This is a genomic window from Paenibacillus polysaccharolyticus, from assembly GCF_900102085.1.
GTDB lineage: Bacteria > Bacillota > Bacilli > Paenibacillales > Paenibacillaceae > Paenibacillus > Paenibacillus polysaccharolyticus.
The window spans coordinates 1-57,671 of sequence record NZ_FMVM01000004.1 but is presented as its reverse complement, the minus strand read 5'-3'; the positions used below and the strand labels follow the sequence as shown (position 1 = coordinate 57,671).

Annotated in this window: 46 protein-coding genes, 1 rRNA gene and 1 riboswitch (1 of these 48 running past the window's edge); of the genes, 17 read left to right on the top strand and 30 right to left on the bottom strand. The window is 46.3% G+C overall.

The genetic code is table 11. From position 1 onward, the window contains the following. Together dhaK and BLQ13_RS06810 are read right to left on the bottom strand one after the other, a co-directional pair. Positions 1 to 553, bottom strand: the start of a protein-coding gene (dhaK, locus tag BLQ13_RS06815) for a dihydroxyacetone kinase subunit DhaK (RefSeq protein WP_090917436.1). The gene continues 1,217 nt to the left of window position 1, outside the view; only the first 553 of its 1,770 coding nucleotides appear in the window; its start codon is at positions 551 to 553; its stop codon lies beyond the left edge, outside the window. After that, positions 554 to 1,693, bottom strand: coding sequence for a glycerol dehydrogenase (locus tag BLQ13_RS06810; protein WP_090917434.1), 1,140 nt, complete (start codon positions 1,691 to 1,693; stop codon positions 554 to 556). It lies immediately after the preceding gene. Positions 1,694 to 2,060: 367 nt separating this feature from the next. On the opposite strand from BLQ13_RS06810, the gene BLQ13_RS06805 reads away from it, so the two are divergent. Both BLQ13_RS06805 and BLQ13_RS06800 read left to right on the top strand, forming a co-directional pair. Then, complete coding sequence (locus BLQ13_RS06805) at positions 2,061 to 3,092, top strand: PocR ligand-binding domain-containing protein (RefSeq protein ID WP_090917432.1); 1,032 nt, start codon at positions 2,061 to 2,063, stop codon at positions 3,090 to 3,092. Between the two features lie 106 nt (positions 3,093 to 3,198). Further along, positions 3,199 to 4,188 carry an aldo/keto reductase family protein gene (locus tag BLQ13_RS06800; RefSeq protein ID WP_090917430.1) on the top strand — a complete coding sequence of 330 codons (990 nt, stop codon included), beginning with the start codon at positions 3,199 to 3,201 and terminating at the stop codon, positions 4,186 to 4,188. A 6-nt stretch (positions 4,189 to 4,194) separates the two neighbouring features. Here BLQ13_RS06800 and BLQ13_RS06795 read toward each other — a convergent pair whose 3' ends face one another. Genes BLQ13_RS06795 through BLQ13_RS06780 form a run of 4 tightly spaced genes read right to left on the bottom strand, consistent with a single transcriptional unit; the run spans position 4,195 to position 7,538 of the window. Next, positions 4,195 to 5,070, bottom strand: coding sequence for a LysR family transcriptional regulator (locus tag BLQ13_RS06795; RefSeq protein WP_090917427.1), 876 nt, complete (start codon positions 5,068 to 5,070; stop codon positions 4,195 to 4,197). Positions 5,071 to 5,098: 28 nt separating this feature from the next. After that, the gene (locus BLQ13_RS06790; protein ID WP_090917425.1) at positions 5,099 to 5,572 is read right to left on the bottom strand and encodes an SMI1/KNR4 family protein; all 474 of its coding nucleotides are present in this window, start codon (positions 5,570 to 5,572) and stop codon (positions 5,099 to 5,101) included. Then, complete coding sequence (locus BLQ13_RS06785) at positions 5,569 to 6,663, bottom strand: threonine aldolase family protein (protein WP_090917424.1); 1,095 nt, start codon at positions 6,661 to 6,663, stop codon at positions 5,569 to 5,571. Before BLQ13_RS06785 ends, BLQ13_RS06790 begins: the two co-directional genes overlap by 4 nt. Before the next feature lie 14 nt (positions 6,664 to 6,677). Next, positions 6,678 to 7,538, bottom strand: coding sequence for a LysR family transcriptional regulator (locus tag BLQ13_RS06780; RefSeq protein WP_090917422.1), 861 nt, complete (start codon positions 7,536 to 7,538; stop codon positions 6,678 to 6,680). A 268-nt stretch (positions 7,539 to 7,806) separates the two neighbouring features. Between BLQ13_RS06780 and BLQ13_RS06775 the strand changes: the two genes are divergently transcribed. The 6 genes from BLQ13_RS06775 to BLQ13_RS06750 all read left to right on the top strand — a co-directional run bounded on the left by BLQ13_RS06775 (position 7,807) and on the right by BLQ13_RS06750 (position 11,537). Next, a complete protein-coding gene (locus tag BLQ13_RS06775; RefSeq protein ID WP_090917889.1) occupies positions 7,807 to 8,799 on the top strand; it encodes a quinone oxidoreductase family protein in 993 nt (330 codons plus the stop codon). Between the two features lie 84 nt (positions 8,800 to 8,883). Then, on the top strand, positions 8,884 to 9,186 hold the full coding sequence (locus tag BLQ13_RS06770) for a hypothetical protein (RefSeq protein ID WP_090917420.1): 303 nt from the start codon (positions 8,884 to 8,886) through the stop codon (positions 9,184 to 9,186). Between the two features lie 57 nt (positions 9,187 to 9,243). Further along, positions 9,244 to 9,462 carry a bacteriocin immunity protein gene (locus BLQ13_RS06765; RefSeq protein WP_090917418.1) on the top strand — a complete coding sequence of 73 codons (219 nt, stop codon included), beginning with the start codon at positions 9,244 to 9,246 and terminating at the stop codon, positions 9,460 to 9,462. 26 nt (positions 9,463 to 9,488) lie between these two features. Then, complete coding sequence (locus tag BLQ13_RS06760) at positions 9,489 to 10,010, top strand: hypothetical protein (protein ID WP_090917416.1); 522 nt, start codon at positions 9,489 to 9,491, stop codon at positions 10,008 to 10,010. Further along, positions 10,010 to 10,423 (top strand): hypothetical protein, encoded by a 414-nt coding sequence (locus BLQ13_RS06755; protein WP_090917414.1) that lies wholly within the window; start codon positions 10,010 to 10,012, stop codon positions 10,421 to 10,423. The genes BLQ13_RS06760 and BLQ13_RS06755 overlap by 1 nt, the downstream gene beginning before the upstream one ends. A 322-nt stretch (positions 10,424 to 10,745) precedes the next feature. Continuing rightward, positions 10,746 to 11,537, top strand: a complete 792-nt coding sequence (locus BLQ13_RS06750; protein ID WP_090917411.1) for a formate/nitrite transporter family protein — start codon at positions 10,746 to 10,748, stop codon at positions 11,535 to 11,537. 176 nt (positions 11,538 to 11,713) lie between these two features. Here the strand turns inward: BLQ13_RS06750 and BLQ13_RS06745 are convergent, their stop codons facing one another. The 5 genes from BLQ13_RS06745 to BLQ13_RS06725 all read right to left on the bottom strand — a co-directional run bounded on the left by BLQ13_RS06745 (position 11,714) and on the right by BLQ13_RS06725 (position 22,737). Next, positions 11,714 to 12,166: a GNAT family N-acetyltransferase gene (locus tag BLQ13_RS06745; RefSeq protein WP_090917408.1), complete on the bottom strand. Its 453-nt coding sequence runs from the start codon at positions 12,164 to 12,166 to the stop codon at positions 11,714 to 11,716. Positions 12,167 to 12,434: 268 nt separating this feature from the next. Beyond that, positions 12,435 to 17,408, bottom strand: coding sequence for a DUF4132 domain-containing protein (locus tag BLQ13_RS06740; protein ID WP_090917406.1), 4,974 nt, complete (start codon positions 17,406 to 17,408; stop codon positions 12,435 to 12,437). A gap of 36 nt (positions 17,409 to 17,444) precedes the next feature. Beyond that, entirely contained in the window at positions 17,445 to 17,864 is a 420-nt protein-coding gene (locus tag BLQ13_RS06735; protein ID WP_090917404.1) for a hypothetical protein, read from the bottom strand. A 398-nt stretch (positions 17,865 to 18,262) separates the two neighbouring features. Beyond that, positions 18,263 to 20,395: an assimilatory nitrate reductase catalytic subunit NasC gene (gene nasC, locus BLQ13_RS06730; RefSeq protein WP_420848918.1), complete on the bottom strand. Its 2,133-nt coding sequence runs from the start codon at positions 20,393 to 20,395 to the stop codon at positions 18,263 to 18,265. Positions 20,396 to 20,430: 35 nt separating this feature from the next. Beyond that, positions 20,431 to 22,737, bottom strand: coding sequence for an FAD-dependent oxidoreductase (locus BLQ13_RS06725; RefSeq protein ID WP_090917401.1), 2,307 nt, complete (start codon positions 22,735 to 22,737; stop codon positions 20,431 to 20,433). 505 nt (positions 22,738 to 23,242) lie between these two features. Here BLQ13_RS06725 and BLQ13_RS06720 point away from each other — a divergent pair. Further along, entirely contained in the window at positions 23,243 to 24,475 is a 1,233-nt protein-coding gene (locus BLQ13_RS06720; RefSeq protein WP_090917399.1) for a nitrate/nitrite transporter, read from the top strand. A gap of 83 nt (positions 24,476 to 24,558) precedes the next feature. On the opposite strand, the gene fabF is transcribed toward BLQ13_RS06720, so the two are convergent. Beyond that, positions 24,559 to 25,797, bottom strand: coding sequence for a beta-ketoacyl-ACP synthase II (gene fabF / locus BLQ13_RS06715; RefSeq protein ID WP_090917887.1), 1,239 nt, complete (start codon positions 25,795 to 25,797; stop codon positions 24,559 to 24,561). 148 nt (positions 25,798 to 25,945) lie between these two features. On the opposite strand from fabF, the gene BLQ13_RS06710 reads away from it, so the two are divergent. Beyond that, the gene (locus BLQ13_RS06710; protein ID WP_090917397.1) at positions 25,946 to 26,794 is read left to right on the top strand and encodes a helix-turn-helix transcriptional regulator; all 849 of its coding nucleotides are present in this window, start codon (positions 25,946 to 25,948) and stop codon (positions 26,792 to 26,794) included. 74 nt (positions 26,795 to 26,868) lie between these two features. Beyond that, the gene (locus BLQ13_RS06705) at positions 26,869 to 27,543 is read left to right on the top strand and encodes a response regulator transcription factor (protein WP_090917395.1); all 675 of its coding nucleotides are present in this window, start codon (positions 26,869 to 26,871) and stop codon (positions 27,541 to 27,543) included. 21 nt (positions 27,544 to 27,564) lie between these two features. On the opposite strand, the gene BLQ13_RS06700 is transcribed toward BLQ13_RS06705, so the two are convergent. From BLQ13_RS06700 to BLQ13_RS06675, 6 genes are all read right to left on the bottom strand, one after another. Continuing rightward, complete coding sequence (locus BLQ13_RS06700; protein WP_090917393.1) at positions 27,565 to 30,783, bottom strand: response regulator; 3,219 nt, start codon at positions 30,781 to 30,783, stop codon at positions 27,565 to 27,567. Between the two features lie 242 nt (positions 30,784 to 31,025). Beyond that, on the bottom strand, positions 31,026 to 33,020 hold the full coding sequence (locus BLQ13_RS06695; protein ID WP_090917391.1) for a methyl-accepting chemotaxis protein: 1,995 nt from the start codon (positions 33,018 to 33,020) through the stop codon (positions 31,026 to 31,028). Between the two features lie 193 nt (positions 33,021 to 33,213). Further along, positions 33,214 to 34,050 carry a MetQ/NlpA family ABC transporter substrate-binding protein gene (locus tag BLQ13_RS06690; protein ID WP_090917389.1) on the bottom strand — a complete coding sequence of 279 codons (837 nt, stop codon included), beginning with the start codon at positions 34,048 to 34,050 and terminating at the stop codon, positions 33,214 to 33,216. Positions 34,051 to 34,101: 51 nt separating this feature from the next. Continuing rightward, positions 34,102 to 34,773: a methionine ABC transporter permease gene (locus tag BLQ13_RS06685; RefSeq protein WP_090917387.1), complete on the bottom strand. Its 672-nt coding sequence runs from the start codon at positions 34,771 to 34,773 to the stop codon at positions 34,102 to 34,104. After that, positions 34,770 to 35,597, bottom strand: a complete 828-nt coding sequence (locus BLQ13_RS06680; RefSeq protein WP_090917385.1) for a methionine ABC transporter ATP-binding protein — start codon at positions 35,595 to 35,597, stop codon at positions 34,770 to 34,772. The genes BLQ13_RS06685 and BLQ13_RS06680 overlap by 4 nt, the downstream gene beginning before the upstream one ends. A gap of 154 nt (positions 35,598 to 35,751) precedes the next feature. Continuing rightward, a complete protein-coding gene (locus BLQ13_RS06675; RefSeq protein WP_167375660.1) occupies positions 35,752 to 38,175 on the bottom strand; it encodes an outer membrane protein assembly factor BamB family protein in 2,424 nt (807 codons plus the stop codon). A 241-nt stretch (positions 38,176 to 38,416) separates the two neighbouring features. Here BLQ13_RS06675 and BLQ13_RS06670 point away from each other — a divergent pair, with 241 nt between their 5' ends. Continuing rightward, complete coding sequence (locus tag BLQ13_RS06670; protein WP_090917381.1) at positions 38,417 to 39,379, top strand: copper amine oxidase N-terminal domain-containing protein; 963 nt, start codon at positions 38,417 to 38,419, stop codon at positions 39,377 to 39,379. 169 nt (positions 39,380 to 39,548) lie between these two features. Here the strand turns inward: BLQ13_RS06670 and BLQ13_RS06665 are convergent, their stop codons facing one another. The 7 genes from BLQ13_RS06665 to BLQ13_RS06635 all read right to left on the bottom strand — a co-directional run bounded on the left by BLQ13_RS06665 (position 39,549) and on the right by BLQ13_RS06635 (position 49,332). Next, on the bottom strand, positions 39,549 to 40,250 hold the full coding sequence (locus BLQ13_RS06665) for an ankyrin repeat domain-containing protein (RefSeq protein ID WP_244159239.1): 702 nt from the start codon (positions 40,248 to 40,250) through the stop codon (positions 39,549 to 39,551). 9 nt (positions 40,251 to 40,259) lie between these two features. Next, entirely contained in the window at positions 40,260 to 41,771 is a 1,512-nt protein-coding gene (locus tag BLQ13_RS06660) for an S-layer homology domain-containing protein (protein ID WP_090917378.1), read from the bottom strand. Positions 41,772 to 41,891: 120 nt separating this feature from the next. Then, positions 41,892 to 42,584: a response regulator transcription factor gene (locus BLQ13_RS06655; protein ID WP_090917376.1), complete on the bottom strand. Its 693-nt coding sequence runs from the start codon at positions 42,582 to 42,584 to the stop codon at positions 41,892 to 41,894. After that, positions 42,577 to 44,058, bottom strand: coding sequence for a sensor histidine kinase (locus BLQ13_RS06650; protein WP_090917374.1), 1,482 nt, complete (start codon positions 44,056 to 44,058; stop codon positions 42,577 to 42,579). Before BLQ13_RS06650 ends, BLQ13_RS06655 begins: the two co-directional genes overlap by 8 nt. A gap of 303 nt (positions 44,059 to 44,361) precedes the next feature. Then, positions 44,362 to 45,030: a pectate lyase gene (locus BLQ13_RS06645; protein ID WP_090917372.1), complete on the bottom strand. Its 669-nt coding sequence runs from the start codon at positions 45,028 to 45,030 to the stop codon at positions 44,362 to 44,364. Positions 45,031 to 45,363: 333 nt separating this feature from the next. Beyond that, positions 45,364 to 48,201 (bottom strand): S-layer homology domain-containing protein, encoded by a 2,838-nt coding sequence (locus BLQ13_RS06640; RefSeq protein ID WP_090917370.1) that lies wholly within the window; start codon positions 48,199 to 48,201, stop codon positions 45,364 to 45,366. 249 nt (positions 48,202 to 48,450) lie between these two features. Next, a complete protein-coding gene (locus BLQ13_RS06635; RefSeq protein ID WP_090917367.1) occupies positions 48,451 to 49,332 on the bottom strand; it encodes a radical SAM/SPASM domain-containing protein in 882 nt (293 codons plus the stop codon). A 228-nt stretch (positions 49,333 to 49,560) separates the two neighbouring features. Then, positions 49,561 to 49,663: riboswitch (TPP riboswitch) on the top strand. Positions 49,664 to 49,818: 155 nt separating this feature from the next. On the opposite strand from BLQ13_RS06635, the gene thiM reads away from it, so the two are divergent. From thiM to BLQ13_RS06615, 4 genes are all read left to right on the top strand, one after another. Next, a complete protein-coding gene (gene thiM, locus BLQ13_RS06630) occupies positions 49,819 to 50,628 on the top strand; it encodes a hydroxyethylthiazole kinase (RefSeq protein ID WP_090917365.1) in 810 nt (269 codons plus the stop codon). Next, positions 50,628 to 51,440, top strand: a complete 813-nt coding sequence (gene thiD / locus BLQ13_RS06625; RefSeq protein ID WP_090917363.1) for a bifunctional hydroxymethylpyrimidine kinase/phosphomethylpyrimidine kinase — start codon at positions 50,628 to 50,630, stop codon at positions 51,438 to 51,440. The genes thiM and thiD overlap by 1 nt, the downstream gene beginning before the upstream one ends. Continuing rightward, positions 51,440 to 52,105 carry a thiamine phosphate synthase gene (thiE, locus tag BLQ13_RS06620; RefSeq protein ID WP_090917361.1) on the top strand — a complete coding sequence of 222 codons (666 nt, stop codon included), beginning with the start codon at positions 51,440 to 51,442 and terminating at the stop codon, positions 52,103 to 52,105. The genes thiD and thiE overlap by 1 nt, the downstream gene beginning before the upstream one ends. Positions 52,106 to 52,477: 372 nt before the next feature. After that, on the top strand, positions 52,478 to 52,933 hold the full coding sequence (locus BLQ13_RS06615) for an Lrp/AsnC family transcriptional regulator (RefSeq protein ID WP_090917359.1): 456 nt from the start codon (positions 52,478 to 52,480) through the stop codon (positions 52,931 to 52,933). A 33-nt stretch (positions 52,934 to 52,966) separates the two neighbouring features. On the opposite strand, the gene BLQ13_RS06610 is transcribed toward BLQ13_RS06615, so the two are convergent. Then, positions 52,967 to 54,154 carry an MFS transporter gene (locus BLQ13_RS06610; protein ID WP_090917883.1) on the bottom strand — a complete coding sequence of 396 codons (1,188 nt, stop codon included), beginning with the start codon at positions 54,152 to 54,154 and terminating at the stop codon, positions 52,967 to 52,969. Positions 54,155 to 54,417: 263 nt separating this feature from the next. Between BLQ13_RS06610 and BLQ13_RS06605 the strand changes: the two genes are divergently transcribed. Then, positions 54,418 to 55,161: a MerR family transcriptional regulator gene (locus BLQ13_RS06605; protein ID WP_090917357.1), complete on the top strand. Its 744-nt coding sequence runs from the start codon at positions 54,418 to 54,420 to the stop codon at positions 55,159 to 55,161. A 124-nt stretch (positions 55,162 to 55,285) separates the two neighbouring features. Here the strand turns inward: BLQ13_RS06605 and BLQ13_RS06600 are convergent, their stop codons facing one another. From BLQ13_RS06600 to rrf, 4 genes are all read right to left on the bottom strand, one after another. Continuing rightward, entirely contained in the window at positions 55,286 to 55,768 is a 483-nt protein-coding gene (locus tag BLQ13_RS06600; protein WP_090917353.1) for a hypothetical protein, read from the bottom strand. Between the two features lie 272 nt (positions 55,769 to 56,040). Next, a complete protein-coding gene (locus tag BLQ13_RS06595) occupies positions 56,041 to 56,697 on the bottom strand; it encodes a deoxynucleoside kinase (RefSeq protein ID WP_090917351.1) in 657 nt (218 codons plus the stop codon). After that, positions 56,694 to 57,317, bottom strand: a complete 624-nt coding sequence (locus BLQ13_RS06590) for a deoxynucleoside kinase (RefSeq protein ID WP_090917349.1) — start codon at positions 57,315 to 57,317, stop codon at positions 56,694 to 56,696. Before BLQ13_RS06590 ends, BLQ13_RS06595 begins: the two co-directional genes overlap by 4 nt. A gap of 235 nt (positions 57,318 to 57,552) precedes the next feature. Continuing rightward, positions 57,553 to 57,669: ribosomal RNA gene (gene rrf / locus BLQ13_RS06585) — 5S ribosomal RNA — on the bottom strand. Between the last annotated feature and the right edge of the window lie 2 nt (positions 57,670 to 57,671).

Below are 57,671 nucleotides of genomic sequence, written 5' to 3'. Positions count from 1 at the left end.
TGCGCACGTTCTGCGCCGCTTTCTCGGCAACAGCCTTCACTTCTTCCAGGCTACGTCCTTCTTCCGCTGCTGCGCCGGCAATTTTATGAACCAGAACCGTTCCAGCCACGCCGCGGCGTCCTACCGTATACAAGCTGTCTTGCACAGCAATGTCATCTTCCACACGTACATATTGCACGTTGATGCCATCTTCTTCAGCCAGATGTGCTGCGTTTTTGAAGTTCATCATGTCGCCGCTGTAGTTTTTGATGATAAGCAGTGTACCTTTATTGCTTGCCGTTGCTTTGATCGCTTGATATACCTGGATTTGGGAAGGGGATGCAAATACATCTCCGCATACCGCTGCATCCAGCATACCTTTACCGACATAACCAGCATGTGCTGGCTCGTGACCGCTACCGCCGCCGCTAATCAGGCTGACTTTATCCGCCTGAATCTCTCTGCGTTTAATCACTTTATATTTTTTCAGGAATTCCAGCTCCGGGTGCGCAAGCGCAATCCCGTTGCACATTTCCATGACAACATGTTCAGCTTGGTTGATGATTTTTTTCATTTATTTTGCCTCCTGGCGTGCTTTGTACTCCCGTCCGATTCGGTCAGCTGCTGCAATCGCTGCGGCTACTTCAGGAACAGTAATCGGGAATGGCATCGCGTGGATAGATTCCTCTGGAATGCACGCAATCTCCGCTACTTTCAACAATTCTTCTTGTGTAATGGTTTCTACGCCGATATCTGCAAGACTTACAGGCAATCCTACGGAAAGACAGAAATCCATCACTTGGTGCAATTCTTCGGTCGGTGCATTTTCAAGGACGAGCTGTGCAATCGTACCGAAAGATACTTTTTCACCGTGGAAATAGTGGTGTGTGCCTTCCAGAACCGTCAGACCATTGTGGATCGCGTGAGCTGCAGCCAAACCGCCGCTTTCGAATCCAAGACCGGACAACAGGATGTTCGTTTCTACGATGTTTTCCAGGGCTTGAGTTACTACGTTGCTGTCGCTGGCTACTTTTGCTTTTGCGCCGTCCGTCAGCAGCATTTCGTAACACAATTTAGCAAGTGCCAGTGCTGCATTCGTTCCTACAGCAGAAGGTGTGTACCCTTCACGCGAACCCATTGGCAGACTTGCATTCACACGGGAATAGGATTTTGCTGTTGCTCTTGCTTCGAAGTAAGTAGACAGTGCATCTCCCATACCGGATACGAGGAAACGTGTTGGTGCATTGGCGATAACGGTTGTGTCTACGAGCACCACGCTTGGGCTTTGTTTGAAGTATGCATAATCGTCAAAAGAACCTTCTGGTGTGTATAATACTGCCGAGTGACTTGTCGGTGCGTCTGTTGCTGCAATCGTTGGGCAGATGATCAGTGCATCGCCTTCAGCAACACATTTTGCAGCATCAATAGCTTTACCGCCGCCGAGACCAATCGTGCATGTGCACCCTTTTTCTTTCGCGATTTCTTGCAAACGAGCAACTTCCTCACGTGAACATTCGCCTCTAAAACCGCTTTCAACAAACGTGATATTGAATTTTTCTGCTGTTGCATCCAGCTTGGCTTTGACACGCTGTACATCATCAGGGTGTGCAATCAACAACGCAGAATCTCCGAAGGATTTTACGAAATAACCCAGGTTCAACAATTCGTCTTCGCCTTGCACGTACTTGGTTGGGCTGATAAATGCTTTTCTCATAATATGATATGCCTCCTAAAAGTAGATTCGATAGAATGTTTTGCGCAGCAACGCTTGTCCTTCTTGACTTGAATTCAGAGGTTAAGGTGCCTCGCTCCGTGTTACATCAAATTTTAATTGTTGCAATTGACCTAAATATAACGCAGAAACGAGAGGTTTACAGTGGACTTTGATAACAAATTATTATAATTTGCAATCGTAATTTTTTGCTTTTTCGCATAATCGTGGTATGTTATTGTCATGAGATGGTTGAATTTTGACCTCCCATGTTCCATTACCCGTCCTGTTCACGTCTTAATATGTACAACTTTCAACTTTTTAACGACTCTCCGATCGATAAGTTCGGTCTGCCACGGAGGTTTTTCACATGATTAAAGAATATCTGCACATCAATAAAATACTGGATCTGGACAAGTGGAAGCGCCTTCAAGATTCCCTTGCCACTGTCACCAAACTTGCTATTCTTACCGTTGATTATAAAGGCATACCTGTCACGAGCCACAGTAGCTGTCAGGCTTTCTGCCAGAACGTTCGTAAAGATCCTGAGCTTCTTCCCTACTGTCAAAAATGTGATTCTCGCGGCGGTCTGGAGGCTGTTCGCCTTAACGAACCTTACGTTTATCTCTGTCATTTCAATATCATCGATATTGCGATTCCAATTACAATTGATGGGAAATATATTGGCGCGGTGATGGCTGGACAAGTCAAACTGGCTGACCCTGAGAAGGGGAACGATCTGGAGCAGATCGTGACGTCCAAAAACGTTCCGATGCATGACGCGAAAATGAAGGAGTTGCAGGCAGATTACGACCAATTACCTGTCATGACGTATGAGGAGATCGTGAAGATTTCCAATATGTTATCCCTGCTCTGCAACTATATTGTCGAGGAAGCGCTGAACAAAAACTTGCTGGTGGAGATGTTTGAGAAAGCTTCAGGCAATCAGGAGTCCGTCAACTTGTCCACCATCCTGCCGGGTTATTCGATCCGCAACATCGAGTCGATCAAAAAGGAAATGACCAATGCCATTGCGGACGCTTATCTCAAAAATAGTCCAAGCGATACGGAGAGCCTTAATCCGGTGCTCCAGCCTGCTTTTGAATATATCCATAGCCATAAGAGCCAACAAGTGTCTCTTAAACAAGCAGCCGATCTGTGCCACCTGAGTCCAAGTTATTTCAGCAGACTGTTTGCCAAGGAGACGGGTGAAAACTTCACCACCTATCTCGCCAAGCTCAAAATCAAGTGGGCCAAGCAACTGCTGGAGGTCACAGACATGCCCGTTTCACAGATCAGCGATGAACTGGGATTTAATGAATCCGGATATTTTATCAAAATATTTAAAAAGTTCGAGGAAATCACCCCTGCCCTCTATCGTAAATATATTCAGGAGAGCTGATTAACCTGTGATATGTTTTTCATATCAATCATGCGCTTAATAGATATTTCACCTAATTATCTGCACTTGCTACAATGGAGTCCAGATGAGTAAGGAGGCATGACAAATGGAATATCGCAAATTGGGAAACAGCGGTTTAACCGTCAGTGAGATTTCGCTGGGCAACTGGATTACACATGGATCACAAGTTGATGATCCAACAGCACAAGCTTGTGTCCAAGCTGCATTGGAGGCAGGTATTACGACATTTGATACGGCAGACGTATATTCGGATACCAAGGCGGAAACGGTGTTGGGACAGGCTCTCAAGGGAGTACCAAGAGAGAATATTGAACTATGCACCAAAGTCTGTCATCCAACCGGCCCAGGTCACAATAACAGAGGTCTTTCCCGCAAACATATTATGGAAGCCTGCAGTGCTTCATTACAACGATTGCAAACGGATTATATCGATGTCTATTACGCTCACCGCTATGATACACACACTCCACTGGAAGAGACATTCCTTGCGTTTGCTGATCTTGTTCGTCAAGGCATGGTTCATTATATTGGGGTTAGTGAATGGACATCTGCTCAGATTGAGCAAGGCTCCGCACTAGCTAAAGAGTTGCGTGTACCTTTCATCGCGAGTCAGCCGCAGTATTCGATGTTATGGCGTGTAATTGAGCAAGAAGTTGTGCCCGCAAGTGTACAGGCAGGCCTGGGACAGATTACATGGTCTCCACTCGCTCAAGGCATACTATCGGGTAAATACCTTCCGTATGAAGCAGTGCCACCCGGATCACGAGCAGCAGCCCAAGCAGGGAAACCCTTCTTCAACAAGCTCGCCGGTCGTTGGTTACACGATGATGTGCTGACTGCTGTACAACAGCTTCTTCCTCTAGCGAAGGAACTAGGTCTGACTCTCCCTCAACTCGCTGTTGCCTGGGTTCTTCATCATCCTTACGTCAGCTCAGTGATTATTGGGGCATCCGGGCCAGAACAAGTACTGGAAAATGTGAAAGCTTCCGGTGTGAAACTGGATCAGGATATCCTCACTCGAATGGATGAAATATTAGGAAAATGGATTGAGAGAAATCCTGTCCTGACGGGTTAATATAGTTTAGTCGCTCTTGTCCATGTGTATAAAACGGGTGACCACGCCCTGATTCATGTCCGTCCGCCATGCCATGTATAAGGGTACGGAGGGCGGTTTTTCTATTAAAGGTAAAAATACTACACCTCTGCGCTGAAACACCTCCACCGAAGAAGGAACAATGGAACCTCCCATGCCTGCAGCAACGAGGTTCACAATCGTATACATCTGGATTGCTTCCTGCGTAATTCGCGGTTCTACCCCATGCTCCCTGCAATACTCCCGAACGAGACGATGAAATGGTGAGCCCAAATGGCTAGGGAACAAAATAAAATCCTCTTCCGCCAAGTCAGTAATCGACACTTGAATATGCTCTGCCAAAGGGTGATCGTCTGGAACCACCACCATTAACGTTTCTTCCTGGAAGATCCGGAAAGACACATTTGGCGTATGCTCCTGATATCGTAAAAATCCAATATGGATCTGTCCATCTTGCAGTGCCTGCAGCTGTTCAGAAGATGTCATCTCACGCAGTGTAATTTCGATCTGTGGGTACGCTGCTCGAAATCGCCTTAGCATATCGACCATCATACTGCCTGAAGCCGAATCCACAAAAGCTACCGTTATATGACCAACGATGCCTTGGTCAACCTTCTGTGTGAGATGGATAGATCGTTCAAGCTGAGCCAAAATTAGTCTTGCCTGATCTAGAAATACGGCTCCCGCAGGTGTTAGCCTAACCATCTTTTTCGTACGTTCCAACAGCTTAACGCCTAGTTCTTCTTCTAGATTTTGGATCTGTTGACTCAGCGGCGGCTGAGTCATATTTAATCTTTCGGCCGCACGATTGAAATGAAGTTCCTCCGCCACGGCGATAAAGTAGCGTAACTTTCGAATATCCATTACACCTGATACACCTCCCCTCTCCCCGTTACTTCATCTGCTCCTCCACCCAGATGGCAGACTCGGCATGCATCGTCATGAGTGCACAGAAATCGGACTCGATTTCTACTAAAGGAACATCGTCTCCACTGTCATGTACGAGCATTAGCACTTTGCCAGAAGATTCATCCAGAACAGCCATACTGCCCTCACCAAATCCGCCGATTGGAAAAAGCTTCAGCCCGTCAGGCAGGTCGTATTCCTTCTCGTACTCTCGATATGCATCCAGAAACTCGGGATACGCCCAATCCAGCTCTTTGACTGAATACAAGGCGGGGTCACCAAAGTTGCACGCCCCGAATTCTAGTAGCAGCGCACGGTACGCCGCAGGCAGCTTCACTTGGTACTTTTGCTCAAAATTGTTGATGTCCTGCTCGGTTTCAGGTTTACTGCCACTCCCCATCGATGTTCCATATGCCTGCACCAACAAATCCCGAATCGGGTCTAGCTCTACGAATTTCATCTGTTTTGCAACTCTCCGTCCAGCCAAGTTAGTGCATCTCGTAGCTTCTCCTGCGGCACCGTATCGTATCGATCCCCTGTCGACATTTCGAATGAGCAGCTGTTGCCTCCGGTTTTGTTCAGATAAGATGTAATCGCGATATCAAACTGCTGCGCCATCTGCACAAGCAGTGGTTCAACCTCCGAAGCGGCAAGTGCAAAGTGAATGTGAAACATATTGGAAACGGGAATTTCAGGGATCGTGCGAATCCCATGGCATGCATTGAACAGTGAGGCCAGTTCCTTGGCCTGCTCGTAATAATGTCCCATTTTGCCAACACGTTCATTGTAATAATACTTGGAGCTGAGAATATACGGATACAGGCCAATCAAGTCGCCGCCATGCCGCCGTTTCCAAACCTTGGATTCCTGCATGATGTCTGTATCTCCAGCAAGAATAGCTCCTGCAATACCCCCAATACCTTTGTAAAAAGAGATATATACACTATCAAACAAACTGCAAATCTCCGCAGGTGTTTTCCCATAGTAAGGCGTGATCTCGAACAGGCGTGCTCCGTCCAGATGCAGCTTGATCCCTTGCTCACGGCAGTACGTCGAGATAGCTTCCAGTTCCTCATAAGCCGGCAGTTGCCCGCCAATCTCACGTTGTGGCAATTCAAGTAACAAACAGGCATATTTCTCCTTAATTGCTTTCACATCGCTGAGAGTAATCAATCGATCCGCTTTGCCAAGCAAAATGCTTTCGATCTGATGCAGCTCCTTTAGCCCATCTTCTTCATGAATCTCCAGATGAGACAGCGGATGATACGCCACTCGCTTGATACCTGCGCGGTCACACCAGATGCGAAGGGCAATCTGCTGCGCCATCGTGCCGCTTGGGAAAAACACCGCCGATTCCTTCCCTAGCACATCTGCCATCTCCTGTTGAAACTCATCAATGATTGAGCCATTCCCGTAGTGGTCACTGAACGTTTCTCCATCCACCTGTTCCAGCGCTTCCTGCAGCACTTTCACTTTGCGGCTGCCGTGCCCGCCTACAATGTACGCCGCCTGACCGAATGCGTCGGCAAGTGTTAATTTGTTATTAACCAAAATCAACCTCTCCTTTACTGTTCCGGTATCGTCATAATCTCCACTAGAGCCTGGAGCGCGTTAGAACGATGTTCACCATGAGCATAAACAAATCCTACTTCCAGACGAGAATACGGGTCAGGAAGTGATACAATGTCTACCTCACCTCTGGCTGCTGCTTGAGCCACCGAAGAACGAGGCAGCAAGGACACGCCTAAACCGACAGTAACACCATTAATAATGGTATCGAGTGTCCCATATTCCATGACATTTAGTGAATGAACCTCTTGAGTTTTCAAAAAATCCTCCGCCTGAGTTCGGTGGCTGCATCCAACCTCAAAAAATAACATCGGCCTGCTGAGTAGCACGGGCATATCAAGTTCACCCGGTTTAACGATCAGCACCAGCTCATCGTCGTACATTTTCATATAATTCAGCTTCTCATGTTTGACCGGACCATATACCAGAGCACCATGTAATTCATGGGCTATAACCTTCTGATTCAGCTCGTGTGTACCACCAGTGACAAGGGAATAACGTACCTTCGGATAACATGCGCAGTACTCGGCCAGAAGCGGTGTCAGAAAACGAGAAGCCGCAGTCTCAATCGAACCCAAACGAAGATTTCCTGTCGGTGGACTTCCTTCCTGTGCGGCCTGCTCTGCTTCATCTAATAATTCCAATATTCGATCTGCGTAGCCCAGCAGGTTCTCCCCTGCCGGAGTGAGCAGCATCCCCCGATTGGAGCGATGAAACAACGGCACTTGAAGCTGATCTTCCAATTGTTTGATTCGTGTGGTCACGTTGGACTGAACATAATTAAGTGCGGTGGCGGCTTTAGTGATACTGCCTTCGCGGGCAACCGCCTGGAATATTTTCAAATCCCCTGCATCCATTTTCTTCTCACCTGCTTGTCTTTATATCAGAGCATTCCGCCCTATTGAGATGTCGTACATCAGGCTAAACACTCTTCATTTCTTCACGTATTCTTATCTATCATTATTCCTGATACTGACCTTCATTTCTGTTTATTTTACGTGTTTCCATCTCGCCTGTACAATGACTCCGTAATGAGTCGTCCATCTACTCTATAAGAGCACTAAGCACGATGACAGAGTAACTATATTATACAGGGAGGTAACATCCATGAACGTATCCAAAACGATGAATGCAATCATCCATTCAGGTCATCGCGGCCTTGAAGGTCTTCAATATTCAACCTGTCCAACACCTGAAGCAGGCCCCGGACAAGTCGTTGTAGAGCTGAGCGCTGCTGGACTGAATCACCGGGATCTCTTCATTATGTCAGATCGTACGCCTCAAGACACTCCGCTTATTCCCGGATCGGACGGGGCAGGCATTGTGGTAGAAGTTGGCGAAGACGTGCAACATATCTCCATAGGCCAAGAAGTCATCATTCATCCGACGCTCGGCTGGGAGCATACCGCAGAAGTGCCTGTCGTTCCAGGTATAGTCGGCGGCCCTTCGCATGGAACACTAGCGCAAAATATTACACTGCCTGCCAGCAATGTGTTGCCCAAACCTGAACATCTCTCCTGGCTTGAAGCTGGTGTATTGTCTCTTTCTGCACTGACGGCGTATCGTGCGCTGTTCACTCGCGGGGGGCTGAAAGCAGGCGAACATCTTCTGATTCCCGGAATCGGAGGTGGTGTCGCAACGTATGCTCTTCTTATGGCTTTAGCTGCGGGAGCAAAGGTCACCGTAACATCTAGAAGTGAGGTTAAACGAGCTGAGGCATTACGTCTCGGGGCTCATCAAGCTTTGGACAGTCATGCGGATTGGAATGACACGATGAATTCTGATGAGCCTGTAGACATCATTCTGGACAGTATTGGACAAGTGATGTTCCCCAAATACGAAAGTGTCATCCGACCTGGCGGACGAATCGTCATGTTTGGCGCAAGTTCTGGCGATGACTTACATCTGCCGATTCGTTCGATCTTTTTTCCGCAGATCAGCTTGATCGGTACTTCTATGGGCAGCCGTGAGGAGTTTGTACAGATGCTGGATTGGGTAGATAAACATAAGATCCGCCCTGTAATAGACAGCATCTATCCACTGCAAAATACGGCACAGGCGTTTGAACGCATGGAAAAAGGCGAGCAGTTCGGCAATATCGCGATTACGATGCGCTAAACAACGACCTTTTTACCATGAACTTTCCCCTTATCAATGATAGACTAATGCTTAGACATGGTCATCAGATAGGGGGATTTGTCTTTGACTCGTTTTCTTAAACGTCATATGAAACGTGCTATCCTTGTGCTGATTGTAATCATGCTTGCTGCTCAGATCCCTGTGATGAAGGAATTGCTGGCTAGAGGAGCTACAACATTATACGCAGCTGTCAAGTATCCAGATCAAACGATCACATTTGAACACTTTGAATATGAGCCGCACTTCGGGGACTATATCATTTCCTATAAGACTCAAAAGTCAGATGCGCTACATCTCACATTAGCACCAAAAATGCTACCCATTTTCGTAAAATATGATCCATGGAGTGAGCCTATTTTAGACTAAACGGGCCTGCACCACCTCATGCATTTAATCCATTTCAATATTCAGGAGGTACTAGCAATGTCCAATCAAGAACATCTCGTCCTATTAGTTCGCAAAATTATGAACGCGGAAGGAACGGAGCAAGAATTGGATGATATGCTGACAGAAGTGCAGAAGGCTCTTCCTTATGCGGAGGTCAGTAATCTGATTTTCTGGGATGAACGTGAGTTAACTGCGGAGCAGATTGTAGAAGAAGCACTTCAAGCTCGCCCAGTACAGCTCCCGCCCCAATCTTGAACTTATTCAGGAGGTGAATGATATACATGTCTAATGAAGATAAAGAAATACATTATGCAATTGGAGCTCATCATTTCGATTCAGCGACTTCAGAAGAAAAACAGGAAGCGCTTCGTCAAATCATCGAATTACATGATGCAGAAATAACTCGGCAAGTCCTTGCTCTTGGTATGAATACACAGGAGGAAGATCTGGTGCGTATTGAAGCTTGGCGAGCCCTCGGTATGGCGGGAACTTCTCCACTTCTTACTGAAATTCTTGAAGCAGCGGGAAAACTGGTACGTAATCCGGAAGAAGACGAAGATGTTCAGATTTATGCTTTAATGGCGTTAGTCCTGCTCCCCGTTACCGAGGCTGAAATTGGGCTGGCTCTGGATGTCATTCAGTCGGATGCCTACATACTGGTGCGGAGTGCCGCTTTCGATATAGTAAAAGTAAACAAACACCGACCGCATGCTGTGCTGGTGCTGGAATCACTGCAAACGCATCCTGAGTTCGGTACTGCGGCAGTACGGGAACTTCAATCTATCCCGGGACGTGATCATTAATGAATTCGAACGATAAACAGCAGTCACCAGAACAAGCCGGTGAACATTTAACAGAGGAAACGACTCAGGCGGTACATCTTACTCAAGGCGAGATTCATGCCATTCAGAAGGCACTTCTTTTTCTCAAGTTCGAATGTGAAGAGACCTCCTCTTTGTTGTATGCAGGCAGTCCCTTAATAAATAGTGCTCTTAGCAAACTGAGAGAGGCAGACATTCACGGCGATTTTTCCAAACAGTTTCACTCTCGCCCTAGTCCCCATGCAGAAGGGTTTATGCGCGATAAGCTGGAGCGCTCTTATAGCGAAGAGCATGTTCCACATGAACGGACAGAAGCGCAGCTGAATGACATCTGGCAGAGTTGCATGTTCCCCTTTCCTGCAACCTCCTACAAACAAGATTCTGATCCTAAATAATTTAAAGTTCTCCCCCTGCGGAAGGGCACACCAGCCCACGGCTTTCTCGGGCGATCTAATAATGTATAGTTTAAATTCTTTCATTTCGGTCCACTATTGAAGCAAATTACAGGTATAATGTAGAAAAGTTAGGGCGTGTCTGAAAACGCTGAAGGAAGCAGATTTTGCTAATTTTTTGTTCCAAGCCAGGAAGTTTATCGTAGGCGTGCCGGGGCACGTCAAGGGAAAGTGACGCAGCAGGGGGCAAAAAGGCGGTAAAAGATGCACTTCAGCGGATTTCAAGACACGCCCCAGTTGATCCATTACATACAGGAGGGGAATTATGGAAACGGAAGGTTTACGGGGCGTCGAGCAGCTTGCTCTGAAGAAACACAAAATTTACAAGCAAAGTTTGTTGCGATATCTGTCACGCTCCATGCTGGCCAGCATGTTCATCGGCTTCGGGGTCATCGTGGCTTTTAAGACGGGCAATTTCTTCTATATGGAGAATTCCCCGTTCACATACCCTATGGCAGCCATTACGTTCGGTGCGGCAATTATTCTGATTGCCTATGGCGGCGGTGACTTGTTTACAGGCAATACGTTCTATTACACCTATGCGGCTTTACGCAAAAAACTGCGCTGGTTTGAAGTGGTTAAACTGTGGATTGCGAGCTACAGTGGAAACTTGATGGGCGCGGCGGTATTTGCCCTGTTGATTTATCTTACGGGACTATTCGATTCGGCACAGGTGAACGGTTTCCTACTCAGTGTAGTCGAGCACAAAATGGAAGCTCCAGCGATGCAGCTCTTTTTCCGCGGAATCCTCTGTAACTGGCTCGTGTGTCTGGCGTTCTTTGTGCCGATGTTCATGAAAGAGAATGGCGCCAAAATGTTTGCCATGATGCTTTTTGTATTTTGTTTCTTCATCTCGGGATATGAGCACAGCATTGCGAATATGTGTACGTTTGCGATTGCGCTTGTGTTAAACCACCCGGGCACGATCTCATTCGGTGGTGTGATTCACAACCTGGTGCCTGTGACGCTCGGTAATCTGGTAGGAGGCGTGTTGCTGATGGGCTTCATGTATTATGCGGTGAACAAACCTTTCCTGGACGATGAAGAGGCACATTAATTTTTTTGAAAAATAGCCCCCTTCCTTCCCGGTTCAATGACCACGGTTCACCAGTAAGGAAAACATAGAACCCCAGTAGCGTCTCCCATACAGGAGTCACCGCCGGGGTTTTTATCTTTACCTAGAGAAGCATCTTAAACTTTTCTCACTTAAGCCTGACAGATGATTTCTCCTAATCAAGCTCCTGTTCGTTTCATCTCCAGATGAAGCAACGGAAAAGGATTACCTGAACTGTCCAGTTCGGATCGTCCTGTCTGTACAAATCCCATCTTCGCGTAAAACCGGGCTGCATCCTCATTCTGCTCATTCACATCTACTCTAAGCTCAGTGCCCTTCATTTTCATCGTTTGATGAACCAGAAATCGCCCAACGCCTTGTCCCTGAAAATACTCGTCCACAAACAACATCTCAATAAAGCTATTGTCCAGACCGATGAAGCCAATCGGCTCTTGCTCGGTATCCAGCACTTCCCAGACCTCGACTTGTTTGAATTCCAAAGCTTCACCGACCATCTTTTTATAAAACAGAATGTGATGCTCCTCCAGAAATGTATGTGTTGCTCGAACAGCACGCTCCCAGATGGCTACTAACTTGGCGTGGTCCTGCTCCCGATAAGGTACCATTAACATGTCTTATGCACTCTCCTCTGCTGAAAACATAATGTAGCGCAGAATCCCATCCGTACTTACTCATGTACCATTCGTATGTACCTTGATTCCTGCGTATATCTTAACATATTCTGTCATCCTCAACATCTGCAAACAACAGCATTATATAGCCAATCCAATCCATAGATTACACCACTGCTTCTCTCATTAGAAAGTGGTATGACCAATAGACCGCCCCAAGTGAGGCGGTCTATTCTCATTCCGGTATATTAATGCTACACATATATTTTTATTGCTGAAGCTGTGCGAGAATCTGCGGATCTTTGATTTTCTTGTCCTCAGCCAGCAGTACGATTTTGGACAAAATCTCGGCGGTTCTTGGATCTTCATCCAGGAATGGCAGGAAGATTCTTCCCCGGTGCTGGCTATGCACAGGCACGATATACATTGCACCAGTGGCCTGCTTGAAGACATTACCGCTTCCCAAATGAACGGCATATTCACCCAGTTCACCTTCGATTCGTGCATAATTGCCGTCCAAACGCACATTATCCAGCTTGAGCAAACGCAAAGACTCATTCACAATGACATGTCGCATCTCTATGGTCGTAAGACTTGCCTCTGGGTCCACACCGCCAACATGTGCGATGCTAACCACGAGATCAATATCACGCATGACCTCTGAGAAGAACACCTGTGGTACATCCTTCAATGCTACAGGTTTATACGTGCGACGATCATAGAATTGAACGGTCTCCAGCGTAGGTGCCTCTGTATCTGCTGGAGAGAACCAGTCCGCCATCGCATAGAGATTAGCGATCAAGTTATGCTCATAACTCACCTTTTGCAATCCCTCTTCATAACTTACCGTCCATTGACGGCTTTTCAACAAACTTACCGTTTTATTCGGCTGAATCTGATATCCTGCGTAGCGACGAGAGACCGTACCTTGAGCAAGTTCATCTTCATTCGGCAGGTAAAGTTCGCGGAAAACCTGTTTAAACGGCTGACGCTCCTGACGAGTAAAGAGATCGCGCTGGAATTCACTCCACTTGCCGCTCTCATACAAATGTAGCGGATGTGCAATCAGCAACTGATCTTCTTCCTTCAAGGTATAGGCAACTCCCTCTGCGACCGGGGCTAGCAAACCACCGGATGCAAGATCAAATCTTCCAAGCTGTTCACCTGACTTGAAGATCAACGTCCTGAGTAGCGGATGAATGACCGGATTAAGCATCAGACTTGCAATCTCCTGACGTGTGAAGGCTGTGCCTGCGACCATGGAGCGCTCCAGTTCCTGTCTAGCCCGTCGATACTGATCGACCAGATCGGATTTTAGCTCCTTCAACTCTGCAATATATCCGTCCTTTTTGAGACGAGCCGGAACGGACTTCAGCACTTTGCCTTTACTAACAATGACGAGATCAGCCTGCCCCTCCTCATCAATGACGAGTTGAGCCGTCGTATCGTCATCCAGTGCATGCGGTTCGAAATACGATTTCACCTCATCCAGCTTACGCGCTTCCATATCCCACATGAGACGTGTTACATCAGCATAACCCGCGTTCCGCGCAAGGTTACCAAGCGCAATCTGTGAAGCTAATCCTTCACTCGCGCGCCGCTGCGCCCCGAACTGCTTGCTCTGCAACTGAAACTTCTGGATAAAGTCGTAACGCTCTCTTACATCCCGATCCCGTTCCTCTGCCAGCGGAATCAGACTATAGGTCAGTAAGTGATCCTTATTCCGCTTGTCTGCTACCGAATCATACATGTCCTTCAGACTGAGTTTGCCAAGCGCTGCATCTGCGAACAATTGTGATCTGCGATGGTTGGCTCCGCCCGAGATGTACTTCGCACAATCGTACAACAGGTTGAATCGCTCTTCTCCAACCTCAGCGTAAGCCTCTTCAAACCAGGCGATATCAAAGGCCCCATCATTAAAGTCCTGCGGCGTAATTGGGGAGTAATGCGCAACAATTGTTTCCTTCTCCGCACTGAATTGTTCATTGATGTGAGCATGGAAGTACCAAGCCGCACTACGAAGCCCTTTCCAGCCTAGATGTTTCGCCACAAGTTCCATCCATTGCGGTGCATACATGGCGGCCTCCAGCAGCTTTTTCTCCTTAACCGGATACTTCTGCAGCAATTCCGCCAGCAACTGTTCATCTTCCCCAGCCCTTGGATGACAGTGCTTAATCAGATAACTGAACATTTCTTTACGCGTTGTATTCCCTTCACCATAACTATAAATATACCCACGAACAAACGTATCCTGATCCATGGCAGTAACCAGATGCACCCAATGTTCCATGCCTTCAATGCGTTCCAGTTTCATAGCCAGATTACTCACTTCAGTAGATAGTTCCCCCCGGGTCAGTTCAATCTCCAGAATGCGATTGACCACCGTATCGCGCAGTTGAATCAGCTTTGGATCATCTTTGATCCGCTCTGTGCGAGCCGAGGTCATGTCACGGATGAACAGATAACGGAACGGTCCAACCATCAGTTGACGGTAAATCTCCTGATCATCAATCAGCTCTAATTGGTAGGCTCGCAGGAAATCGTCAAGTGACAGGAGAGACAACGGATGGTAAGGCTCTACCAGATGAGAGAATTGATAGGCTGTCTGGAAATATCGCTTAAAGCTCGCGTCGTCATACACGGCATTCCGGACAATATATTTCCACGGTTCAGTCAGAATCTGAAGCATTCCCATTTCCTTCTCCATATGCTCTGCAGGCATACTTAAAATAATGGAACCCCATGCCTTCTCTGCAATCTCGAAGATTTCAGCTGAATCACGATCCAGAAATGCAGCCGAGATCAATGCATGAACCTGATCTTTATATGGCAGTGTGCCCATCATCTCATGCAGCTTCACCATCTCATTCAATGGATAGGTCTGTTCAGCAAATGTTTTGCGCCAGCCCTCTAGTAATGGCATCTTTCTTAATTTGTCGTAATCATACTGCTCTCGATAAAAAGAGTAATGTTCATCCAATGTGCCGTTCAGCTTGCCTAACTGCAGTTCGACATATAGCTGTAACAGTTCAATACTGCTCAGACCGTTTTGCTCGAAATATTGCTTCCACACTTCATCCAGCGGAAACTGATCCAGTTGTTTCATTTTCGACCGATCGCCGTAAGGAACCTTGGAACGAAGGCTGGTCCCGACTAACAGGGTATCTTTGTAACCTGCATAGTACTCCACCACATATTCATGATCCCTGTGCTCATGAACCAGTTCATTTAATCCTTTCATGAAGGCACTGATCTTATCCAGTGATATATTAAATATATCCTTCGGTTTGTTGCCAGAAAGGTCACGTTCTTCATCGAGCAGCGGTTGCCGTTGATTCGGGTCAAATAGACCATAGCCATTGGAGGCCGTATAACGACTTCCTTCATCAAACAGTTTGTCGAGCAGCTTCTGTTCCTTGGCTGTAGGCTTCTCTAGTTTCTCTGCGAATGGCTTGAGCTGTTCCAGCTGCTCTGCACGTGCCGTATCCGTTTTAATCTCCGTTAACAGTTCAAGTGCACCCAGACGTTGCAGCTCATTCTTCGTTTTTAGTAATCGTTGAACTGAATCTTTCAACTTCTCAACAGGTTGCAACAACAGGGCTTGAATCACCTTTTGCCGGAGTGATCCCGTTTTGAGTTTTAACAGTACTTCCATCTGCTGTAGCTCATCTTCGGTTAGTACCAACTTTTTCACTTTTTGCAATGCACTCTCACGGTTACTCATGCTTTTGTCAGACAAAGTTTCAAACACAAACTGGCGCTGCACCTCGTTATCAGGCTCTTGCACAAAATGCGACAGTAGCTCTCCGCGCATTTCGGGGCTTAATCGATCCTTGAGAGCAATGATCTCAGCAATCCAGTCCGCATCCATATCATAAGCAGCCAAATACAACATTTTTTTGATGACGTCATCACTATCGATCTGATAGTGCACAAAATCCAGCACACCTGAAGGCCCGCCTGCACCGCCCTTAGGAATAAAATCCAGCATCTGTTTGAATTGATCAAAATCATGGCGGCGTGCCTGTTTATCTTCAAGAACATCCCAGCGAGGCACATAGACACTACGTTGGTGCTCTCCCTCTTCAAAGCTCCAATTATGCGAATACGCCGCCGTATAATTTTGCACAACCCAGTGCATCAGTTCTGGATGCTGCACATCCAGATGATTGCGCGCCATAGCAAGACGAAGCCCCAAATACTGACTGTTGGCCAGAACGTACTGGGCTACGATCTGCTGATACAACTCACCCTGATCCATAATCTCTACAATCTTATGCTGCAGATCATTTTCTTCAATGACCGCTGTTGCCCACAGGCTGATGTAGAGTTTATTGGCATTCTTCTCCTGTTGCCACGCCCCACGAACATCCTCATTCACCAGGGCCTCATAGGCCTGCTCAATTAATTGTGTCGCCACACGCTGGTTGGCCGCTTCAATCCCGATCCCTGTCCATACCCCCAAGGCTCTTACAACCGAACTAAACCGAATCAGATTGTTGTCCAGGATAATTTTCAATATGTAAATATACGCTTCAAGCGTACCCTCGTCCATTCGTTCCACTATGCTCTGGCGAAGCCCTTCCTGTAGTCTGGCTGCAATCAAGAGTTCACCCACCATGTGATAGGCTTCGGCCTGTTCACTCATAAAAATGCCTTTAATCATCTCGTTTGTCAGTAACGCAGCCTGATTATCCCCATAGATAATATCGTGCAGTGCCTGCTTGACTTCAAGGTTCGAATGATCCAGTTCATAGGCAATACAGTCCGGCAGTACCGAGCGGAATTCATGCTGGTTAGGCATGTTTGGCTCACGAACCGTCAGATACTCCATCAAATTAAATCCTCTGGCCTCCATCCGGAATAATCCGAGCAGCTTGCGCATCACATGAACGACATGTTGTCTTGGATCGGATGTCCGGAAAGGTCTGCGTTCATAGCTTGTACTATATGGGTAGAGCGTCGCACCTTCAGCAATATAACGGAATTTGGCAACAAACCCGTCAGAGGCCAAGTGCTCAAGCACCTCAAGGATCGGCTGGAATAATGGCTGTTGCTTCTCGATCGCAAGGTTGATAAGTTGTTTTTCTATATTAAAATAGTCCTCTTCATCTCCACGCAAGTAAGTTGATTCTGCCAACGTTATCACATATTTCGCTACGTCCAGCTTTGCCCCTGTAAGCGTAACTGCTTTCTCCTGTAATCCCTCAATATACGCCTGTACCTGATCTTCCTGATTCATCCTGTTCTCCTCCTTGTCATACTGCTTCTGCTCCCCTTACCACAGACGTCCGGCTAGCATCGTGAAGCGGATAAAGGTCACATGAGCTCCATCCTCTATGTTCAGTGGTTGATCCAAATCTTCCAATTCTTCATCATTCAGAAATACTTTGTACATTCCGTCTTCATAAGCAAGTATCGCGGCTTCCTTCGCCTCTCCAAGATCAGGAACGCCCTCGCCATGTATTGTGCCAAAACCCACTTTTCCCGTAGCACCCTGCGCTTCGATGTCTTGGGGCATCAGATAAGCAAGCATCCCCGCTGCGGCCTTCCTCTCCCGAAAAGCTTGCACCTGTTGTCCAACCATGTTCTCGATAAGCAATCGCAGTGTGCTTGTTGTTTCCGGAAGTTCAGCGGCTTGTTTCGCAAGAGCCGGTTTGCGTTTGCCCAGACTTTTCACTGTAATCCATACATTCAATGCATCATTCCTCCTTTCATGAGTTACATCAAAACCCACTCAAATAATCCATTTTATTACAAATATATAGATTCCTTATCCATCAACAGTTAATACCCTGTAGTGGCATCTTGCAAAACAGAACAAATACGTACATATGTACCCCTAATGAACATCATAACGAAATTACACACCTCTTTCATGGGCCAATATTCATGTTTCCATCGAACTAGCGAACTAGGGCGTGTCTTGAAACCCACTGAAGTGCATCTTTTCCCCCTTTTCGCCCCCTGCTACGCCACTTCCCCTTGACGTGCCCCGGCACGCGGTTACACATATAACGCAAAAAGCCGCTCCATCCCGCAAACTTCATGAGATGGGCAGCTATTTATTCTTGGAACAATCCATTGATTAAATGATTAGACCAGTCGTAACGGCTGAATTTTCACGGCAGCTGTCTTAAATCCAGGCATTCGGCAGAAGGGATCCAGATCAGGCCTCGTTGCCCGGTTCACATTTTGGATTCCGCCCCAGTGCATGGGCACAAACAGCGTATCCTCGCGGATGGATGCCTTGATTCGCGAACGGACAGTGAAGCTTCCGTAGGCCGACTGGACCTCTACCCACTCTCCGTCACGGATGCGATGGCGAGCTGCCGTTGACGGGTGAAGTTCCACAAAGTTCTCTAACTCACGAGCAGCAAGTGCTGGGCTTCTGCGTGTTTGCACACCTGTTAGATAATGAGCGAGAATACGCCCATTCGTTAGAATCAAGGGAAAAGCTTCCGAAACATCATCCCACCCTTGACTGGCTCCCGGAGTAAACATAGCTTTTCCGTCGACATGAGCAAATCGTTCATGAAACAACATTCCCTCGCCCTGCTCATCTAAAGAAGGACAAGGCCAGTACACTCCTTGTTCATTTCTCAGTCGTTCATAGGTGATTCCATAGTAATCCGCTACTCCGCCACGACTCGCAATTCGCAATTCATTAAAGATATCCTCAGCCTTCGCATATTGGAACAACGAACCTTTGCCCAGCTTCTCGGCAATGCGGCACAAAATGTCCCAATCGTCTAACGTTTCTCCAGGTGCAGACCTTCCTTGTTCGCGCAGGAGAACACGCCCTTCGAGATTGGTGAGTGTGCCTTCATTTTCCATATAAGCGGTTACGGGCAGTACAAGATCGGCCAATCTGGCCGTTTCAGACAGAAACATATCGGCTACGACGAGAAAATCAAGCTTTCGTAAACCTTCCTCTACCAAGCTTACATTCGGATTTGAAACGATCGGATTAGAACCCATCACAAGCAATGCGCGAATGTCCTGCTCATAGATACGTTCCATCATCTCATAAGCTGATACACCTTTGCCTGGCAAAAGAGTAGGGTCTACTCCCCAGACAGATGCTATATATGCACGGTCTTCCTCATTTTCAATAGAACGATATCCTGGTAGCTGATCTGCCTTCTGTCCGTGCTCCCGTCCCCCCTGTCCATTTCCTTGTCCGGTAATTGCGCCATATCCGCAACCTGTTCTGCCGATCTTTCCGGTTGCCAGCACCATATTCAGAAAATGCCGGACAGCCATGTGTCCATCCGTCTGTTGTTCCACCCCGCGTGCCGTCATAATCATGCCAGTATGTGCTTCGCCATAAGCCATTGCCGCCTGACGGATCAAGTCCAGTTCGACCCCACATGCTTTTGCGGCCTGCTCAAGATTGAGACTTTCCATCTCCTGCACAAGCTGTTCATATCCGGTCGTACGTTTCTGAACAAAGCTGGAATCAGCCAAGCCCGCATCCATAATTACCTTCAGCATCGCATCGGCCAGCAGTGCATCCTTACCCGGTTTCACTTGGAGGTGAAGATCAGCAATGGCTGCCGTTGCCGTCTTACGAGGATCAATCACAATAATAAACGTTCCATTTTCCTTCGCTTCATTAAAATACGGTAAGAGCGTTGGCTGACACTCAGCTACATTCGTTCCTGCCAGTATGATACATGCTGCTTTAGGGATGTCCGAAAGCGGAAACGTTAATCCACGATCCATTCCGAAAACTTTGCTACCGGCAGAAGCTGCTGCTGACATGCAGAAGCGGCCGTTATAGTCGATGTACTTGCTGCCGAGTGCTACGCGGGTAAATTTCCCAAGCAAATATGCGGTTTCATTGGTCAACGATCCTCCGCCGTATACGCCTACGGTATCCGAACCATACGTCGTTTGTAGCTGTTGCAACCGATCAGCAATCGTCTGCATTGCTTCATCCCATGAGCATGGCTCCAATTCTCCCTGACGGCGAATGAGCGGATACATCAAACGCTCGGAACTGAACACTTGCTGATGAGCATTCATTCCCTTCACGCACAGGCGGCCCTGCGAAGCCTTATTAGGAACGCCCTGAACCGTATACTCCGCCACTTTCTGACCCGCAACGGGAGCAGCAAGCTCTTCTACGGACATTTTGCATTGCACACTGCAATAAGGACATTGGGTCTCTTTTACATATAACCTCGACTTCGCTTGGTCTGTATTTACCACGTCCATCATCATGCTCTCCTGCCTTTCCGGGTTATTCATGTAAGCCTTCAAGCTTTCACCTGAGCAATGAGGTTTTCAAAAAGGGTCTTCGTTCCACGCTCAACATCCTTCTCGCGCTCCTGTGCGCGATTAAACGTAAGTTCTCGCTGGAATTGTGTATTCAAAAGCGTTTCCCGAATCGACATCACTCCCAGACGTTCCGTCCACATCCATAAAGGTTCATCAAACCAAGCCGTTTGTCGATACCATTGCAGACAGGCCGATGCGAGAATGAACGCTTGCTGCTCTGATTCCGTTGTCCCGAGCAAGGAGCCCTCCTTCACCGGATGCCCGGCATGACCTCCGACGTAAATTTCCCATCCAGCCGGAGAAGCCTGCAGGCCTACATCGGAAACCAGTACATTCACCGAGGATCGAGACCCCCAAGCAATAGCGATGTTCACTTCGGAAGGCATCGCTGCACTTTTCCAATCGGTACGAAGTCTCGTCTCCAGATCGCTTGCAGTAATACTAGAAGCTAATGATGGTACATGTCGCTCCGAATAGATGTGAACCATCTGATCATGTCCCAGCACAAGTTCCCCTTGTAAATCTTCCGCTTCCAGTCCGTAAGGGTCTGTCTTCAACTCTGTTTTCACATCAATTTCTGCGGAGGACTGCATTAATCCTGAAACACAAACATAATAGCGAATTGCAGGAAGGCATACCGGGCACCCGTGTTCCGAATGCCAGTTCAGCTCCTTCAACAGTGAATTGAACTGTGTGTTTTCCAATGGAAGGACTCCATATCCAACGTTCGAAATGTCAGCTGCTTTTGCATATGTCTCCAGGATCACGCTTACCCGATGCTTCAGCTCTGCGTGGCTCATCTCCGTACAGTGACATACAGGGAGCTCGGCAGGTTTTTCCTTCGTACCGCCTGATTCAGCACTTGTGCTGATACCTCCATCAACCTCCACACGTTTAGCGAGTTTCAGCAGAGCACTCACCATAGGTTTACAACCACCGCATGAACCTGAAGCTTTGGTTTGTTGCTTCACTTGTTCTTCCGTTTCCAGCCCTTGCTCCTGAATGGCTTTTAAGATCGCCGCTTTGGTTACATTGTTGCAAGCGCAGACCGTTTCCTGGCTTGGAAGAGCAGCTGCTGCTGTTACTGCAGGATCTGGCGTATCTTCCTTGGAGGCAAGCTCAGCCACATCGGCTCCACGTTGTACCAGCCCAAGGAGGGCCGTGCCCTCAACCGTGTTACCAAACAAAATGGCACCTCTAACCTTGCCAGCTTGCATCAGCACTTTTTTGTACGTGCCCTGAACACCATCCAAATGCTGAATGGCCGTCTGCAACCCTTCGTCACTGATGTCTCCTGCCGAGAAAACATCTACCCCCGAGACTTTCAGCTGTGAATACGGAACAGAACCTGCATAGCCCGGCACCTCCTGTCCGCACAATGTGCGCGCCAGCACCTTTCCCTGCTCATACAGCGGTGCTACCAGACCATAACTGATCCCCCGATGCTCTGCACATTCTCCCACGGCATATATATCAGGTACGCTGGTACGCATATGATCGTCAACCACAACAGCACGATGTGTAGCAATGCCGCTTCTCCTGGCCAGATCCACATTCGGGCGAATCCCGACAGCAACAATGACCAGTTGTGCCTCCAGTTTGGATCCATCTGTGAAAAGCAGACCCTGCGCTTGTGAACGTCCGGTAACTTTTTGCGTATTTTTATTCAAAAGAAAGGACATGCCCTGATCTTCAAGCTCACGTTGAAGCATCGCTGCAGCTTCGTAATCCAGTTGTCGATTCATAATATACGGTGCATTATGGACCACCACCGCTTCCATCCCTAGATACAACAGCCCCCTTGCAGCCTCCAGCCCAAGCAATCCACCACCGATGACAGCCGCTTTGCGGTATTCTTTGGAGTAATCTGACATGCGAGTACAGTCATCAATGGACCGAAAAGACATTACACGCTCCTTATCAATGCCCGGAATTGGCGGAATAAACGGAGAGGACCCTGTCGCGAGGATCAATATGTCGTAGGTTTCCTTTTTGCCAGCTTCCGTCTCAATGAACTTCGTACGGGTGTCAATCCGATGAACAGTCTCACCTGTGCACAGCCGGATATTACGGTCCGCATACCAGGTCCAGTCATTGATGATAATGTCCTGTATGGAATGCTCACCTTGGAGCACTTTGGATAACATAATTCGATTGTAATTAGGGCGAGGTTCCGTCCCGTAGATGACAATCTCATACCGATCCGGCTCCAGGTTAATAATCTCTTCTACACATTTCACTCCAGCCATACCATTGCCGATAACCACCAGTTTCTTTCTACTCATGGGCCGCCCCCTATCCCTTTCACATCTGCAAACTAAACCGAATTGCCTCTCTCTGATTTAAAACGCAAAGACCCCTTTTTCGATTTAAAACAGAACAACCCCTTCCCTGATTTAAAACAGAACAACCCCTTTTCCATTAAGGGAAAAGGGGCACCATTGCCTCCCAGCTCTACACGCCATTGTGTAGATTCTTATTAAATTCAGATTAATTGAATTTAAAATATATGTCAACTAAATTGACATGAAATAATGAAAATTGGATCATGTAATAAATATTTTAAAATTTAATGTTATTTTTGTTGACATTACCTTTTTCCCTTTTTATAATTTGAATCAAAATCACAGCGATGTGATCATCTCAGAAGCGGGAGCACAAAGAAGTGTACCGCCTGTCGGCAACGGGGCCGCAAATCGTTCTAATTCAGGACGGCTTGCGGCCTTTTTCTGCCCGAACAAAAAAATAGAGACATAACAAAGAACCTACTTGGATGAGGAGCGATGAGGAATGGTAGAGAGCAAAAGTTTTTGGAAAAGCGGGCATAAGCCTACACTGTTCGGAGCGTTTATGTATTTTGACATCAGTTTTATGATCTGGGGTATGCTCGGTCCGCTCGCTGTTATTATTGCCATGGATTATCCGATGACCCCGTTGGAAAAAGCAAATCTGGTCGCCCTGCCCATTCTCGGGGGTTCCATCCTGCGGCTGGTGCTTGGCTTCATGTCCGACTATATTGGTCCCAAATTAACCGCTCAGATCGGTATGTTATTCACCCTCGTTCCATTGTTACTGGGCTGGTTATGGGTGGATTCGCTCAGCCAACTATATGTCGTAGCTCTTTTACTCGGCGTAGCGGGCGCCTCATTTGCAGCCGCGCTGCCGCTTGCAGGACAGTGGTATCCTAAAGAACATCAAGGTCTTGCCATGGGGATCGCCGGAGCAGGTAATAGCGGAACGGTTCTTGCTACCTTGTTTGCCAATCGTCTGGCCACTCATTTTGGTAGCTGGGAAGTTGTTTTCGGACTCGCGATCATCCCGATTGTTATCGTCTTTATCCTCTTTTCCATCTTCGCCAAAAACAGTCCGAATCGTCCAGAGCCTAAGAAGTTATCCCAGTACGGAACTTTGCTTAAACAAAAAGATGCCTGGGTCTTCTGTGCCTTCTATTGTGTCACCTTTGGCGGTTTCGTTGGACTGTGTAATTATCTGACTATTTTCTTTAATACCCAATATGGACTTTCTGCCGTTCATGCCGCTGACATTACGACGTTCTGTGTCATTGCAGGCAGCTTCTTCCGGCCTGTTGGTGGTTTTCTGGCGGATAAAATTGGCGGAACCCGGATGCTTACCTTCTTGTACTCCGGCGCCTGCATCATGCTTCTGGGTGTATCCTTCCTACCGCCGCTTCCGGTAGTCATCGTCATGTTGTTCCTCGGCATGATGTGCCTTGGGGCCGGGAATGGTTCTGTATTCCAGCTGGTTCCACAACGTTTTGGCAACGAGATTGGTCTGATGACAGGCATCGTAGGGGCTGCTGGAGGTTTGGGAGGTTACGCGTTGCCACTCATTCTGGGTCAACTGTACAGCTCTTATCAATCTTACACGCCAGGATTTGTTATTCTCAGTCTCATCGCTGCCGCTTCCATGTGCCTTGTTCTCTTCATGCAATCCCGCTGGCGGGTAAGCTGGCTGAGCAGAAGTGGCAAAGGCATTGCGGATTCAACTTCTCTGACGTCTTGATCCCCAGCCTACACATGAAAACAGCGCAGCCATATTGGCAGCGCTGTTTGTTTTATTCCTATCAATTATTCAATCCATTTTGCTCATGCTGAATACTTCTGAAGAATAATAACCGCATTATGTCCGCCGAAGCCAAAAGAATTGGACATCCCTGTCTGCAGGACTGCTTCTCTCGCGACATTCGGGACATAATCCAGATCACATTCAGGATCTCTCTGCTCCTGGTTAATGGTTGGCGGTATGATGCCTTGCCGCAGCGTTTGAACGAGAGATATCGCTTCAGCTCCCCCTGCAGCACCAAGCATATGCCCCGTCATGGACTTGTTCGCTGTTACGGGGATATGATAGGCCAATTCACCAAAAAGCTGTTTAATCGCTCTCGTTTCAGACAGATCACCCGCCTCTGTGCTGGTCGCATGAGCATTGATCACATCAATATCTCGAGGCTCCAGCTTTGCATCCCGCAACGCTGCCCGCATGGCAAGATAGGCTCCTCTACCTTCAGGATGAGTGGCGACCATGTGGTACGCGTCGGAAGTAGCCCCATAACCGATAACTTCAGCGAGAATATTTGCTCCCCTTGCCAGTGCATGAGACAGAGCTTCCACAACCAGAATCCCTGCCCCCTCTGCCATAACAAACCCATCTCTGCCTGCATCAAAAGGTCGGCTTGCCGCTGTACAAGCTTCATTTCTGGTAGATAACGCTGTCGCATTGCCGAAGCTCGCGAGCGATATTTCTGTGACTGCCGCTTCTGTACCTCCTGCAAAAATAACATCTGCTCCTCCGTGGCGAATCAGCCGGTAGGCTTCACCAATGGCTGTGTTTCCAATCGAACAGGCCGTTACCGGGGAGAGCGTTGGCCCCCAGCAGCCAAACCTCATACTGACTGTGGCTGCCGCCATATTGGATATCATCATCGGGACAAGCGTTGGACTGACCCGCGTTGCTCCTCGTCCTGACAAGACACTGCCCTGATCCATCAAGGTCTGAATCCCGCCTATACCTGAACCAATATATACACCTGTCCGCTCCCGGTCCAGCGATTCCAGCACTAGACCTGAATCCGATAACGCCTGGTCTGCTGCTGCAACAGCAAATTGTACAAACCGATCCATGCGTCTGGCTTCTTTGCGTCCAAATCTGGCTTCACCATCAAAATCATGAATCAATCCGCCCATTCTTGTTTTATACAATCCGCTGTCCAGATGTTCAATCGGAGAAATTCCCGATCTGCCTTCCTTCAAAGCGCCCCAGAATGTATCTACATCATTGCCGAGTGGAGAGATCACACCCATTCCTGTAATCACAACACGTTCCATACTCATCCCGATTTGTCCTCCTTGTAGCGTTCTTCATTCAGTTTCCTGATGCTTATGCATTCATAGTGCCATTTCTGTATATCCTATTACAAGTTGTCATTTATCATAGTATAATGACTACCATGATAAACAGATTGAAGGTGATCCATTGAGTGATATTATTCGATTACAGGCGTTATCCACTTTTCTGAAAACACAGCGTTCGAAACTCTCTCCAGAATCCGTTGGCTTGCCTGCCGGAGGCCGGCGAAGAACACCTGGTTTAAGAAGAGAAGAAGTCGCCCAATTGGCCAACGTCAGCACGACCTGGTATACCTGGCTGGAACAAGGACGAAGCATTCAGGTTTCACATGCTGTACTGGACAGCATTTCTTCTGCTCTCAGACTCACTGCAGATGAACGTAAATACTTGTTTTCTCTAGCTACGGAGCATTATTCGGATCTGCCCGTGCCGGAACCAGACACGCTTCAGCTTCACCCGTCATTGCAGAAAATCTTGCAGGAATTGCGCTATTGTCCTACCATTATCTCTGATCGGCGCTGTTTCATCGTCGGCTGGAATGAGGCTGCCGCACAAGTTTTTATGAACTTTGAACAGATCCCCTTAGAGCAGCGGAATATGATTAGTCTGGTATTTGATCGAAAAGAGTTGCGCAGGCTTGCAGTGAACTGGGAGGACTTCGTCAGCGGATTTTTATCTATTTTTCGTGGCTATTATGGTCGTTATGTCGACGATGAATGGTATAATTTATTTTTGAATGATATGATGAATCGCCACCCTGATTTTCAAGCATTATGGAAACAAAGCAGCGTAAGCAGTGCTCCTGACGTATGGATTGAATTCAGACATTCGAGAGCAGGAAAAATGTTGTTTGATCTGACCTCACTACAAATTCAAGGTAATTCTGATTTGCGATGCAGCATTTATACACCCGCACCAGAAACGGCAACAGAGCGTAAACTCATGCAACTGCTTGATCGAAGTAATGAATCCTGAATTGCTTACTTGCCAGGGAGAGCGACATCCATTACCTAACATACCTATATAACGTGGATTTAGAAAGGAACACCATGACTAAAGTGCTTATTATAGAGGACGACAACATGCTGGGCGACACTTTATCCCTGTATTTACAAGGTGAAGGCTACGAAGTAGATCGTGTGGACACCATCGGGTGTGCACTTTTGCAGCTTGAAACCAGACCAGATATCATTTTAATAGACCTGATGTTACCTGATTCAGGTGGGAAAAATCCATGCGCAATCATGCGTGAACATACCTCCCTTCCGATGATTGTCATTTCTTCGTTAACCGAGGTGTCTGAACGTATTCGCTCCTTAACCGACGGCGCAGATGATTTTGTCTGTAAACCGTTCAGCATGCAGGAACTGAAGGCTCGCATCGAGGCCGTTTTACGCCGCTATGCTTTATTGGAAAACTCTGTAGTGACCGAAACCGAAAATGGGTTAAGCCTCGATGTTGCACGCAGAACCATTTTGCTAAACAATCGCAGAGTCGAAACCACATTTTCCGAATTTGAGATCATGAAGCTGTTTGTGCTTAATCCTGGCAAAGTGTTCAGTCGGTACGCTTTAATCGAGGCCATTCGCGGAATAGATGCGTATATTAATGATCGGACCATTGATGTACATATTACGAAACTTCGCAAAAAAATTGAAGATAACCCGAAAAACCCCCAATATATTCAAACCATATGGGGGGTCGGGTATAAATTCACACCTTAGCATGACCTCTGCTAGTCATATTTACCATGGTAGTGACTCTGAAATATGATCAATTTCTTGCTGCACTTGTTCCAGGATGGAGGTCAATTCCCCTTCGAAGGATGGAACCGACAGAAGGGATTCCAGATGCAGAACGGCCTGCAGCAGTTTCGCAGCATGCAGGTGGGCTGCAACACCTTTGAGAGAATGTGTACTCCGTACAACTTCATTCATTTGCTTTTGCTCAAGATAATTCTGAATTTTTTGCTCAAATCCGCTATATTCTAGAGCAAACTTATTCAACGCGTACTGCAAAATGTGCGGTTTGTTATCCATCTGTTTCAGGGCTTTATCCGTATCAATCCCCCTGATGTCATGCAAGCCCTTCAGATCAATCCAGGCCGTCAATACATCTTGGAGCTGTTGTTCACCAATCGGTTTCGTCAGAACGGCATTCATACCCGCCTCTATATATTCCTTATGATCTTTCTTCATGCTATTTGCCGTAAGTGCAATAACGGGTAATTGATCGTACTGCCTCATCTGACGAATGTGTTTAACAGCTTCTAATCCATCCATTCGCGGCATGAACAAATCCATCAAAATCAGCTTCCACGGCTGAACATGCAGCTCGCTCAGTACCTCTTCTCCATCCTTCACCACTCTCACTTCAAAGCCCATCTGCTGAAGCAGCGCCCGAATGGCGATCTGATTGATCTCATGATCCTCTGCCACTAGAATGGCTCCTTGATTTATTCGTTCTGAGGACTCATCCTGATTTGTAATTTGGTTCAAATTCTGCACTTCTCCATCCTGCAATGTCAACAAAGTTTCAAACAGCCCGACACGGGTAATCGGCTTAAACAAGACTGCCTTCGGATTAATAAAATTCTGCTTAGCTACAAGAGCATCCTCACTAATACCGCGCGTATATCCAAACACCTGAATCCGTGTACCCCGGAGCCTATTCAGTAAATACTCCCAGTCCGGTTCATCATGTACATGTTTCATATCCATATCGAGCATGATCAGGAGTGAAAACGATTCATCCCTTTCGTAATCATAGTTATCATTGACAAGCACTTCATGAAAAGAAGAATAGATTTTAGGTCTAAGACCAAATGAGCGCAACATCTGTTCCAGATTTTCTGCAACTCTTCTGTCACTTTCCACAATCATCACATCATTCACTGCATATAACAATGGATAGGTTGGCAGGAAAGAACGATCCTCTACTTCTGTCAGTTCATACACCAGCTCAAATGTAAACATGCTATATTCACCAAGTACACTTTCCACTTGCAGACTGCCGCCTAATGAAGTGATCAGGAGATAACAAATGACCAAGCCCAAGCCAGAGCCTCCATACTTTCGATAGGTCGATGGTTCGGCCTGACTGAAAGGTACAAATAAACGTTCCATCTGTTCAGGGGAGATACCAATCCCGGTATCCTCTACCTCGAATCGAACTTCAACATGTTGATCCTCAAGTGTGAGCACTTCTGCATGAAATATGACATACCCTTCGTCCGTAAATTTAATGGCGTTATTAAGCAGATTAATAAGAACCTGTTCCAAACGGAACGGATCACCAATGACCGTTAAAGGCAGCTCGGGATCGGTATGAAAAATGATCTCAATATCCTTGTTACCGATAGCTGTACTGATCTGATCCGCCACTCGTTTAAATACATCCTCCAGAGAAAAGGGAACATTCTCCACATTAAACATTCCTGCTTCAATTCTCGAAAAATCTAGAATATCATTGACCAACGCAAGTAACGATTGTGAGGATACGGTGATCTTGCCTAGATAGTCCTGTTGCTGAGGCGTAAGAGGTGTTCGTTGCAACAAGGAACTGAAGCTGGTAATACTGTTCAGCGGCGTCCGCAACTCATGGCTCATCAAGGCCAAAAACTCACTCTTCGCCTGACTGGCTTTATCCGCTTTCACCCGTCGATACTGGTCGGTCATATCTTGAAAGACAGCCTTAATTTGCTCACTTGAACCGGATGACTTGATCGGATAAAGATGAACGCGAACATGCAATTCATCACTTTCACCGATCCGGAAGGTCAACTCCGCCTCATGATTGGTTTTAGACGAGATAACTTCTCGTAAAACGGTAGTCCAGCAATCTGATTTCTCCATCACAAGCAAGTCTGCAAGCGCACGACCAATGACCTGTTGCCGATCCGCCTGAAGGACATCCAGAAATTTATGGTTAACGGAAACGATGTTGCCTCTATTGTCCAATCCTGCAACCCAATTAGAGGACACTCGCTCCAGCAAACGATAGCGCTCCTCACTTTCCTGAATCCTTCGCCTGACAGCACGATGTTCTGTAATATCAAGTCCATACCCGATAACATACTTCACTACCTTGCCTTCCAGAAAAGGCCCGAGCTTAACCAGAGCATAGTATCCTTTGTGCTCAATCTCGAAAAAAAAGTGTTCGCCTCTCCAGGCGCGGTTGAATTGTGTTTTCAAAAATTGAATTTTCTCCTGAGGTAGTGCATTAATAGTCCCGAGCTGGAAGCTTTGCTCCAGACTTCGCATATCCATACCTAGATGAGACAACATTTCCCCTTCGAGCAAAAGAAATTCAAACTTCCCGTTCAGCTTGCGCAGTTTAAATGTAAACCCTGGCTGTCTGCGTAGCATCTCCAGCATTTCCTGCTCTTTTTGTACCACCAACTGTCTGTATTGATGATTCTGGTTCAGGAAATAAATGAACAATACAACCAGCAGCATACATACAATTTGAGACAGTAAAGTAATCCCATGACTATAGGGTGTCGCCGGATATGTCAAAACCATCGTGAACTGGTAAACCGAAATGAACAGGAGCGATCCGGAGAACCACCGGAGATTAAATTGGTGTATATACTTAAAATTCAGGGATGCGAATAGAACAAATAAAAGTTCGTACAATGCATAATCAAAATTTTCAATGGACGGCCAAAAACCAGCATTAATTCTAAACATCCACAATCCTGCAAAGGTAATAAACGCTGTTCCGCCTCCCCCATAATAGGCAGCAAGAAGATATACGATGGATCTAAAGTTTAACATCGAGCCGTCATCCAATATAATGGAGAAGTAGTATAACGCAGTACCTAACATGCTCATCGCTATCCCAATGATCAAGCGAGAGGTAAATGATGGCTTATTCCGATTACTCGATTGATTCAGATAGTGATGGATAAGGAAGACGAAAATTAAAATTAATGTAAAATTTAAAACGAGATCGCGTAGCAAAGTTCACCATCCAAGTTACGACTTTAGCGTTGTTTAACATACGAAAAAACAGGCCAGATTGGCCGATTGTATCTCCGCATTAATCAAATCATATTACGCGTCTCCCCCTTATTCAATTGCGGATATTAGCTTATTTCTCCCCAATTCCTCCTCCTTTCTTCTAACATTTACCCTTCGATACGCATTCCAGAAACTCCCACAAAATTACCAGACTAAATGTAAAAAAGGAGCCTCTCGGCTCCCTAGTACTTGAACTGCTGTATCAGACTTTGCAGATGTTCTGCCATACTTGACAAACTTCTTGCAGAAGCTGATATCTCCTCCATCGAAGCCAGCTGTTCTTCCGATGAGGCTGCGACCTCTTCCGAAGTTGAGGCATTCGCTGAAGCAATACCTGCCAGTTCGCTAGACACAGCCCCAACCTCCTGTACTCCAGCCGTAATCTGCTGTGAAGTGGCTGCGATCTCTTCAATCTGAGGTGTAGTCTCGCGCATACTCTCCAGAATACGTTGGAACTTCTGAATAGCTTCCGTGGAAACCTCCATGCCCTGTTCGACCTCTAATGCCACTTTCTTCATCATATCAACGGATTCCAATGTATCCTTCTGGACCGCAGATGTCAGGGCAGTAATATCCTGAGCAGACTGCTGGGATTGCTCTGCGAGCTTGCGAACTTCTCCAGCTACTACGGCGAACCCATTCCCGTGTGCACCTGCACGTGCAGCCTCAATCGACGCATTCAGAGCTAGTAGATTCGTTTGTTTTGCCATATTTCCCATCAGCTCTGTGATGGCCGAGATTTGCTCAGAACGTTGATCCAATGTCTGAATGATACGACTCATCTGTAAGACGGTCTCTTGAATTGATTTCATCTGATCTACCGTCTGCTTAACCGTGTTGCCACCTTCTTCTGCTTGTAATGTGGTCTGTTTGGCTAATTCGGACACATGAACCGATCTCTCCGCAATATTGGTTACACCAGACGTAATTTCGCGCATGGCCTCGTGATTATGCTCAATACCATGCATTTGTTTCTCGGCTCCCAGCGTAATTTCCTGAATAGCCCTGGCCACCTGTTCACTCGCAGCACTGGTCACTTCTGCGCTCTGCGTCATCTCTTCTGATGAGGTAACTACCTGACTTGCGCTATGCTCTACATTCTGGATCAGCAAGCGCAGATTCGTCTGCATTTTGCCAAAGGCGTCGCTAAGTTGACCAAGCTCATCCGAACTTTTACTTACAATAGTCTGTGTCAGATCTCCTTCACTCACTTGTATCGCTTGATTTTTCAATTCTCTGATCGGTTTAATAATAGATCGCATGACAAGCCAGATAATTACAGCCCCAACGCCAAGGCAAGATAACAGCACAATGATCATACGATGCAGAATCGGAGCTGTCGCCTCATGCACCTCGGAGGTAAACATCGTACCTGCGATTTTCCAATTGGTTGAACCATTCGTTAAATAATACATAACCTTGGGCTCATCATTATAGACATAATCAAATGTGCCTGATTCGTTATCAAATACCTCTGTCCAAAATGACTCTTTCGCGTCTGATCCAGCTGGGCTGTTCGGGTGATAGATATACTTTTTGCTACGATCCAGCAAGACCATATATCCCTGCTCCCCTACCTTGATCTTGCTTATACTATTGCTAATGTCGTTCAGATCCAGATCAAGGCTGACTACACCAGAGCGATCGTCCAATGCCTTTGCAATTGAAACCGTAACTGAATTCGTTGATGTGGAGGTGTACGGATCTGTGACGATAACCTGACCAGGTTGACTCATCGCTTCTGTATACCAAGGTCTGGTTCGTGGATCATAATCTTGCGGGGTAGCTGTATCCGAAGAACTTAAATATTTTCCATTTTCATTTCCTATACTGACCAAAACCACATCCGGGTTCTGCCCGATGAATCCCTTTATTTCCTCCAGCATGTTTGCTTCTGAATTTTTCATGGTGTCTGCAGTAAAAACTTTCGCATAATATTCAACCTGCTTGCGTTTCACATTGACTATTAAATCAATCGTACTATTAGCTAAATTCACATTTTCCTCTGCACTATGTAAAATTTGTTTCGTTACTTCCTCTTTGGCATTGTTATAAGACAATACACCTATAGTGATGGAAGGGGCCGCCAAAAAGATAATGAAGGACATGATCAGTTTGACCTTAAAATCGGTTACAATCTTTCCTAACCAACCTGTTTTTTTGTTTTCCAACGACAATTCACTCTACCTCTTCCATATTAAATTGATATTTTCACTAACATACAAAAAAGTTATTAACTAAATTAAACGAATTTAACTCCGGTTCTATTAAGTTTCTAAATAGTTGTTAACAGAAGTAAGATTACAAACAAAAAGACCCAAGCATATTGGCTCGGATCTCAATGTTCGAATCTCTATACTCACCTATACCTTAGAATGCTGGAATGGCAATATCTGCGTAATTTTTTTCGAAAAAGGCTTTCACTTCAGGGCCAGCCATACGTTTAGCCAGCTTCTGGATGGCTTCGGAGTCTTTGTTATCCTCACGGGCTACCAACGTGATCGCAAAATGGGAATCGTCCTTCTCGGTCAGCAAAGCATCCTTTTTGGGCGTCAGACCGAGCGGGCTCGCATAGGCAGGAGTCATAGCTACCAGATCTGCATCATCCATCATACGGGCAAGCATCAGCAAATCTACCTCTTTGAACTTAAAGTTCTTTTTGTTCTCCGTGATGTCTGCCTGTGTCGCATTAAAACCCACACCCTCTTTGAGTTTAATCAGGCCGTTTTGTTCCAGCATGACGAGGGAGCGCCCGATGTTTGAAGGATCATTGGCAATCGCAATCGTTGCTCCTTCTGGCAGTTCATCGATGGACTTGTAGGTTTTGGAGTATCCACCATAGATCGCGTTATAGATGGGCTGAACAGGAACCAGAGTTGCACTATTCGCCTCATTGTACTGTTTCATGTACGGCACGTGTTGGAAGAAGTTCGCATCCACTTCCTTGTTCGCTAGAGCCGTATTCGGCTGTACGTTATCTGACAGCACCACAACCTCCAAGTTTACGCCATCTTCTTTAAGAAGCGGTTTAACGATATCCAGTACATCCGTCATTGGCGGAATCAATGTCGCTACTTTTAGTGTAACTTCCTGTCCGGCTTGTGATTCTGGCTTCGCCCCCTCAGTAGCAGGCGTTTCTTCTTTTTTACCGCAGGCGGATACAACGAGCATAACCGCGAGTAGCATGAGCATCAATTTTACTTTCATTGAATATTTACCCCTTCTCTGTACATTCTGTAGTCATTTTTAGCGGGTTCCTCAGGATCTGCGATCCAACCAGCGAGACAGTCGGCTACCCGTGAATTGAATCATCTGTACCAGCACAATCATGATAACAATCGTAAATATCATAATTTCCGTTTCGAAGCGTTGATAACCATAACGAATGGCAAAATCACCAACACCGCCACCGCCAACAATCCCCATTACCGTAGAATAGGAAACAAAACTGATCGTTGCTGTGGTAAGTCCCAGCACAAGACCAGACCTTGCCTCCACGTACAGGAATTTAAGGACAAGTTGCACGGTCGAGGCTCCCATAGAAGAGGCTGCTTCGATGACACCTTTAGGCACATCGAGTAGCGCCTGTTCGACAAGGCGGGCATAATAAGCAATAGCAATGACCGATAAAGGTACCGTTGCAGCTAACGTACCGATGGATGTGCCTACAACCAACCGAGTGAACGGGATCATGAAGACGACCAGCAGCAGGAATGGAAAGGAACGAATAATATTCACAAGACTGCCCAGAACCGTGAACAAGGCTCGATTCTGGTATCGTTGCCCTTTACGAAACAGATACAATAGCGTACCGAGAGGCAAACCGACCAGCACTGCTGCCGCGATGGATATCCCCACCATCACAAATGTTTCTCCAATGGCCTGCCAGATTTCATGCTGATATTTAAGCACTGACTCAGGTAACATCATTGCCCGTCCTCCTGTTCCGCCAGACGCTGGAGAGTGGTGCCCGTTACCTTTTCCGTTCCTGTTCCACCCAAAGTGTCGTCTGCAAGCAGTGAAGTAAGGATATCCGGCTGTGGAACCGGGATACTGCGAACTTCTGATTCCGATAGGGTACGCACAATCTGACCCTCTTTCATCACCGTAATACGGTGACATAATCGACGAGCTACCTCCATCTCATGGGTAACAATGACAATCGTCACCCCCATCGTTTCGTTCACATGACGAAGCACATCCAATATTCCCCCTGTTGTCTGCGGATCAAGTGAAGACGTTGGTTCATCGCAGAGCAATACAGCTGGATGACTGGCAAGCGCTCTGGCAATAGCAACGCGTTGCTTCTGTCCTCCGCTCAGCTGAGCCGGATACTGGTTCGCTTTGTCCTCCAGTCCTACGAATCGAAGTACTTCTAACCCTCGCTCTCGCCGCTGTGAACGTGATTTGCCGGCCAGTTCCAAGGGCATGCTCACATTGCTCAGCACCGTGCGATTGCTGACCAGATTGAAATGCTGGAAGATCATACCGATGGACCGACGCGCCTGACGCAAGTCTCGCTCGTTCATTCCGGTCAGTTGCTGACCATTGACGGTAACCTCTCCAGCATCAGGCTGTTCCAAACCGTTGAGCATCCGTAGCAAGGTCGACTTTCCTGCCCCGCTGGAACCAATAATGCCATGAATCTCACCTTTACCTATTTCAAGTGAGACGGATCGCAAGGCCTCAAATCCCTGATCCGCACGGGAACCGCGCTCGTTGAACCGTTTGCTCACACCATATAATGAAATCATGGAGATTCCTCCCGTGAATGATCATGTATGGTTCCCTCAAGTATCTCTCAAGAATCTTTCAAGAACACATGAAGAAAGCCCGCACAGCCGATAACCGGAGCGCGAGCAATCCTGTTCATTTATAATAAAACAACATGGCGACCCAGACAAGCTTTTAAAAAGAGATATCTCCTTCCAGCTGATCAACTGGAAAGACACGGAAACGTCCGTTAGCTGATCCGACATACACTTTATCGTCGATTCGGTTGATCATGCCATTCTTTGCATCCCGATCCCGATGCTCCGGAGTCCCCATGACTACATCATGCACACGCCCTAGCAGAGTTCCATCGTTTTTATCCATCACAAGCAAGTTTTCATTTCGCGGAAGCAACAAACGATCTCCAATGATGAGGTAACTGCCCTGATTGGTCGAATATTGGTTTGTTCCAACAGATTCTTGTGCATCCCACCGTGTCTCCCCGGTATGGTAATCCACGGCGGCAGGATATCCGTTTCTAATGACATACAGTTGATCCGCCTCTAGAAGTCCACGTTCAATTTTCGCATCAACCGTCCAGCGAATCTTGCCTGTATCTGGGTCAAATAAGGAGGTTGTATAATCTCCGTAATCACCGTACATATTTCCTTTTTTATTCTGACGAATCAGCACCATATCATCATTTAGTACTTCTATCTGCTGACCTATACGTGCAGGAATTAGAGATTTTTTCTTACCAGAATTCAAATCAAGCAGCACCCACTGATCATCCAGCAACATCCAACGCCCAAGGGGTGCTGAGCCAAACGGATCATAACGATGGATACCGTCAAAATAGGAATCATTCTCGATATGATCTATCGCGGATGGTCCCGCCTTCACCTGCCAAACCGTTCGTCCCGTTAGAGGATCTGCGGCAACAAGCTGATTTTTCTCCTGATATAGAACATAAGGTTCGTCGGCATTCCGATTAAGCAATTGATATCCTGTCGTTAATTTCTTAGTCCATAACCGTTTACCGGTTGAACTATTAAGCACATGAATCCATCCATTACTGGAGCCTTCAGCCGCAGGGATATCTACAATAACTACATTTCGGGCAGCTTTGATGCCGTTCAACCATACCATATCGTCAGCTGTATTCTTCTTGTTTGTACTGTTATTCCGCTTATCTTGTACCTCAGGTTTATATTCCCATAGAAGCTTTCCGTCTTTCAGGTTGATATGGCGCAAACGATCCAGATATTGCTTGCGATCGGTGTCATAACTTGTATATAGTGTAACGGCATCCCGCTTGGTATTTAAAACCGCTTGAGCAGGACCATATCCGTTATGCACTCTCCAGAGCAATTTCCCTGTATGTCGATCCAGCGCGTAGAAGGAATCATCATAATGCATGCCGCTAAACCCGCCATCATCTCCCTTCATGAGGAGCACATCATCTGTACCCGCTTGTAGAAAGGTATAGTTCAGATCTCCCTGATTCACCCATTCCGGTTTCCAGGGTAGCGTTTGCGGGAGCGACTTCCCCATAGCAACTTGAGTGAAATAAGTAAACGTGCCCATACGCTCATCACTTCGGAGATCTGCCTCATTATCCTGACTCGCTGGCATACTCCAATGAATCTCGGTCAGCTTGCCGTTGTTATTAAAGGTTAACAATAAATGTGCATCCTGCCGCTCATATCTCCAGGTCTGTCTAACTCGCATCGGATCACCTGGTTCATTCAGATTTCTGGACTGCTCCTTCCAATCCGGCTCCCCTAACCACTTGGCAACCTGCTTGGTGGTCGTCGTTTGATCCAGCTTGGTATCTACCAGATGGCGGAGCATAGAGATAGATAACGATGGCTCACTTACAAACCATCCATCGGAGACAGGAGTTTGACCTGTAATATCCTTTTTCTTGATCCAGAGCATCACATGGTGATAACCTGTCCATTCCTTGCTCCAAATACGGGGAGCAATGGACACGCCGACCCACTCCTTCCACTCAGCCACGATGAGCGCCTTCTTCAATAGCGCCTGATCGGAAGGCCAAGTTATCGTACTGTCAGGAGTGAGGTACAATTTGCTATCCGTTTGAACAGTGAATGTATGAGGATCAGTTTGCGTTATGTTGTTACTCTGCTTAAGCGCATACCAGGCAGGAAGCCAGTAGCTATCTTGCTGCTGGTTCTTGACTTGCATCCACTCCCCCTGAACCCCAGTCAAAATATACTTTTCCTTCGGTATAGTGAGATATATAATCTTCATCTGATCTACTGCAACGCGGTTATCCTTCCGCCCACTGAAAAGAGGTAATCCCTCTCTGAGCGTTACTCGTTCTCCCTTTTTGTAGGGGATCTTGGCGGAAATTTGCTGCGCTGAAAGCAAGGTTGATGAACCAGGCAACTGTAAATCGTTAAAAATTGTATCGGAGACTTGAATTGGAGCTTTCGAGTCAGTTGTCTGTGTTGTTGAAACCTGAGCCTGTCTGCCCGGCACATCCGTTTGGGGATCTGGCATCATACATCCTGTTAGCAGTAGCACAGTTATTCCCGTTAAGGTAAAGCAGCGAGTATAACCCCATATGTTCTGATTAGGCTCCTTTTTCACACACATTCATCTCCCAATAGAAGTTATTTCCATATAAGACGTTCCCCATATCAAAAAGTTACCTGTTTTCCGAATGAATCTTGGAAAAATCATATCCTTTCTTCCCTCGAACACAGCTTTATTTCATGTCCTCAATTTACAGTTTAATATACAGGAACTAGGTTAATATCTTATGGATGTTCCATTAATATGCAACTTTTGGAACAATCCATCCGTCTAATGATCTGAAAGGAGATTGATTATGAAAAACACAGCACCATTACACAACGCAATTTGGAAGCAAAAAAAATGGAAGATGCTGCTGGCCGCCTCCATTCTGACCGCAGGAGTAGCTCCTGCACTGTTCACACCTACGGTGGCTGAAGCAGCCACTACAACGAAACCTATGGCATACATTAACAATATTTCTGCACAATACGATGTAGTCATCCGCCAAGGGGTCACATACATTGCCCTGACTGAACTGCAATTTCTCGGAGATTATACCTTCGGTTATGACAATAAGAGCAAACAAATCAGTATCAAAACAGGCAGTGACCAATACGTGCTGACACCCAATAGTAAAACGATGAAAAAGAATGGCCAGAATGCCACCCTGTCCTCGGCTCCCATTCTGGTAAAAGGAAAAGCGATGCTGCCACTTCGTGCCATTGGTGAAACGTTTGGCGCACAAGTGCGCTGGAATCAGGCTGCCAAGGAAGCTTATATTTACACCACCAATGCTTCCGTAGTGAAGGATTACAACGGTTCTGATTTGACGGCAGCTCGCGAAGCAGCGTTGCAGCTGCCGCGGCTTTCAAGTTTCGGCCAACCGCGCCTACATGTGAAAAATCCGCTCGGGCCAGTGGATTCATCAACAGTTTACATTTTTGAACAAGGCCAAAAGGACCGCTTCTTCATGATTGAGGATAACGATCTGGTCAGTTATTATACAATTACAAACGGCAATGCCATGCTGAAATGGCAGGCTAATCTGGGTAAACAAGCCGGAACGATTGGTGATTTGTTCTTTATTAAAACCAAATCTGTGACCGAAGCAGGAACCCGCCCTTCTGTCGCTGGTAAAACACTCGTATCCTTCAAGTACTCCCGCATGCTGGAGGAAACCGCCTATGACATGATGAACAAGAAAGGCTCACTTGAAAGCGGCTCTGCTACGCCAACCAAAGGCAAAGTTATCGTCGAAGTGCCAGGGGAGAAGTAGTTCGTTTGGAAGTAAAGATAGGTTGAATAAAGAGATGCCTGCACTAAAAATATCGCAATAACCACAAAAAAGCGGGATGAGATAGCAAAGGCTACTCTCATCCCGTTTTCGTTGATGTTCAGTTACTACCTCGGCAGATGCCCGTTTACTCTACAGTAATAATGTGTCACTACTTTGCACCTGCTTGCAACAAAATAGCTTCGATCTCCTTAAAACCTTTTGCTCTGGCATGACGGAGGGGAGACACACCATCGCCATCGGCCAGATTAACATCAGCCCCATGTTGGATAAGCAATTCAATGGTCTCCTGTTGCCGTTCATTGCCATCGTTTAGAATGATCGCCTCCAACAATGCTGTCCATCCTAATTTATTCACATGGTTCACATCTACCGTGGTATTGGTCAGTAGCTCTCGCACCACGTCAACGTATCCATGCTCCGAAGCGGGAATGAGCGCCGTTCCTCCGTACCGGTTTGTGATAGCAGGATCTGCCCCTGCCTGAATAGTAATCTTCAAAATATCCAAATACCCTTCGGCACCCGCATATAAAAACGGACTATCCAACATGTCATCCTGCTGGTTAACATCCGCTCCTGCTTCAATCAGCTTTTGCACAGATGCGATATCCTGATTGTACGTTGCAATCATCAGGGCCGTTCTTCCGCTCTGATCTTGAGCCTTAACATCGGCTCCCTCCTGAATGAGCTTTTCGATACTCCCGGTATCTTTTGCTTCAGCTGCACTGAATAACTGTTGATTTAGTGAGGCCATACGGCTTCCCTCCTTTGAGTTATCTTCTTCGTTAAGCATACAGCCTTGAACGAACAGCACACTGCTGATCAGAATAATCAGCATCAGGGATTTGTTCATAGGTCCTCCTTACTGTTGTACCACCGTTACCGATGATGCAACACTCCAATCGCCAACCGGGTTCAGCGTATAGATTGTGCCGGAGATCAGCTTTTCTCCATTCGCAAGTTCAAATACACCTGTTGCACCTTTCCGGCTTGAATATTTATACGTCGCTGTCAGGACATGCCCATCTGGTGCTGTCAGGCTAACACTCCGTCCAGAGAATAGTTCATCTCCCGGATCTTGGGCAAGTGTCACTTCAATGGCACTATCACTCGCGACTTTAGCGCTCTTAACGACTAATGCTTCGAATGATTTCGCAGTAAAGGAAGCATGCTCGATACTGGCCCATTCCGAAGTCACAGTGTAAGATACCCCTGGTTTCAGAATCTGGCCTTCTGGCAATCGGAATTTGGGTTCTTGTCTGCCATCAGTGGATTGCGTAAACGGAACATATTTGGCAATGATCGGCTCGCCATTTTCCGGCGTAATGGTAACTTGTCTTGCCTGCATGGACGAAATAATTTGATACGTTTTGCCGTCTGCCTGCTCCTGATCGTTCAGAATGAAAGCATTAGCCCCGCGACCAGCGCTGTATGCCGAAATAATATAACCGTAATCCACCACACCTTTTTCCTTCAAAGCTTCAATCTCAAACGTATCATTCGTGACCTGACGCACTTGAGTCATATTTACTTTAACGTCACTGCCTTTGAATGAACCAGCATCTTGTCCTTTATATGTAAGGCTGTATGCTTCTCCAGCTTGTTGAACGGATGTCGGCACGATGTATGTAGCAACAGAGCCTGTTTTCAAACGTGGCATATTGGTTAAGGTTAGCCCCCCGCTGAATGCAAAGTCTGTCCGGGATTTGGCAAACACTTCATCTTCTGCCGTAAGTGGCTTGTCGAAGGTGATCACAAGAGTCATGTTATTCAACGGTTTAATACTCTCAATGCGAGCTTGATCCGATGGGATAGCTTGATAAGCCTTTTGCAGCAACACTGCCGTTTCGCCCCGTGTTACAGAGCCCGTTTCTTCATAGAAAGCACTCATCCAATGGTGTACGGACTTCACATCCCGTTTTAATGCTTTAGATACGACCTCTTCCAGCTCCGCATCCGTTACCAGACTTTGAGGATGGAACTCTCCATCGACGGACTGCATGATCCCTGTCTCCACCGCCTTAAGAGCATAAGGCGCATACCAAGCATTCGCCTGGATATCCGTTAACGTTACTGCACTGTCTCCTGTCTTGTTCTGCAAATCAAATGTTCTATATATCAATGAAGCTAACTCTGCGCGTGTGATCGCCCGAAGTTCACCCATCGATTGATCGCTATATCCGTTCATGATCCCGAGACGGTTCAGTTCTTTGATGGCCGCCTGCACCTGTTGATTCGCAAGCTGTGTCGCTGTAGCGGACATAGAAGTTGTGAATCCAGCTGCCTGAGCTTGAGGTGTTGTGAATGGAAGTGTCGCTGTTCCCAATGCGGTTATCGTTAATAGTGCTACTAGTTTACGAGCTGTAAGATTCATGAAATGTTCTTCCCCTCTGTAGGTAGTTGTTGCATCTATCTATAGCGTAGGGGATAAAAAGAAACTCCAAAGAACAAATATATTAACAAAATATAAACTGCAACGAATCTTTCTCTAAACTTATATGGTGAAACGATACCCCGCACCCCAGACCGTTTCGATGTATTCGGGATGTTTCGGATCACTCTCCAGTTTCCCGCGCAGCTTACGAACATGCACTGTTACCGTTGCAATATCGCCATTCGATTCCATGCCCCATATTCGTTCGAACAGATCGGATTTGCTGAATACACGGTTCGGATGACTCGCCAAAAATACAAGCAGATCAAATTCTTTGGTGGTGATGCCCACCTCTTCTCCGTTCAAAAATACACGGCGTGATCCCTTGTCGATGTGAAGTCCGCGAATGTGGATCTCATCCTGTTCAGCAGGTTTGCTCTTGCCGAGCAATCTCTCGTACCGGGTCAGGTGAGCCTTGGCTCTTGCGACCAATTCGCTTGGGCTGAACGGCTTCGTAATAAAATCGTCGACACCGAGATTAAACGTGCGGATTTTATCGATCTCCTCTTTTTTTGCGGAAACGACAAGGATGGGCACTTCCTTCTCCTCACGAATGAGCCTGCATAATTCGAAACCATCCATCCCGGGAAGCATCAAATCTACGATGACAAGTCGGTAATTCTCGTCCAGAGCACGGCGCAATCCTTCATCCCCGTTATGACACAGCTCTACCGTAAATCCATGGAGTTCGAAATAGTCCCGTTCCAGTTCGGCAATGGTCGTTTCATCCTCAATGATCAGAATATCAGTCATGCTTTTTCCCCCTTTCATCTATGAGCCTTTTCAATTGGATATGGATGCTCGTGCCTTCACCCAGCTTGCTTTCTGCCCAGATTAAACCACCATGTCCAGCTACAATCTGGTGGGCAATGGCCAGTCCAAGACCACTTCCGCCCGTAGACGAGTTGCGTGAATGCTCGGCTCGGTAGAAACGCTCAAATATATGCGGCAGATCTTCCTCGGATATGCCTTTCCCATTATCCTGGAATGTAATGGTATTCCACTCTTGATTCGTTTCAAGAGTAATACGGAGTCGTTTGTCGTCATCATTCATATATTTCAGTGCATTATCAACAATGTTGACAATCGTGCGTTTCAGTTTATCCAGATCCACAGCAGACAGAACGGAGCCCGAAGTTCGGTTATGCCACTCGAGTCCTACTCCTTTGTCCTCCAGATCATATCGCAGTTCTTCAATGCTATCCTCCATAAAATCAACCAGATCCACTGGGCTGAACACAAACGGTTCCTGATTCAAGTCCAGTTTGGAGTACAAGAACAATTCATCCACCAGTTTATCCATGCTAACCGCTTTGGAATGAATAATGTTGACGTAAGTGTCCATCTTCTCCGGTGTGTTCGCTACCCCATCCCGAATGCCCTCGATATACCCTTTAATATTAGTAATCGGCGTGCGAAGATCATGCGAAATGTTGGAGATCAACTCTCTGCGGTTAATCTCATCTTGCTGTCGCAACTCATTGGATCGTTGCAACTGATTCCGCATACTTTCAAATGCCTCACTAAGCTGTCCAACTTCGTCATTGGAGGAAGGTTCAAGCTTGAAAGACAAATTACCGTTTTTGATCTGTTCGGCCGAACTTCGTAACTGATGCAACGGTTGAATGAAACTACGTGTAATCCAGCGGAACAGAAGAAGGTTAGCGATGATCAGGACACCAATCAACAGGAGAGACATCACAGGCAACAGCTTGCGTGTCAGTTCTGCAAACGGACTTCTCTCCCGTATGACAAAGATACTGCCTCGTTCTCCATCTGAATACTGAAAATCAAACTTGGCATACGCGTAGAAGCGCTCACCGATGTTAAACGTACTTCGAATCTGGTTGTTGTTCAGATCATAGGCGGGCAGTGCCTGTCCCAATCCGGGTTGATGGAATGTCCGCGATTCAAAGATCGGACTGTCCTCACGCCTCACGTAGAGCCCGGATTTCTCGGCTCGAAGTTTCATATCGTATTCCCGAAGCAATACCTTGTCCTGTAGCTCGTCCGGATCACTTTTCGCTGTAAACTTCATCTCTTGAAAGATCGTCTCTCCCTGTTCCGTCAGTGGATTGATCTGATAATGGACTTTGTATATATCTCGGAAACTTTGCAAATCCCCTGTTGCCGCAATCGTATAGAGACTTGCTGTAAGCAATATAAACAGGAGACTGATCACAAGCATGCCTGTAAACGAAAGCAGCATTTTGATGCGAATTGACATATGTATCCCCTCTTAACCATGCGATTGGTACAGTTAGTGCACATATTATCACAAGAAGCTTCATATTGCCCATATGTAAATCAAGCTGGCTAAATTGTGTCGTATGGCTATGAGCATAAAAAACAGGGTGAAGCAGCATTTGCTCTGCTCCACCCTGTATGGTGCATATGGCTTAGTTATATAAGCAACATGCTTATTCAAACGATTAATGGATAGATTAGTGATTCCTACCGCACTGTTCGACAAATAAATTTGGTACACTGATCCAGTCTACCTAGTTTGGATAACTAAGTTCCCCACAGTTTAATACTGCGTATTACCCGACTGGCTCGTTTTACCTGAAGCAAATCCTTTGAAAAGTGTTGGCACTTTGGAATAACGTGTATTCGTAATTCGCCCTTGTGTACTGCTGCTATCTGTACGCATAATGGAATCTTTGACATTGGATATGTTGGAATTATCAAGCGTCATATTAACTGCATAGGATGTTCCTCCATTTTGCCGAACAAGCTTACCGATATCATCTGCTCTGAAATTTTTGATATTAATCGTACCCGAAGCATTCATCTGGAACACTTTATCATAAGCCTTGTATGCCGCACCGCCTGTAATGTTCACCGTTCCTGACGATTTCAATGTCAACGCGTCCTCGCCCACATCCTGCCATACTACATTCGAAATATTACAGTTACCATAACAATGTACACCGTCTGCCGCTGGCGCACCGATGATGACATTTTTCAGTGTAGCACCTGCTTCCAGCCGGAAGACCGGCTTCTGATTCTCTGCTTGAGAACCGTCACCCAAGGTGGATGGATTAGCCACAAAGGTTTTCCCCTGTCCATCATACGTCGTGCCCTTAGGTACAACAATCGTTGAGTTTACAACCGTTGGCGCAGCCGCTGCGGGCATAACACCAAATATGGAAGCGACCAGACCGGCGGACAACAACAGCGTTAACATTTTTTTCATCAAGAACATCCTCCCTTAATATAAGTGAATTTGTCTCCAAGCACGCTAGCTTGTCTGACAGAACCGCAGAAGTAGATCACTGCTCGGAACCTGTCCTAATCCTACAAAAAAAGGGAGATTACAGGAATAATCTTAAGATCACATTTACATTTTTTAGCATCCCTTCTGTATTGTTCGCATATATACATTCTGTTTCTACATTGATATGTACCGATATCAACTTCAAATATGCCGTCTTTATTGTCTGGATATCATCGTTAACCTAAAAAGAACCCCCTGTTTTTAAAATAACAGGGAGTTCTCTAAATATACTTCGTCTAACCAAAGATTATCCTATTCCTCTGCTCCATCTGTTCCTTGAGAAGAAGAATCTGGTGTTAACGTATAAAGCGGATTAACATTAGTAAATTGATTCACAGTTTCATAAGTCACTGTACCGTTTTCAGCAACAATCATTTTCAGAACGATCCAGTACAATTCATTTCCGCTTCCTTCTTCAACCGTGTAGGTTGCACTTGGCGTTGCGACAGCTCCGTGGAATACATCAATTTTAGCACCAGACATCTTGATTGTACTTGTGCCTGAATAATGATGTACGTAGAAGGTATATGTTCCCGGAAGCAATTGGCGAATCGTCGTCGTCTCTGGTCCATAAGATGTAGTATCATCCAGATCCAGATCTACCATCAGTTCGTCATCATAATAATAACGTTTATCCACGTAGTAGGTATGGAACACTCCTCCATCACCAGCTGGGCCGATAAGATGTGAATCCAGATCTGCTGGATCTTTACCCCAGGTTAATACAAAACGTGTTTCATTAGCTGCCGGAATCTCAATCGCTGTTTGATTTTCATTTTGGTTTTTTACATTAACAGCCGATACACCAATAAGATATGTTCTAATGTACTTTGTATCTCCGCCTCCAAGCTCACCTGTGTAGATGCCTGGTTGCAGATTAATGTAATAATCACCATAAGTGTCTGTCGTTACTGTACCAACAATATCACCCGTTTTGTTATCCAGACCTTTTCTAAAAGAAATTTGCAAATTGGCTACTGGTGCTCCAGCGACATCTTTAATATGTCCGCCGAATCCTGTAAGTTTTACAGAAGCACTTTGGCTTCCTGCAAAATGAGTCTTTTCCGTATTGGAATCAACTGTAATGTACAATGTGGAACCGTAACTATCGATAGGGCTAAATGTAAATTCCCCATTGTGATACTGTAAATTATTCAATTCCCGCTCTTGACCGTTATAGTATGCATGTACCACAAAGTCTTCAGCAGTCAGTCCAGATGCATCCAGTCCATTGGTAAATGTCAGTTTAGCACTTCCATTTGTAACCTGAATACCTTCCAGAGTCGGATGGTTTGATTCATTATATACTGCAACAGTCACTGGAACTTGAATTTGATATTCTCCGTATTTAGCCTTCACAACGGTTGTACCGTTAGCTACAGCTTGAATTTTACCCGAGTTTACAGTGACAATGCCGTTATTTTCTACTTCCCAGCTTGCAAGAGACGTCACATCTTTGTTCGCTGAGCCTATTACGCCTGTAAGTACAATTTGTTTCGTAGCATTTACAGCTGAAAGATCACTAATTTCAGGTAAGTATACCAAACTAGTCACTGTAGGATCTGCTTCAATTCTTGGCTGCTGTTGCAGCCCGCTAAAGTCACTTCCCTCTACATTGACTTGTGCAGAAGTTAACGAACCCGCTCCAGAGAATTGCACAATAGCATCCAGTATCGCGCGATTTACGGTTGCACCTTGATTGATTTTGAAAACCGTATTCAGTGCTTGTTGGAACACCTCGAGATTTCCGATGCTGGAGTTGTCTCCAAACTCTACTGAAATCTGCTCTGCATGAACCATAATAGAGTCAAACGTTCCGTTCAACACTACCGCAGCATTATGTGGAATAGAGTCTGTCAATTCAATCGGACCAACATCACCTGTGGAATCATTCTTTACGATGGCTCCAGACTTGATCTCAATCTGTTGTACATCACTCGCACCTTCCAGAACCAAACGAACACTTCCATCTGCTTTATCTACAATTACAGTCGCAAGAACAGAGTTTAGTGCATGGATACTGTTGGGTCCTCCACCTTTAATGCTAGTTGTTCCTGTAACAGTAACATGATCAAGTGTAACATCACCATTAGCTACAGATTCAAGAACTTGAAGGTTACCATTGATCTTAGTATCTTTCAGAATTACACCTTGAGAACCAATCGTGACATTACCGGTTACGTTACCCAAAGTGTATGTGCCTGGAGAAGTAAGGTTTTTGCTGGAAGTTTGTTGACCTCCTCCATTATTTCCACCAGTGTTGTTATTGTTTCCATTATCCCCGGTAGAGCTATTGTTGCTACTGTTACCTTTGTTGCTGTTTTCAGAAGGCTTCGTTGTTTCTGGTTTTGTGGAGTTAGAGTTGTTTGTATCTTCGTCTGTCTTCGCAGGAATCATAATATTATCATATGTAGACTTATTCATGACAAACTCATAAGCAAGTCTTGCCAATGCTTGTCGATCCGCTACACCCGTTGGATTAAACGTTGTTGTTCCGTCTTTCTGAACAATACCTTTAATAAATCCGGATTGATATGCGAGTGACACAGAATCCTTCGCCCAGTCTGATACTTTATCCAAATCAGCGAGCTGTGGCTTTGTTGTTTGAGTTGGTGCGTTCTTTGTTTCCCAGCCGAATGCTCTTACGAAGAATACAGCCAGTTCCTCTCTCGTAACTTTTTTATCTGGAGAAAACGTATCCTTCGAGGTTCCTTGGGCAATACCAGATTGAACGAGTGCAGATACATAGCCAGCATACCATTTGGATTGCTCCACATCTTTAAAGGAACTAGCTACAGTAGAGTCAGGCTTTAATTGAAGCGCACCCACCATAATCTTTGCCAATTGAGCACGTGTTACTGAATCTGAGGGTTTAAATGTTCCATCCGCAAATCCAGATAAAATGCCTTTTTCAATTAACTTCGTAATTTCTGTTTTGGCATAGGAGTGTTCAACATCCTTAAATGACGTTACAGATGATGGAGCCACTTCCGCCGAGGCTAGCAATTGCATAGAAAACATAGAGGCAATCAATGATGTAGAGAGTACTGCTGACAACTTTCGATTAAACTTTTTCCATTTTAAATTCAAAACTCGACACACTCCTCTTAAACGTCCGTTATTAACACAAAAGTGTAACTTTTGAACTACTCCCCCTTTTATGATCAGTAGGATAATAATACCATGTATATTTATAAAAACAAGATTAATAGACTATCATTTTACATAATAGTTGAAATCATGAATCAAATGGTGCCTATTCTTTCCTAATAATAAATAAAAAAATGTGCTACTCGGAATATTACCGAATAACACACTTGAGTTATCTGTCGTATGATTTTAGGCTCCTGCTCCAAAGCGCTGCCGGTATCCGCATTTGCGGCAAAGTTCTTCTACAGCTTCCCGTTTGGAAAAACCGTATACCAGATTGTTCGCACGCTCTCCGTCCACAATATCGGAAAAAGACTTTTCATGGATGTTTCCAAGGTTGATGACACCTTCTCCGTCCAAACAGCATGGAACCACGGTCCCATCAACCAGCACAGCTGCCTGACTGCGTAATGCATGACAAAAACCTTTGCCGTCATCTTCAGGTGCATCGAGACTTGGCCATTGGAATTCATGGTCCTGATTCAGGTATACGTTGGGTGCAATTTTCACGCCACTACCCGCAACCACCTTTTCTTCAATACGGAAGTCCAGATTGAATTCCTTTTCCAGCACCTCAAGTGTCTCCCGATTGCGATTCATCTGAGCATTGGTGAAGTTATCCTGAGTCAGATTCCATAGTCGGAATGAGACGATGACGTTATGTTTCACCGCTTCACGAACAAAAGACAAGATGTTATGCAGGTATCCGTCACGATCCGTAGAACCTTCATGACCGTCAAAGCTGTGCAGCGAGAAATTCATCTGTCTCAGTGCAGGTTTGCCCAATAATTTATGCTGTGTCTTTGGCAGTAGCGTACCGTTGGTCGTAATGTTCACTTTAAATCCCTTGGCATGAGCCATATCCAGCAACAGGTCAATTTTGGGATGAAGCAGCGGTTCCCCTTTGACGTGCAGGTAAATATGTTTTGTGTGTGGTTTGATCTGATCCAATATATTATTAAAGACTTCAGGGTCGATGAATCCTTTGGCTCGCTTCGTTTGTGGACAAAAGCTGCATGCCAGATTACAGATGCTCGTAATTTCAATATATACTTTCTTGAACGTTTTCAACTCAGGGTCCCCATTCTGCCGGGAGGAACAACGGTCCTGCCCTCATTCGTAGTACGGCCATATGAGCCAATCCCCATTATATCGGGTTCACGAGCTAAGGTAAATCAGAATAGCGGATTAGTACAAAGTCCAGTGTGTGTTTTCATCCCCTTTTCACGACTTAAGTCCCGCCCTATTTACATTAAGTCAAGATGGATATATGCTGAGTACATAACTGCATATCTTGTACATTTGCACTGGGGGAGCCTTGCGGCTGAGACGAATACGACGATTCGGACCCTTTGAACCTGATCTGGATTATACCAGCGGAGGGAAGTGGGGCGGCTTTTATTGGCAGTAGGGGATCTCTATCCTAGATGGGGATCAACTTCAGTTCAAACGTATAGCTCCGTTCATTTCTCCGGAAATGGACGGGGCTTTTTGTATTTCAGCTAGTCGTCTCGCTCATAACCATATCCATCATTTGAAAATAAGGAGGTCATTTGGATGTCTTATCTTGAACGTGTACGTTCACTCAATCCTTTGGTTCATAATATTACCAACCTTGTGGTTGCCCCTTTTACCGCAAATGGTCTGCTTGCCCTCGGAGCCTCTCCGTTTATGGCCTATGCTCATGAAGAAGTCGCTGACGTCGCTCGAATGGCTGGTGCGGTGGTTCTGAACATCGGCACATTGGATAAAAAGGTCGTTCAAGCGATACGTCTAGCCGGACAATCAGCCAATGCACATCATGTGCCTGTTGTCCTTGATCCTGTTGGTGCAGGAGCCACGACATATCGCACCGATACGGTACAAATGCTGGTTCGTGAGCTTCGTCTTACCGTATTAAGAGGCAATGTCGCCGAAGTGGCCCATGTCATTGGTGTGCCATGGAATATCAAAGGTGTGGACGCCGGGGTTGGCGAGGGTGATCGGATTAGCATTGCGGAGAAGGCCGCGCAACAACTTGACTGTATTGTCGTTATTACGGGCCAGTATGACATTATTACAGACGGATATCATACTTTCCTCACAAGCAACGGACATGCATTGCTCACCCAAGTTACCGGAGCAGGCTGTCTTCTCAGCTCAGTCATTGGTGCTTTTGCTGCGATTGGCGAGCCGGGGCGCGACATGCTGAACAGCGTGGTGGAAGCTGTCTCAACCTACGGTGTAGCCGCTGAACAGGCTGCAGCACGAACGGCTCATCAGGGGCCAGGCAGCTTCCAGATTGAATTGTTAAATCAACTGGCGCAGATTACACCTTCGCTGTTCTCCGAGCATGCACAAATCCGTCAGATTCGTGGAGGTGTGTGATGAATATTGCTCAAGCGTTAACGATTGCCGGGTCTGATAACGGCGGCGGTGCAGGAATTCAGGCGGATCTCAAAACCTTTCAAGAACTTGGTGTATACGGCATGACGGTCATTACTGCAATCGCCGCTCAGAACACTACAGGGGTTCAAGGCGTGTTTCCGATTGATTACGACGGAATTGCCCAGCAACTTGATTCAACGGGAGTCGACTTTCAGCCGCGTGCCATCAAGACAGGTATGCTGTATAGTGCCGAGATTATTCGTCTTGTTGCGGCAAAATGTCAGCAATACGACTGGTCAAATCTGGTTATTGATCCCGTGATGGTTGCCAAAGGAGGTGCACCTCTGCTCCAGCAGGAGGCTGTGCAAGCACTTGTGGAAGATCTGCTGCCTCTTGCTTTGGTTATCACACCTAACATTCCCGAAGCCGAACTACTTATCGGGAGTTCGATTCGGAACCTGAGTGAGCGCGAGGAAGCCGCAAAGCAATTGGTGCAGATGGGTTCAACATATGCCTTGATTAAAGGAGGACATGATACGGGAAGCGGTACGGTTATCGATATCCTGTATGACGGGCATTCCTTTCATTATTTTGAGAACCTTCGTGTTATGACACGTCATACCCATGGAACCGGCTGCACGTTCTCTGCTGCCATTACGGCGGAACTGGCGAAGGGTGCCCCTATTCTGGCTGCCGTTACGACCGCGCGAGCATTCATTCAGGCAGCCATTGAAGATGAGCTGGGATTCGGGACCGGGCACGGGCCAACGAATCACTTTGCGTACCAGCGCAGACAGCGGGGTGAACGCTGATGCGTAGATGGGATGCGGAAGCGGTGCGCCGCGCGCTGCAGTTGTATTTGGTGATGGGTAGCGTCAATACGACGCGTGACCCGGTGGAGGTGCTCCGCCAGGCGATCACTGGCGGCATCACGCTGTTCCAGTTCCGCGAGAAGGGAACTGGTGCCCTGACAGGCGAAGCCCGCATGATGCTTGCGCTGCGGCTTCGCGAGGTGTGCAGCCAGCACGGGATACCGTTCATCGTGAACGATGATGTGGAGCTGGCTGTGGCGGTGGAGGCCGACGGTGTACACGTCGGCCAGGACGATGCGGACGCGGCGCTGGTACGCGCCCGCATCGGAGAAGGGCGGATGCTTGGCGTATCCGCCCACTCCGCCCTTGAAGCCCGCCGTGCCGTGCAGGCGGGCGCAGACTATCTTGGCGTCGGGCCGATGTACCCGACGCGCTCCAAAGCGGATGCCCACGCTGTGCTGGGCCCCGCCGGGGTTGCGGAACTGCGCGCCGCAGGCATCGCAGTTCCGGTGGTCGGTATCGGCGGCATTACGCCCGATACCGCGGCCGCCGTGATGGCGGCTGGAGCCGACGGCGTAGCCGTCATCTCCGCCATCGCGGGCGCGGCCGATGTGCACGCAGCGACTGCACAGCTCGCTGCGATCACCCGCCGGGAGCAGGCATAGCCATGCTCCCGGCCCGGATAATGCAAAGGCTGCAGCCTTTGCATTCTTGTTTTATTCTTCGCCTCCTTTGCCTCGTTCTGCAACCTATACATCCTCCTGATTCCTTTTTTATCCTTATCCTTCCGCAAACTAGTCATCCTCTAGCGCCCCATACCTCCTTCTGCATCCTTTAAATCCTTTCGCCTTTCTCACCTTCTTCCCACCTTGCATCACGCACATATCGATCTCATCCCCTCCCTTCCATCCAAACATATTTAATATATAAATCATTTCTGTTATAAAGCCTCACATTTACAAACCATTATCTTTTAATTACTATGAATATAAAAGCATCTTCGAAAAATCACCTATAGAATAAAAGGAAGTGAGTTTATGGATCAGATCGATAGAAACATCCTGTTTCATATGGAAAACCAAGCCAGATTGTCCATGACCGAATTAGGAAAATTGGTGGGACTTTCACAGCCAGCCGTCACGGAACGTGTAAAACGACTGGAGGAAAGTGGTGTTATTGAAGGGTACCGCACCATCATTAATCCGCAAAAATTAGGAAAACAAAGTACATCCTATCTACTATTTCAGACTAGAGAATGCACTGCTTTCCTTGATTTCTGCCGTATGTCGCCCGAAGTTGTAGAATGTTATCGCGTCAGTGGAGAACACAATTATTTATTGAAAGTCATGACAGATTCTATTGCAGACTTAGAGGCATTCGGAAATCAATGTGACAAATACGGAACCTATACTACACTTATCGCAATGTCCTCGCCTATTGCATCCAAAAACCTAATTGATGAACCCCAGTTCCTGATCTCAAAGGAATCCTAACCATTCATCTTTTCTATTTTAGATATCACCATTTCAAGGTGAACTAGGAAATCCGTGTTTTTTAGAGTACAACGTGATGAGAAGAGCGATAAACAACAATATCACCAAGGAACCCGGCAGGAATCTAGCTCCGCTCCAATGAAGCAGGATAGCACCAACCATACCTCCCGCACCGATCCCTAGATTCCATGCCGTTACCAACATCGATTGGGCGATATCGGCACTGCGACCTCCTGCATGTGCAATAGCTGTTTGGAGTAACGTTGCCGCTCCGCCAAAGGTCAATCCCCATGCAATCACCCCTATAATGATAACAGCCGGCTGATTGCTCCAGATTGCCATCGCCGCTGAGGCAAAAGCAAATATCGCAACACTTAATAGCACCAGTATCCTTAAGTAGCGATCAATCAGCAGTCCAATAATCCAAATACCCACCACTGAAGTTACGCCAAATAGGAGTAAAATCAGATCAACTCTATGGGCCAGTGCTGTATTTTCCAGAAAAGGAGAAATGTAAGTATACAAAATATTATGAGCTAACACCCAGGCAAGCACCACAAATAAAATAGGCCTTATTCCAGGAAGAAACAGGATTTTATGCAGTGAGAGTTGATTCTGCTTGACCTCGCCTTCATAATCTGGAACTTTCCAGAACACCCATACAATAAGCGCGAGCGTCAATATAGATATCGTTCCAAAGATTAAACGCCAGCTTACATACGTTCCAAAAAAAGTACCAATCGGAACACCAAGCGCTAATGCCAAAGGTGTACCTGCCATAGCAACGGCTATAGCTTTTCCTTTTAATGACTCTGGCACCATCCGACGTGCATATCCAGCGGTCATTCCCCATAGCACCCCCGCTGCTACTCCTGCACAAAAACGTGCAATCAACGTTATAACATATACCGAAGATAAGGCAGTCACCGTGTTAAATAAGAGAAAGCCTATAATACATAGCAGCAAAAGAGGTCTACGTCTCCACCCGCGAGTTGCCACAGTCAGTGGAATTGCCGCTACCAGAGAGCCTGCAGCATACAACGTAACAAGTTGTCCGGCTTTTGCCTGCGTTATGCCAAGACCCATGGCAATCTGAGGGAGTAGCCCAGCAGGCAGGCTTTCAGTAAGTATGCAGATAAATCCTGCCATAGCTAACGCCAGTAGAGCCGCCCATGGAAGACTTTGTTTTTGGACATATGTATCATCTTTAATAGAATACATCTCGTTTGAAATCACAATGAAAGCCCCTTTATTCTGTATTTTGGATAGCTTGAATACTCACTTGCTATCTTTATTAAGCTTACAGAAATAAGCAGAGGTTTTGCATACAGCATTAAAGGTACTTAAGCTTGTTAACGAAGAAAAACCTTGTTTTTCACAAGCTTTGCTTTGAATTCCTATGATGCTCCTTTTTCACAAAATTAACGTATTGACTCTCACGTAACGTGACATTGTACAATTCATGGTGTAAGGAGGTTTCACCCATGGCCATGAAGGTAAAAGAAGTCTCCGAACTTGCTTCGATCAGTGTGCGCACACTGCATCATTATGACGAGATCGGGCTGCTTGTTCCAGATCAGGTCACTGATGCCGGATATCGAATGTATTCGGATGCCAATCTGGAACGACTTCAGCAGATTTTATTTTTCAAAGAACTCGGCTTCTCGCTGAAAGAAATCAAAAACATTTTAGATGACCCCGCCTTTGATGCGGAGGAAGCATTGCATATGCACAAACTCATTTTGCTGGAAAAACGCCAGCGTCTGGATCAAATGATTACCACCATCGATAAAACCGTACTACATCTAAGAGGAGAGATTGAAATGACCCCTAAAGAACAATTTCAAGGTTTTGATTTTAGTCAAAATCCGTACGAACAGGAAGCCCGTGAGCGCTGGGGTGACAACGCCGTCAATGAGGCAAACCAGAAATTAAATGACCAGCCGGCTGACAAACAAAAAGAACTTTCTAATCAGATGAATGATATCTTCAGACGATTAGCAGCCATTCGCCACACAGCACCCGAATCTGCCGAAGTACAGGGCGAGATTAAACAATGGTACATTTACCTGAATGAGATCGGGAACTATTCCCCAGAAGCCTTCAAAGGACTTGGTCAGATGTACGTAGACGATGAACGCTTCACCAAGAATATCGATCAGTTTGGTGAGGGGCTGGCACAATTCATGTGTCATGCCATGGCTGTATTTGCCGATCAGAATCAATAACATCAAAAAGGACGTAACCCCTGAGGCGTTACGTCCTTTTGATAATCTCCACCGATCCCGCGATCCCGGCCGCAATGTGAACCATCCTGATGGTGATGTCCACTCCGAGAACTTCGTGTTTTGCTTACGCTCTTGGTGCTTGATCCGGGGTCGTTGCTTCTGATGCCATGCTTGTTTTCGCCATCCGGCCTGGAATTTGCCAAGCAGATACAATTGCCAAAACGATGAACAACCAGTCTGTAGGCTCGCTAAAGTATTCTTTAATTGTTTCTGCAAACGCACTAATCATTTCTCCGTCAAATATCAGAGTCAACATGCTCACATCGGTAAATAATTCAGATGTAAAATAAACCACCGTCAAGTATTTACCAAGCAAGATACCCACCATCGCGAAAACAACAGCAATAATCTTGTGCACCGTTGCGATTTTTTTGTTTGAGAACAACACGACAGCGTACCCGCAAAGCACGCCAACCAGTATCGCAATAAGTCCAACCTCATACTCCGTCATAGCTGCAATCGCAGCCCACACCACACCTCCCAGTATGGCAGCAATCAAACCACCGATAATCGGCATTCCAATCTTTACTCCTTGCTTTTCTTCCACGATGTCTTTCCCTCCTGAGTCATGCTTATACTATATTTCCAGAATTCACCTTCCCTATAAAACCACAAAAAGCTTCAAATTTCAACATTTTTCTGTATTTTAATAGCTATATACATACATATTCCAATAAAGCTTGATCAACTAAATCCTTTTTTTAGATTAACTTATATAAAAAAACAAAAAAATACACCCCTTCCACAGCCTGTATCACTGTAAAAGAGGATGTCTATTTTCCCCTATTCCTTGTCCTATATAGGATAAATATATTTAAATTATACCTGCGCTTCTTTGGAAGGCTTAATAACAGCTGCAATCTGCTCCAGAATAGCATCGACTGAAGCCGAATCATGCACATCATATTCATCAATGTTCAAGCGCAGTACTGGGCAAGCTGTAAACCGGTTAATCCATACGGAATAGCGCTCATGCATGTGCTCCCAATACGAGCGGTCTGTCTGAATCTCCATTTCACGACCACGTTCGTTAATCCGGTTCAGAATCGATGGCAAACTGCCTTCCAGATAGATCAGAACATCCGGGTGTGGAAAATAAGGCGTCATGACCATCGCTTCAAACAAGCTACTATACGTCTCAAAGTCGGTAGCAGACATCGTGCCCTGATCGGCATGCATTTGTGCAAAGATGCCCGTATCCTCATAGATGGAGCGATCCTGTACAAAACCACCGCCCAATTCAAAAATCTTTTTCTGTTCTTTAAAACGTTCAGCGAGGAAATAAATCTGCAGATGAAAACTCCAGCGTTCAAAGTCATGGTAAAACTTTTCCAAATACGGATTATGATCAACCTGCTCAAGCGATGTTTTGAAATTCAATCGATCTGCAAGTGCCGCCGTCAGTGTGGACTTCCCCACCCCTACCGTTCCTGCTACTGTAATTAATGCATTCGCTGGAATGCCATAGTTATTCATATGATAAGCTCCTTTACTTGATTAACAATCTGTCTGAAGTCCTCAGGATGTTCCACAAAGTCAAGTTGCTCTGCATCAATCTTGAGAATGACTGGCGGATTCGTTCCATTGGCCAAATACTCCATCCCTGTTTTGTAGTCGGCAATTAACTGCTCCATATACGCAGGGTCCATATCCTGCTCAAAGGAACGCCCGCGCTTATTAATCCGGTACATCAATGTATCCAGCTCAGCTTCAATGTAGAGCACCAGATTGGGTTTGGGCAGGTCATCCGTTAACAGATGATAGATTTGGCGGTATTTATCCCGCTTCGTTCCTTTTAAGGTACGTTCAGCGAAGATCAAATTTTTATAAATATGATAATCCGAAACGACTGGGCTGTTCTGTTTAATAAATTGTGCTCCGGTATCTTCTAGTTGCTTAAATCGGTTACACAGAAAAAACATTTCGAGTTGGAAGCTCCACTCGTCGATATCTTGATAAAAGGAGGCCAAAAATGGATTCTCCTCGACAATTTCTTTAACCAATGGAAGATTCAATTCTTGGGAAAGCATCGTAGCTAACGTTGTTTTCCCCGCTCCAATCGGACCTTCAACAGCTATAAACGGGGCTGATTTCATGGTGTTACGGTTCCTCCTCGTAATTATGCGTGTTCCGTTTCTATATAGACCTCACCTATTGTATCACAGCTTGGCACAATGGAAAGACAGTATTTTATGTATAAAACAAGTCAAAATAAGGGGGATTCGTCAGACTTGTATCGTATCATAACTGAAACTGCTTTCTCACTTAGCTTAGATTTAATCGTTCACACAAAAAAACACACCTGATTTTCATCAAGTGTGTCTTTGCTTTGCTTGGCGGCGTCCTACTCTCCCAGGACCCTGCGGTCCAAGTACCATCGGCGCTAGAGGGCTTAACGGTCGTGTTCGGGATGGGTACGTGTGGAACCCCTCCGCCATCGCCACCAAACG

What these genes read in the sequence shown, in the direction of transcription:
- BLQ13_RS06810 (WP_090917434.1), bottom strand. Translation starts at nt 1,693, where the DNA reads ATGAGAAAAGCATTTATCAGCCCAACCAAGTACGTGCAAGGCGAAGAC.
- BLQ13_RS06805 (WP_090917432.1), top strand. Translation starts at nt 2,061, where the DNA reads ATGATTAAAGAATATCTGCACATCAATAAAATACTGGATCTGGACAAG.
- BLQ13_RS06800 (WP_090917430.1), top strand. Translation starts at nt 3,199, where the DNA reads ATGGAATATCGCAAATTGGGAAACAGCGGTTTAACCGTCAGTGAGATT.
- BLQ13_RS06795 (WP_090917427.1), bottom strand. Translation starts at nt 5,070, where the DNA reads ATGGATATTCGAAAGTTACGCTACTTTATCGCCGTGGCGGAGGAACTT.
- BLQ13_RS06790 (WP_090917425.1), bottom strand. Translation starts at nt 5,572, where the DNA reads ATGAAATTCGTAGAGCTAGACCCGATTCGGGATTTGTTGGTGCAGGCA.
- BLQ13_RS06780 (WP_090917422.1), bottom strand. Translation starts at nt 7,538, where the DNA reads ATGGATGCAGGGGATTTGAAAATATTCCAGGCGGTTGCCCGCGAAGGC.
- BLQ13_RS06775 (WP_090917889.1), top strand. Translation starts at nt 7,807, where the DNA reads ATGAATGCAATCATCCATTCAGGTCATCGCGGCCTTGAAGGTCTTCAA.
- BLQ13_RS06765 (WP_090917418.1), top strand. Translation starts at nt 9,244, where the DNA reads ATGTCCAATCAAGAACATCTCGTCCTATTAGTTCGCAAAATTATGAAC.
- BLQ13_RS06760 (WP_090917416.1), top strand. Translation starts at nt 9,489, where the DNA reads ATGTCTAATGAAGATAAAGAAATACATTATGCAATTGGAGCTCATCAT.
- BLQ13_RS06755 (WP_090917414.1), top strand. Translation starts at nt 10,010, where the DNA reads ATGAATTCGAACGATAAACAGCAGTCACCAGAACAAGCCGGTGAACAT.
- BLQ13_RS06750 (WP_090917411.1), top strand. Translation starts at nt 10,746, where the DNA reads ATGGAAACGGAAGGTTTACGGGGCGTCGAGCAGCTTGCTCTGAAGAAA.
- BLQ13_RS06745 (WP_090917408.1), bottom strand. Translation starts at nt 12,166, where the DNA reads ATGTTAATGGTACCTTATCGGGAGCAGGACCACGCCAAGTTAGTAGCC.
- BLQ13_RS06740 (WP_090917406.1), bottom strand. Translation starts at nt 17,408, where the DNA reads ATGAATCAGGAAGATCAGGTACAGGCGTATATTGAGGGATTACAGGAG.
- nasC (WP_420848918.1), bottom strand. Translation starts at nt 20,395, where the DNA reads ATGATGATGGACGTGGTAAATACAGACCAAGCGAAGTCGAGGTTATAT.
- BLQ13_RS06725 (WP_090917401.1), bottom strand. Translation starts at nt 22,737, where the DNA reads ATGAGTAGAAAGAAACTGGTGGTTATCGGCAATGGTATGGCTGGAGTG.
- BLQ13_RS06720 (WP_090917399.1), top strand. Translation starts at nt 23,243, where the DNA reads ATGGTAGAGAGCAAAAGTTTTTGGAAAAGCGGGCATAAGCCTACACTG.
- fabF (WP_090917887.1), bottom strand. Translation starts at nt 25,797, where the DNA reads ATGGAACGTGTTGTGATTACAGGAATGGGTGTGATCTCTCCACTCGGC.
- BLQ13_RS06705 (WP_090917395.1), top strand. Translation starts at nt 26,869, where the DNA reads ATGACTAAAGTGCTTATTATAGAGGACGACAACATGCTGGGCGACACT.
- BLQ13_RS06690 (WP_090917389.1), bottom strand. Translation starts at nt 34,050, where the DNA reads ATGAAAGTAAAATTGATGCTCATGCTACTCGCGGTTATGCTCGTTGTA.
- BLQ13_RS06685 (WP_090917387.1), bottom strand. Translation starts at nt 34,773, where the DNA reads ATGATGTTACCTGAGTCAGTGCTTAAATATCAGCATGAAATCTGGCAG.
- BLQ13_RS06680 (WP_090917385.1), bottom strand. Translation starts at nt 35,597, where the DNA reads ATGATTTCATTATATGGTGTGAGCAAACGGTTCAACGAGCGCGGTTCC.
- BLQ13_RS06670 (WP_090917381.1), top strand. Translation starts at nt 38,417, where the DNA reads ATGAAAAACACAGCACCATTACACAACGCAATTTGGAAGCAAAAAAAA.
- BLQ13_RS06665 (WP_244159239.1), bottom strand. Translation starts at nt 40,250, where the DNA reads ATGAACAAATCCCTGATGCTGATTATTCTGATCAGCAGTGTGCTGTTC.
- BLQ13_RS06660 (WP_090917378.1), bottom strand. Translation starts at nt 41,771, where the DNA reads ATGAATCTTACAGCTCGTAAACTAGTAGCACTATTAACGATAACCGCA.
- BLQ13_RS06655 (WP_090917376.1), bottom strand. Translation starts at nt 42,584, where the DNA reads ATGACTGATATTCTGATCATTGAGGATGAAACGACCATTGCCGAACTG.
- BLQ13_RS06650 (WP_090917374.1), bottom strand. Translation starts at nt 44,058, where the DNA reads ATGTCAATTCGCATCAAAATGCTGCTTTCGTTTACAGGCATGCTTGTG.
- BLQ13_RS06645 (WP_090917372.1), bottom strand. Translation starts at nt 45,030, where the DNA reads ATGAAAAAAATGTTAACGCTGTTGTTGTCCGCCGGTCTGGTCGCTTCC.
- thiM (WP_090917365.1), top strand. Translation starts at nt 49,819, where the DNA reads ATGTCTTATCTTGAACGTGTACGTTCACTCAATCCTTTGGTTCATAAT.
- thiD (WP_090917363.1), top strand. Translation starts at nt 50,628, where the DNA reads ATGAATATTGCTCAAGCGTTAACGATTGCCGGGTCTGATAACGGCGGC.
- thiE (WP_090917361.1), top strand. Translation starts at nt 51,440, where the DNA reads ATGCGTAGATGGGATGCGGAAGCGGTGCGCCGCGCGCTGCAGTTGTAT.
- BLQ13_RS06615 (WP_090917359.1), top strand. Translation starts at nt 52,478, where the DNA reads ATGGATCAGATCGATAGAAACATCCTGTTTCATATGGAAAACCAAGCC.
- BLQ13_RS06610 (WP_090917883.1), bottom strand. Translation starts at nt 54,154, where the DNA reads ATGTATTCTATTAAAGATGATACATATGTCCAAAAACAAAGTCTTCCA.
- BLQ13_RS06605 (WP_090917357.1), top strand. Translation starts at nt 54,418, where the DNA reads ATGGCCATGAAGGTAAAAGAAGTCTCCGAACTTGCTTCGATCAGTGTG.
- BLQ13_RS06595 (WP_090917351.1), bottom strand. Translation starts at nt 56,697, where the DNA reads ATGAATAACTATGGCATTCCAGCGAATGCATTAATTACAGTAGCAGGA.
- BLQ13_RS06590 (WP_090917349.1), bottom strand. Translation starts at nt 57,317, where the DNA reads ATGAAATCAGCCCCGTTTATAGCTGTTGAAGGTCCGATTGGAGCGGGG.